Genomic DNA, 57,671 nt, shown 5'->3' on the forward strand with positions numbered 1-57,671 from the left:
AGGCCAAAGGTTTGGATGGCATTGAAAAACCTTTGGAAAGCATTGAAGAAATTGCAGCGCATTACATAAATGCCATTATGCAGCAAAACGCAACCGGCCCTTATGCTTTGGCAGGCTACTCATTTGGCGGCATCATAGCCTTTGAAATGGCCAAGCAGTTTGAAGCATTAGGCAAGGAAGTTAAAATGCTGGCCATGTTTGATACTTATGCCTACCGAACACCACATTACGATGCCCCGTTAACCAAAGCAATAAAAAGAGGGCTGTTTTTTAACCGCAAAATGAAATATGCTGTTACTTCTAAAAATGGGTTTAAAGATATTGTAACAGATAAACAAACATCTTTGAAACGCAGGCTTGTGCGTGCTTATTGGAAATTGAGATATGGCAAAGAGCAAAGCCAGGAAGGCTTTTTTGGTTATTCAAATAAAATAGATGAAATGAATAACTATGCTGAGAAACGTTACCAGCTAAAGCCTTATAATATTACAGTTGAAGTTTTCAGGGCTGAAAATCGCACATTTTATATGGATGATTTTGAATTTTTAGGATGGCAACAGTATGCCCTTAAAGGGGTTAATGTTCATCGCATTCCGGGTGAGCACAATACCATATTTAAAGCACCTAATGATAAAATATTTGCCCGGGTATTACAAAATTGTTTGGATGATGCTGTAAAAAAGTAAATTGCCCTCATTCAATTTAATTATGCGGTCAATTACAGTCGTCAATCAATATTTAACTGATATAACCTGGCATAAAGCTGCCACATGCACCTTTGGCATAAGTAATAATCTTGATATATGGAAAATTGGAGTTAGCTCAAATATGTCCTTGACAGACGACTTTTTAACAATGCTAGCGCCCGATGAAATAGCAAGGGCTAGCCGGTTCTACCAGCTAAAGGATCGTAACAGGTTTATTATAAGCCGTGGTGCTTTGCGACTCATTTTAGGGGAATATTTAAACCAGTCACCTTCAAATGTTGAGTTTGGGGTAGGAGAAAATAGTAAACCTTATATAAAAAGCGGGAATCCTTTAAATTTACAATATAACCTTTCACACTCGGGTGATGCTATATTATTGGCAGTTTCAAATTCAGCAATTGGCGCCGATATCGAATTTATAAATCGATCATTTGGTTTTAATGAGGTTTTAGATGACAACTTTAGTGTCGCTGAAATAAATTATATTAAGGAAGAAAATTCTATTGACCGATTTTTCAGGCTATGGACCCGTAAAGAGGCGCTGACCAAGGCAACAGCCCAGGGCCTTGATGGAGACCTTAGACTTATCCCGGTCCTTGACGGAACCCACCTGATCCAACCTGGCATTATTGCCTCAAATGCAAATTGGTTAATTAAAACTTTCGCCTTAAATAATCAGTATACAGCAAGCATTGCAAGCGCCCCATTCGTTAATGAAATTTCATTTTGGGACCTTGATGTAATTAGCAATTTGAATGGTTTCAGGTTTCAGTTTAAATAAAAGGCATCCAAAAAGATCAAAAACAAGAGCTATGTGGTTCATAATGTTAGCGTTAAAAATTCTTAAATAATTGTATAAAGTAATTTTCAATTAGGTATTTTTATAGGGTAAAAGTAAAAAAGCAATTATTGAGCCCAACGATACACATTGATTGGATTGCATTAAGATAAGTATTGCATTTAAAAATCGTTGTTTATTAAACCTTTTCATCACAAATTACGTAATCAAGCAAAATTTATAGTACCAGATTAACACATGAAAAAAAGAATACTGATTGTTGATGATGACTTAAGTATTTTAAAGCTCCTAAATTTTATTCTCTCAAAAGATTACGATGTAGTTGTTAGGAATAATGGAATTGATGCCTTTTCGTGGCTTGAGGATGGCAATATTCCTGAATTAATTATATCCGATTTACAGATGCCATATTTTGATGGACAATCATTTATTAAAAATGTTAAGATAAGCGGTCTTTTTCGCGATATTCCTATAATTATGCTTTCTGCAGCTCATGATTTGGATACCCAGGTTAGTAACATGCCTTTTCAAGTAGATGCTTATATGCCGAAACCATTTAATCCTGCTTCCTTAAAATCAGCTATTAATCAAGTATTAAGTATTTATGACGAATTCCATAGCAACTGAGTGGAATGAGAATGCAGGTTCGCATACCCGAATAGCATACGCAGGTTTAGAGATTCGGGATTTAGTAGCAACTGAGCTTAACCCTTATTTTCGAATCACCTATAATAACTATCTTTTACAACTTGAAGAATATTTAGGTAACCAGTCGATTTTAACGCTGCCCGAAATTATTTTGTTAGAGGTGGATGAACAAGGAGAATGTTTTGCATTGGTAGAACGGTTAAAGGCAAATTTCCTTTTTAACGGAATGATCATTGTATTAATTTCATTGTCAAACGATAAGTCGTTAAAATTAAGTGCCATGCAGTTAAAAGTGCATGATTTTTATATTTATCCTTTTTCAATGTCAGACCTGCGCGAGCGGCTGAACTTTTTGGTAAAGTTTAAATTAATTAAACCCAAGTTAATTGAAATTTCAAAAGAGGTTGATATAACCTACCGAACGCCGTTTGGTAAACGGTTTATGGATCTTTCTATCTCCGGGTGTATGATCCTGGCGCTATCCCCTATTATGCTGGCGGTTGTTATTGCCATTAAGTTAGGCTCAAAAGGACCCATTTTTTACAAAAGCAAGCGTGTTGGCACAGGCTATAAAGTATTTGATTTTTACAAATTCAGATCAATGCGCACCGATGCGGATAAGTTATTAGTTGAGTTATCAACACAAAATCAGTACGCAAATGAAGATGGAGGCACAAAGGCAGCATTTGTTAAAATTAAAGACGACCCACGGGTTACCAAACTCGGCAAATTTTTACGAAATTCGAGCCTCGACGAGCTGCCTCAATTATTCAATATTTTAAAGGGGGATATGTCGTTAGTTGGTAACAGGCCATTGCCGGTTTATGAAGCAGAAATGCTAACATCAAACGAATGGTCAATGCGTTTTTTGGGGCCTGCCGGATTAACCGGATTATGGCAAATAACCAAGCGGGGAAAAGCGGATATGTCTGAACGTGAAAGAAAGAAATTAGACAATTTTTACGCGCAAAATTACTCTTTTTGGCTTGATTGGAAGATCCTTATAAGAACGGTGCCGGCAGTTTTCCAGAAAGAAAAAGTGTAAAAAAAAATGAATAAGAAATTTAGGATCATTTGTCTCTCTCTGTTTATTTCAATTTCGGCCAGTAACTTATATGCCCAGGAAACCCTTTTCAAAGACCTATCATACGAATACCTCGAAAAACTTATAGCAACTGCTAAAAAAAATTACCCTGAAGCTAAAGTAAAGCAAAAGCAGGTTGAAATTGCACGAAGCACTTTTCACCAGGCTAGTTTTGGCTGGCTCGAAGCCTTCAGCGCATCGTATATTTATAGTCCGCAATCTTCTATTAATATAACTCAGCCAACCATTTTTAAAGGCTATCAACTGGTAGCTTCGGTTAGTTTAGGCTCGCTTTTTGAAAGACCTTATACAATTCACAATGCAAGAGAGGCAGTTAAGATTGCCGAATATCAGCAACAGGAGTATTACCTGACAATAGAAGCACAGATAAAACGCTTTTACTTTGCTTATTTAGCAGCACAGGCAGATTTAAGGAACAAGGTAACTGCTGTTACAAATGCACAAACTTCAACAAAAAATCTTAAATACACTTTTGAAAAAGGAGAAACACCGTTTCAGACTTACAATGAATCGTTAAACAACCTTTATAATCAAAATTCATTTAGGATACAGGCTGAGTTAAATGTTTTTACTGCCAAAACTAATCTTGAAGAGCTTATAGGGGACAAGTTGGAAAGCATTAAATAGATTAATGGAAATATCTTCATATTTTAAACTTTTAGGTAAATATAAATACGTAATTATTATCATTGTTTTAGCAACGGTAACTGCTTCGTATTTTCTTGTCAAAAATTTGCCCGATGAATATGTTTCCAATACGCAAATTGCCACCGGCATAGTTGATGCATCAAGTCATTTATTAGATAAAGACAATAATCCCAACGCCCAATCTGACCAAATAAACAGGCAATTTAGTAACTTGATGGAGATCATCAAGCTTAAAAAATTAGTAGACAAGGTTTCATATCAACTTATAATTCACGATCTAAGCAGCACTTCTCCATTCAGAAGGCTTAATCACGATTTTAAGAATTTAAGCCCGGCAGCGGTGCAGCATGCGTTGGTTGTTTACAAAGCAAAGCTGGTAAGCGGCGAGCCATTATCATTATATAATAAGGATGAAAACGGTTTAAATCAGTTGCTTATCTCAATGCATTATGATGAGCGCTCATTAAGAAAATATTTAGATATATCCCGGGTTGAAGAAAGTGATTTTATATCGGTTAGCTTCACATCCGAAAACCCGCAGCTATCAGCATTTGTTGTAAATACGCTTGCTAAAGAGTTTATTGATTACTATACCGTAAACATTAAAAAGAATGAATCCAATGCGGTAGATTTCCTTTCAAACTTATTGGAAGAAAAGAGAAATGCATTAAATCAAAAGAAAGATGAACTGCAGCAGTATAAGATTAAAAACGGCATTTTAAATCTTGAGGATCAATCCAAAACTATATTTGCACAAATATTGGCCTATACAGATAAAAAACTGGAGAACCAAAGAAACCTTGCCTCTAATGAAGGTGCATTACAAAATGTATATGCCAAATTCGATCCCAAAAGCAGAAAGTATATTGAACAGTCTGTTAATCAAAATAACGTAGATATTGCTGCATCAGAAGAGCAATTGAAAACATTAACGGATGAATATGTGCACAGCGGCTTTAACCCCAGGTATAAGCCCATGCTGGATTCAATGCAAACGGCGCTCGTGTCCCAGCTTCATACCACATCTGATAAATATTTGCTTGATCCGCGGATTGGGAAGGACGCCCTGGTGCTACAGGCTCAACAGCTTGAAGTGTCTCGTGACCTTGCCAAGTATAGCGAAAAATCAATAAACAGGGAGTTAAACGACCTGAATGCCAAATTCTCAAGACTAGTACCTTTTGACGCAACCGTAAAAACCTATGAGTTTGATATAGATATTGCCAGTAAGGAATATTTGGATGTATTAAACAGGTATAATACCACCAATGTACAGTCAAAATTTTCAATAAAGCTGGTGCAAGTTGAGCCGGCTACGCCTGATGTAGCTCAGCCATCAAAAAAAATGTTTTTAATTGCGTTTAGCGGATTGGCCAGCTTATTTGTGTGCCTGTTGACGTTATTTATTTTATTTTACCTGGATGATAGTATTAAGGAGCCCTCTAACCTGGTGGCCCGCACACAATTACCAATGCTGGGCACATTAAACATGATAAAAGGGCCAAAACCTGATCTGAAAAAGCTTTGGGATGTTGAGAACAGGAATAAAATGCAGCAATTTAAAGAATTGCTGCGCTCAGTCAGGTTTGAAATTGATCAGGAGCTTAAGGGTGAAAAAGTTTTGGCTATTACAAGTATTGACAATGGCGAAGGCAAAACACTTATCACAACCAGTTTAGCTTATGCCTACAGCGCAATCAATAAAAGGGTGCTGTTAATTGATGGTAATTTTGATAATCCAGGCATTACCCGCAATCTACAGCCAACTTTATTTGTGGAAGATTATTTTAGGAACACCTCATACATTGAAAGAGATAACAACAAAATAAGTGTTTTGGGTAACCGTGGAGGTGATATTACTTTGCTTGAGATTAATGATGAAAAGCAAATTCAATATGAATTTGATCAGCTACGATCAAGATATGATATAATTTTGATTGATTTGCCGTCGCTCGATTCATTAAATAAAGCTAAAGAGTGGGTACTATTTGCCAACAAAACTGTAGCTGTTTTTGAAGTCAATAAGAGTGTTTCCGGCTTGCACAAACAGTATATTGATTATTTAAAATCATTGAATAACAAATTTGGCGGATGGATCTTAAATAAATCCACCATAATTAGCGCATCAAAAAAGAGCGAAAATTAATTTACCATTCGGTCTTAATAGTTCATTTTCAATCATTTTTACATACATTTTAGACTATGCAACTTGAACCTTCTCAAATAGCAAATAATCCTTTAAAAGATTTAAGTCCCTTGCAGAGAAAGTGCTATTACCTGGCTGTTACAGTTGCGTTTGCAAGCATTTTTATTTGGGCTATAAAAATTCTGTTTTTTTAATATTCATTACTCATTATAAATGTCAAATGACCAAACCAGAAATAGCGCACCTAAAAAATCGGTTTGGGAAAGTATAATCATACATAAATTTTCGAAGCCGGTTGTACTAATATTCTTGTTGTTTACTTCGTTATTTATAAGTTTTTTAATAGCCAGGCAAGGCATGGTAATAGGGGTACTTATTTTGGTTGCAATTACTGCTCTGCCCCTTGTGTACGCCGCTATTGCTTATCCAAAATTTGGTATTATTCTGTTTATAATTGCTTCGTTTTTTATAAATTATGTTTCGCGTTTCCTTCCCGATGATACCCCAATTGGTTTGGTAATGGATGCGTTAACCTATATCCTTATCCTTGGTTTCTTTATCAAGCAAAAAAACGAAAAGAGATGGGATTATTTTAAAGACCCAATAAGCTATTTTATATTGGCCTGGCTGGTATATAACCTGCTGGAGGTAATTAACCCTTCTGCTTCATCGGTTTTAGCATGGATTTACACGGTACGTACAGTTGCAGTATTAATGTTATTGTACTATGTGTTTGTTTTTCAGATCCGCTCAAAAGACTTTATAAAACTATTGTTCAAGGCTTTGCTGATACTGGAACTATTGGGCGCTATATCAGCTTTTCAGCAAGAAAATATTGGATTTTTTCCATTTGAAAGTAAATGGCTTAATGCTGATCCATTGCGCGTTAGCCTGTTATTTATTTCGGGGCACATGCGTAAATTCGGAATTTTTTCGGATCCTGTGGTGTTTGCTTACAACATGGTTGCTGCTTCTTTATTATGTCTTTCGTTATTGTTTACCAATATCCATATCTATAAAAAAGCGATACTTATTTGTTTAATGTGCTTTTTTTTAATGGTAATGTTTTACTCTGGAACAAGAGCATCATATGTTTTAATTCCGGCAGCAATTGGTTTGCTGGCTATATTAAAATTCAATAAAAGGATTTTGGTATTTGTATTGGCGGGAGGGTTTGTGCTGGCTTTTTTAATTAAAGTTCCAACTTCAAATCCGAGCCTTGTACGATTTCAAACCGCTTTTAATCCGTCAAAAGATGCATCTTTTAATGTACGTGCAGAAAATCAGCGACGAATTAAACCTTACATTCTGTCACATCCTATCGGTGGTGGCCTGGGCTCCGTTGGTATTTGGGGGCAGCGGTTTGCACCTAATTCCTACCTTGCTAAGTTTCCGCCGGATAGCGGTTATGTAAGGGTTGCTGTTGAAATGGGCTGGGTAGGCCTGTTACTTTTTTGTGTATTTAATTTTATAATACTCCAAAGAGGTATTTACTATTACTACATTATTAAAGACCCGGAGCTAAAAACCTATTGCATGGCAATGGTATTAATAATTTTCGCACTTGATATTGGTAACTATCCTCAGCAAGCATTCGTACAATACCCAACTAACATTTTATTTTATTTAGCTATGGCTATAATAAACGTTACCATACGACTGGATAAACAAAAAAACCAGGTGCAGGCCCAATTAGGTTAATTTAATATGCTGAAATAATTAAAAGCAAATGTCCTTACTATCAACTATTAAATCAAACCCAAAGCTTAAAAAGATTGCTCATTGGCTTATAATTCCGCATGGCCAGGCCAGGCCCAGGTTATGGGTAAGGTGGTTTGTTAACCCGTTTATCCACAAAAAAGGGAAAAATACAATCATACGATTTAATACCAGGATGGACCTGTTTCCATTTAATAAATTTGAAATAGGGGCCAACTGTATTGTTGAAGATTTTGCGACAATAAATAATGGCGTTGGCGATGTTTTTATTGGAAACAACGCAGGAGTTGGATTGAGTAATGTAATTATAGGCCCCGTTAAATTGGGCAATTATGTTATGCTTGCTCAAAACATAGTTATCTCAGGCCTTAATCATGGATATGAGGATGTTACCAAGCCCCCACGGATCCAGAAAGTAATAACCAAACAAATAACAATTGAAGATAATGTGTGGATTGGAGCAAATTGTGTAATAACCGCCGGTGTAACCATCGGTAAACATGCAGTAATAGGCGCCGGCAGCGTAGTAACAAAAGATGTACCCCAATTTTCTGTTGCTGTAGGTAACCCCGCCCGCGTAATTAAAAAGTACAACTTCGAAACCAACAGTTGGGGAAAAATATAATGTCGGTAGTAAAAAAGTTAATAAATAAACATACACTTTCATTAGCCAGTAATGCAGTTATGCCTGTTGTTGGCATGGTAACTGTATCATTGCTCGCGCGGAGTATGAGTGTTGAAGATTTTGGCGACTGGTCATTCTTCTTAATAACTTTTACCCTGGCTAACTTAACAAGGAGCGGTTTTTTACAAACTTCATTAGTGAAATTTTATGCGGGTGCGGGTAAGGATGAGGCAGAAATTGTTGCCGGATCAACCTGGTTTTTAGGTTTTGCCGTCACCGCTGCATTAGGTTTTATCAGCTTAATTGCGTTTATATTTTATCATGGTCACCACACTACCGAAATTACTATAAAATGGTTTGCCATAATCTATTTTAGCACACTGCCTTCAAGCGTTGCTTTATGGATATTACAGGCCGAAGAGCGTTTTGACCGTATTTTTACCTTGCAGCTAATTTGGCAGGGCTGTTTTTTACTATTCATTATCACATTAATGATATTACATCAGGCAACTTTCCAGGTTATAATATACGCTTACTTTTTATCTGTTGTAATTACCAGCTTGGTATCGATTGTAACCGGATGGGCCAAATTCACATCGATCCGTAATAGAAGCTGGGATTGTATTAAACAACTTGCCAACTTTGGAAAATTCAGCATAGGCACATCTGTAAGCTCTTACTTACTCAGAAGCTCGGATAATTTTATAATAAAATTCATGTTTATCAATCCTGCTTTTGTAGGTATATATTATTTACCTCAGCGATTAATGGAGGTAATTGAAATTCCACTCCGTAGCTTTATTGCAACAGCTATGCCAGCCATGTCTTCAGCCGTGAACCGGGATGATAAAAGTCACATTACTTACATCCTTAAAAAATATGCAGGCATCTTAACAATTTTATTGGTACCGGTATCATTGGCTTCTATTATTTTTGCCGATTTGATAATCAACCTGTTAGGCGGGCATCAATACCTTAATACAAATGCCGCTAATATATTTCGCATTTTTATGTGTTTCGCCTTACTACTACCGGTCGACCGTTTTTTCGGAATAACGCTTGATATGCTTAATAAACCAAAAATCAATATGATAAAGGTTATAATTATGCTGGTCGTAAATGTTGTGGGCGACTTTGTGGGGATTTATTTTTTCCACAGCCTATATGCCGTTGCTATTGCATCCATATTTACGTTTTTGGCCGGTGTAATTTACGGATACTGGATCCTTAAAAAATACCTGGACTTTACAATTTTAGGAATATTAAAAATGGGCTTTACCGAAACAAAGGCATTGATGGGTACCTTCATTGTTAAGTATAAAGAAAGACATATTTAAGATAGCAATAGATATAATGCTTTTTGATAAATAAATTACCCAGCTTTTTTACATGAGCCTTAGGAACCAGAATATAATTATTTTCTCGCAAATGCAATTTGACGGTCGCCTGGAATCCACAAATTATACAATGGCTAAACTCCTGGCAAAAGATAACTTTGTTTATTATGTAGACAGGCCATATACTTGGTTTGACTATGTCAAATTTAAAAACACGCCCGAATTTAAAACAAGGAGATCGCATTTTTTCTCGTCATCAAACTGTATTATTGAAACGGAGATCCCAAATTTAAAAATCATTATCTCCCCTCCTGTCCCATCAATAAATATGCTGCCTGAAGGTAAATTTTATAGGCTGGCATTAAAAGCAAATGAGTGGATAGTTGGATCGCGAATAAAAAAAGTGATCCGAAATTTAAATATCACTAATTACATCTACATAAACTCCTACAATTTTACGCTGCCAACACTGCATAAGCTACTCAATCCAACATTAAGCGTTTATCATTGTGTTGATCCAATAATTGAACCTTATCAAACCAGGCACGGATTAATTTCTGAAGATCTATTGGTTCAGCAGGTTGATATGGTGATCTGCACAAGTAAAGAGTTACGTAATAAAAAAGCCTTATTAAACAAAAACGCTTACTTTATACCAAACGCAGCCAACATAAGTCACAGTTTAAAAACGCTTGATCCGGATTTAAAGGAATCAGAAATTTTAGCAGGCATAAAAAAACCAATAATCGGCTATTTTGGTGCAATTGAACGCCGGATAGATTATGATATGATGCAAACACTTTTTAAGGCTAATCGCGATAAAAGCTTTGTGATGATCGGCCCTATTGACAGGTATTATATTAAAGAAGAGGAATATAAAGCCCCTAACTTATACCTCACAGGTCCGGTTCCGTACGAAGAAATGCCGGCAGTATTAAAAGGGTTTGATGTGGCTATAATTCCATTTAAAAAAGACGAGGTAAGCAGCGACATCTTCCCCTTAAAGCTTTTTGAATACCTGGGATCAGGCAGACCTATAGTATCAACTGATTTTAATCCCGATCTTAAAGATTTCACATTTGATACTGTGCCTTATTGTACAAATGCTGCAGAGTTTTCTGATGCGATAGAAGATGCATTAAATGACACTGTTACTTTGCAGAAAAGAAGACTTGAAGTTGCTGCTGATAACACCTGGGAACACCGCATAAGCGAAATAAAAGGCCTCTTGAAAATAAATTTTGATAGAAAGAAAAGTGGCTTTCTGTTATAAGTCTAAAAAAAATCAATTAAAACTAATCGTTTAATAAAAACTTACGTATAACACTATAACGTATGGAGATTATCAGATTAATCGCAGCAATTATTACAAGCATACTCTTTATTTATCTGGGTGTGTATAGCTTATACTTATTTATTTTCTCGGTATCAGGAAAATTTATAAAGGTAAAAACACCTCCGCAGAGTTCAACCCTTGCAAAATTTGTTATTTATATATGCTCCTATAAAGAAGACGGGATCATATTAAATTCGGCGGCCAGTGCCATAACATTGGACTACCCAAAAGATCTGTTTCATATTTGCGTAATTGCCGACTCATTAAAACCCGAAACAGTAGCAAAATTAAAACAAATGCCGCTACAGGTTTTAGAAGTAGTTTTTGAGAGCAGTACAAAGTCAAAAGCGTTACATAAAGCCATTGAAAATACCAAAGATGGTTTTGATGCCGCCATAGTTTTTGATATAGACAACGTTGCCGCTCCTGATTTTTTATACCAAATAAACAATTACTTGCAGGCGGGCAACAGGGTGATCCAAGGGCACCGGGTTGCAAAAAATACAAATACCTCTGTAGCTGTTTTAGATGCAATAAGCGAAGAGGTTAACAACCACATTTTCCGGAAATCGCAGCGGGTTTTTAACCTTTCGGCAGCTATTATTGGGTCGGGTATGGCTTTGGAGTATAAATTATTTACGCAGGTTATGATGCGGATTGATGCTGTTGGCGGGTTTGATAAAGAGATGGGTTTGTTACTTACAGGCGATAAAATTAGTGTTGCCTATGCCGGGAACGCTTTGATATATGATGAAAAAGTAAGCAACAAGGAAGTATTTAAAAAGCAAAGGCGCAGATGGCTTTCGGCTCAGTTTAATTTGCTTAAAAAATATGGAGGCAGCGGGATCTCTGCATTATTTAAAGGCAAGTTTGATTATTTAAATGAAGTGTACCAACTATCAATTTTGCCAAGGGTGTTAATGCTTGGCTTAATGCCATTTATGCTGCTTGTTTCACTGGCATTACCGGGTATAGGTCCTGATTGGCATTTATGGCTGGCCGCAACTATTTGTTGCTATACAGGTATATTAATAGCCATACCTGTTAGCTTTTACAACAAAGATTTTTTTGGAGCGTTGATCAGGATCCCTGCAATATTTTTCGCAATGCTGTTGTTGTTGTTTAAATTAAAGGGGGCAAATAAAAAATTCATACATACGCCTCATACGCACAGTGTTAAATAAGCATTTCTTATTGTAATAAAGCCGTTACTTTAAAAAGCAATATTATATATTTAGGCAGTTATGATATTAAAAGACTTACCGGGTAAGCCGGAAAAAACTATAAAATGATTAGCCCCACCCATTTTAATAAAACAGATAATTTGAACGACACGTTTGTTGAGTATTCGAAGGAGAAGGCGCTTCCGCATTTTATCAATGAATGCGCTAAAAAATATGCCGGTAAAGTAGCTGTTAAATTTCATGGCAGGAGCCTCACTTACAGGGAGCTATATGAAAGCTCGAATAAACTTGCTAAAATTCTGATAGATAACAATATTAAGACCGGTGATATTGTCGGGCTTGCTCTTGATCGTTCGCCCGAAATGATCATATCGTTATTGGCTATTTTAAAATCAGGTGCAGCTTATATTCCTCTCGATCCTGAATACCCTAAAGACAGGGTTGAATTTATGCTGGAAGACTCATCAGCCAAAATATTATTAACCTCAAATAAATACCATAATCATTTTATTTCAAATGCATCCGAGATCTTGATTGAAGATGCCTTTGCAAAGTTTGATAGCCACACACCTGAAGCGCCAAACGTTGAAGTTAGCGGAGACGACCTTGCATATGTGCTGTATACATCAGGCTCAACAGGCAAGCCAAAAGGCGTACAGATCCGCCATTTTAATCTTGTAAACTTTTTGCTGAGTATGCAAAAAGAACCGGGCATGAATGCCAATGATAAAATATTAACCGTTACAACTATATCATTTGATATTGCCGGACTTGAGCTTTATCTGCCGCTTATATGCGGCGCGGAAATCACCTTAACAAATTCTGACACTGCTAAAGATGGCCGTTTACTATTTGATATGGTAAAAAATGATGGTATCACCTTTATGCAGGCTACGCCTTATACCTGGCGTATGATGCTTGAAGCTGGCTGGGAAAAGCTGCTTCCGCTAAAAATTCTGTGCGGTGGCGAAGCATTACCAAAGGATCTGGTTAGTAAACTTACCGTGCGTACGAGCGAGTTGTGGAATATGTATGGGCCCACTGAAACTACTATATGGTCAACCATAAAGCTTATTGAAAGTGATGATGACATTACTATTGGTAAACCCATTGCCAATACACAGGTATACCTAGTTGACGAAAATTTAAATAACCTTACAGATGGTTCAATAGGTGAAATTATTATTGGCGGCGATGGTGTAGCAACAGGCTACTTAAACCGTCGTGAACTTACAGCCGAACGTTTTATAGATAATCCCTTCTCAGGAAAATCCGGTGATAAAATGTACCGAACCGGCGATTTGGGGAAATATAAAGAAAACGGGGATATTATTTGTCTTGGCCGTATGGATCACCAGGTTAAAGTAAGAGGGTACCGTATTGAGCTGGAGGAAATTGAACACGCTTTAGTTAAAGAAGCTGATATAAAACAAGCAGTAGTTATTGCACGCGAGGACACTCCGGGCGACCCGCGCCTGGTTGGATATGTAGTTTTGGAGGAAGAGAACACAGAAACTGATCTTAAAACAAAAATCCACAACTGGCAACAAGAACTATTGGCAATACTGCCAGAGTATATGGTACCTGACGATTTTGTTTTAATGCCGGCCATACCGATAACTCCCAATGGTAAAATTGACAGAAAAGCGCTTCCCAAGCCTGATTACAATACAATAAGCCGGCTTGGAGAATATATTGCTCCGCGCACCGAAATTGAAAGCCAGGTTGCCGAAATTTGGCAGGAGGTTATGGGACTGGAGAAGATCAGCATTTACGATAACTTTTTTGAATTGGGCGGACGTTCACTGGTGGCGGTTCAGATAATGTCGCGTATTGAAAAATTAACAGGGAAGCGTTTACCGCTTGCTACTCTTTTTGAGCATTCAACAATTGAGCAATTAGCGGTACGGATAAACGCAGATTCAAAATCCATTACCTGGGAATCACTTGTACCCATAAAGCCTAAAGGCACAAAAATGCCTATTTATATTGTGCACGGTGCCGGATTAAATGTACTGTTGTTTAACGCTTTAGCGATAAACATGGACACAGAGCAACCTGTTTACGGACTGCAGGCACGCGGGCTTAACGGCATTGACGAGCCCCTGGATGTAATGGAAGAAATTGCAGCTAATTATATTGCCGAAATTATAGCTCAAAACCCAACCGGCCCCTATGCTTTGGCGGGATACTCCCTTGGTGGGACAATTGCTTACGAAATGGTACACCAGTTAATTGCCATGGGCAAAGAGGTGAAAATGCTGGCTGTATTTGATACCTATGCAAAGCAAACTGACATATTTGATCCGCCTGTAAAAAGAATGTTTAACAGGGTAAGGCTTTTCTTTATGAAATTGTTCAACAGCTTTGCTTTGCTGGCAGAGGACCCTAAAGGAACTTTTGAATATAAAAACCGGGTAGTTAAGCGCAGGATAATAAGGGCATACTGGAAATTAAGAGGTAAGAATGAAAAACAGGAGGGCTTTTTTGCCTATGATAACGAAATTGACGAGGCAAGTGCGAAAGCCAAACGCAATTACTTTCAAAAGCCACTTAATATAGCTGTTGATTTATTCAGGGCTAAAAAAAGAACGTTTTATATGGACGATTATGAGTTTATGGGGTGGAAGAAATTTGCACTTAAAGGTGTAAATGTTCATGAGATTCCCGGTGAGCATAATACCATATTTGCACCACCTAATGACAAAGAATTTGCCATTGTATTACAGAAATGCCTCGACAGGGTATCGAAACAATAATTCTGCTAAACGGAATAATGAAAAAAGTATCCATCATTACTGTAAATTTTAACCAACCAAAAGTTACTGAAGAATTGTTGCAGTCAATTCCTGACACCTATGAAAACCTCGAAATAATTGTGGTTGATAATGGCAGCAGAATTGAACCCGATAATAATTGGCAGACAAAATTTCCGGGAGTAAAGTTTATCCGTTCCGAACAAAACCTTGGGTTTGCAGGTGGTAATAACCTCGGTATAAATGCAGCAAGCGGCGATTACCTTTTCCTGGTTAATAACGACACGGAGTTTACCGGGGGATTGGTCGAAAAATTGGTCAAGGTGATAGATGAAAACCCAGCCATAGGCATGGTCTCGCCTATGATAAAATATTTTAACGACAAGGGGTTGATCCAGTATGCCGGTTATACCCCGATGAATTATTATACCTGTCGCAACAGTTGCATAGGACTGCGTGAAAAGGATAACGGGCAGTATAATAACATTACCGCTCCTACTGCTTATTGCCACGGTGCGGCTATGATGATCAGAAAAGACGCCATTGAAAAAGCAGGGTTAATGAGCGAAAATTTCTTCCTGTATTACGAAGAAGTTGACTGGTGCGAACATATAAAACGCGCAGGTTATGAAGCATGGGTTTGTACCCAGGCGCTCATCTATCATAAAGAATCCGTTTCGGTGGGAAAAAAAAGCAAGCTGAAAGAATACTTTATGAACCGCAACCGTATTCTTTTTATAAGGCGAAATGCTCCATTTTTCAAAAGGACAATCTTTTACCCTTATTTTATCCTGCTTGTAGTACCGAGGAACTTACTGGCCTACATAAAAGACAAGAATCATAGTTTTATATCGGTGCTTTTAAAAGCGGTATGGTGGAATTTTACCCATAGTAAAAACAGTAAAAATTTAGGATATCCTATTAAATCCATTTCATGATAATTATATTTTGGTTAAGCTTTTTTATTGTTTTTTACACATTTGCAGGGTATGGTATTTTCCTATACTTTTTAATTAAAATTAAACGCGCTTTAAAAGGCAGACCCGCAATACCCTTTGTAAATGATGAGTTGCTGCCCGAATGTACTTTAGTAGTGGCAGCATATAATGAAGAGTTTTTCATTGAAGATAAAATTGCCAACAGTTTAAAATTACACTACCCCACAGGTAAATTAAAGCTGCTGTTTATTACAGATGGTTCATCTGATAGAACGCCTGAAATAATAGGTTTGCATCCACAGATCCAGCTTTTACACCAGCCCCAGCGTGCCGGTAAAATAGCAGCAGTGCACAGGGCAATGGAATATGTAGATACCGAAATAGCGGTATTTACTGATGCCAATACCTTTTTAAATACGGATGCCATTATAAATATCTGCAGGCATTATACTGATAAAACAGTTGGTTGCGTGGCAGGTGAAAAACGTGTTCAAATTGATGAAAACGCAGATGCAAGCGCCGCCGGTGAAGGCTTTTACTGGAAGTATGAATCGGCATTAAAGAAATGGGACTCGGAACTTTACTCTGTCGTTGGTGCTGCCGGAGAACTGTTTAGCGTCAGGCGTTCGCTTTACCAGGATGTACCTGCCGATACTGTTCTGGACGATTTTATGATCTCGATGCTTATCGCTCTAAAAGGCTTTCGCATTGTTTATGAACCCGAGGCCTATGCAATAGAAACCGCATCTGAAAATGTATCGGAAGAGTTGAAAAGAAAGATCAGGATTGCAGCAGGTGGGATCCAATCCATATTAAGATTAAACCAATTATTCAATCCTTTTAAATACCCGGTTCTTTCATTTCAATATATCAGTCACCGTGTACTGCGGTGGACGGCTACACCTTTCCTGCTTATATTGATATTTGTGCTAAATGCTTTTTTACCAAATAACACTTTGTACAATACCATCTTTGCAGCACAAATTTTGTTTTACCTGCTTGCTTTCCTTGGGTATATTATGGAAAAGCGGCAGATCAGGATTAAAGCGTTATTTGTCCCTTATTATTTCTGCGTAATGAATTATGCTGTTTTGATGGGGATCATCAGGTATTTTACCACAAAGCAAAGCGCTGTTTGGGAAAAGGCGCAGCGAAAGCAATAATTAAAGCCTATTTAGTTCTTCGATTATTTCTTCCGCAGTTTGAGACTTGAGTTTACCGGACCTGTAATCTTTCAAACTCCTCCTGGCATTGTTAGCGATCTTATCACGCTTGACTTCAGATTGCCGCTTTTTAAAAATTTCTAAAAGTATTTCCCTGGATTCAAAATCTAAACGCATTATATCGTCCAATACAGAATCAATTGTTGTCATAAATTAATTTTCATTAGTTAAAAATACATACGTTAACTTCAATCATGAAATTTCAACCCATCAATAGCTTTATTTACTTTTTTATTCCGGCAATAAATAAGTTAAGCTAACCAGGTGTTGCTTATCATCGGTATAAGGAGTTGTTTCGTCCAAATTGTCCTGTCCTATTCAGACCTATAAACTCAATTCCATTTGGATATTACTTCTTTCATAAGGTGAAGGCGGGCCGGTTATTTTCTTAAAACCCAGCTTATGATACAAACTAATAGCCGGCTTCAGGATCGTATTACTTTCAAGATATAGCTTCTTAGCGCCTGCTTCTTTTGCCTTTTCAATACAGGCACTGCCTAAAAGAAAGCCTATCCCCTTTCCTTTTGCATCCGGCGCGACGCCCATTTTGGCCAGCTCAAACTGCTCGTCACTCATTTTTACAATGGCGCAGGTGCCAACCGGCTTGTCTTTATATATCGCCATAAAAATATAACCGCCCTTTTTCAAAATATTTTCTTCAGGATGATCAAGGTACTTATAATCAGATTCCTCCATTTTAAAATACTGGGTTATCCAATCTTCATTAAGTTTTTTAAATGCTGATTTATATTTTGGCTGATAAGGCACAATTTCAACCTCTTTACTTTCACGAAGCTTTTTCTCAGCCTCTACCCTTTTAAGCAAACTCTTCTGCTCAAGTAAAAACTCCCATTCCTCAATTGCTTTCCATATGTTGTACTGTGTTTCGGCAAAAGCGCCTTCGATGGCTGCATTTACATCGGTGTATTGGGCCTGGATGTGTTCATTAATACTAATTCCTTTCGGACTAAGCTTTACATAATTTTTCCTGCCATCACCTTTTGCTGAACTTGCTACTACAATATCCTGCTTCATCATCTCCTTTACAATGGTGCTCACTGACGGGTGCGAATGCCCTATCTCCAATGCTATTTGTGTGATTGATTTTTCATCCCCCTCAGATAGTGCATAATAAACAGGAAACCATTTTGGCTGCATCTCAATACCATATATTGGATATACCTGTGCAGACTGTTCAGCAAACAATTCACCTAACCTGCGGAGCCTGCTGCCTAGTGCCATTTTGCCGGTCTTATCATAAAAACTCATAAGTAATAAATTACGTAATCAATTACGCAAATTTAAAAACTTATATTTTATTTTAAAATAAACATATGTCAAAATAGTGTTAAGAGTTTTTTCTCCGTGTTTCTTTGCGATCTCTGCCGTAAAATTTAAACTGCAAAGTTCGCAGAGGAGGCACAGAGAACTCTGAGAATAAGTTTGTAACTATACAGGCTGCCCAAATTGGATTAAGTATCCATTGTTGTCATAAATGGCAAACTCCCGCATTCCATAATCAAAGGTTTCCAGTTCGTAACAATTTATGGTTACTTCCTTTAGTTGGTTCCATAACTCATCTACGTTATCAATAGTAATATAAAGCGAGCCAGTAAATTGCGGCTTATCAAAAGGCAGATGTGCATTTGGATAGGATATCATTATTTCGACCTCATCACGGGATAACGATGCCCAACTCCAATCCTCCGTATAACCGTTACAGGTAAACCCCAGCATTTCTATATAATATTCAACTGTATATTTAACCTGTTTTGAGTAAATAACAGGTCTTAATTTGGCAAACTTCATAATTAGCATTTAGGTTAATTCCGCATAAAAATAACATAAATGTACAATTAAGTGCGTCCTGCGCTGTTCTACTAATTTATTGCATCAATTATAGCGGTAGCTTTTGCTACGTTCAGCGCTGCCAGACAATTGTAGGCCTGTGTAAGCTGCGCCTCTATATTACTATTACCTGCATATTTTTTCCGTAGCGTATACCATTTATAAATCAACTTCAATTCGGTATCAGTATAGGCAACTCCCGTATATTGCTGTATTGTTTGTAAAAAAATGAAGTTAAAATCAAGTGTAGGTTCAATCATGGTGCCCTCGCCATAATCATTCCAGGTTATTAATTGCAAATAGTTAGTACCGCTGGTTTTGGCCAGGTCAAGAGTTGCCTGCAAAGTAGCTGCACCATCATGATCGATTACAAACAAAGTATTTCCCCATCCACCCGCCTTATAAAAATCTTTAAACCCGGGATATGCCCCTGCAAAAAAAGTTGACAATAATGGTGCCCGGTTTTGATAAAACCCCTGCAGATTTACCTGACCGGCCGACCCTACCCAGGCAAATTCTCCGCTGGCCGAACTGCCCGCAACGTTTCCCTGGTATTCCAGCGGCAATAGCCTTGGCTTGGTACTAAGGCCAGAAAATGCCTGTTGCCAATCGTTAGGGGTTTTCATTCCCTGGGGACCAAAACAAAGCAATAAAGGCTGATCATTTACCTTTATATAACTGCTGCTGCTAAAATAAGCTGTTTGCAGGTAAGCAAAGTCCTCTTTAGCCGCAGTTACCGTGTCAATGCCGGCTTTGGCTTTTACCTGAGCCAACTGAGCATCCTCATAACAGATCCCAAATTGTAACCCCGCATATGGAATGCGGTTAAATAACGAATCGGTATTGCGCTTATTGAGCGGATAATCGTTTACATTGTGTATACCATACCAATCTACAATTACCCCATCAATTCCGGCATATTTCATTAAAAGCAGGTGATAGTCAATAACATCCCTGTCTGAGCTGGCATAGGGGCCTATCATCGGATAAAAATAGGAGGCTATCTGCCTGCGCCCATTGCCCACGGTCAAATCCGGGTTTTCATTGGCCATAGTCCAGTGCTGACCCCATTTACCATTACCGGATGTTGCCGGGGTTTCAAACCATGGCATATAATGCACATAAACTTTTTGCTTATTTGTTTTGACTACTGCTTTAGCACCTGTTCCTATTGTTGTATCCGGCGCTTTAACGGGCTGATCCGGAGTTTTTACCGGATCAGGAGTTGAATTACTTTTACTACACCCAATAACCGAAATAAAAAGTAAAGCAATTAAAAAGCCTCTATACATTTTTATATATTTTCTATTATTTATAGGCTTTAATGCCTTTATCATTCTCGGTCAATGGCTTTATACTAACTGCTGCCCCGCCACCGTTTGCCAGTTTAAGGCTCAGCTTTGTACCTGTATTTACTGTATAGCTGCTGATCTGATATGCTTCAGGGTTATTTTTCCAGTCTCCATCTGCAGCATCCGCATAAATGGTGGCTACGTATTTCTTCCCCTTATCTAAAAAATCTAAAGGGATGATGGAATTACGGCTGTTTTCATTGGTAATTGCTCCAAGGTACCAGCTACCGGTTCCTTTTTCTTTGCGGGCAATGGTGATGTACTCACCGGGTTCAGCTTCAATAATTTTTGAATCCTCAAAATCCACCGGCACATCCTTTATAAACTGGAAGGCGTCCATGCGTTTTTCATAATTCTCGGGTAGGTCTGCCGCCATAGCAAGCGGGCTATACATAGTTATATATAATGCCAGTTGTTTAGCCAGCGTAGTATGTACCTGCCTCCCCGGAACGTCGCTGTATCCTTTAATTTTAAAAATGCCCGGTGTATAATCCATTGGGCCACCCATTAAGCGGGTAAATGGCATAATTGTTTCATGATTTGGGTTGTTGCCATTGCTGAATGCATTATACTCGTTACCTCTACCTGCTTCACTGGCAAGCCAGTTTGGATAAGTGCGCTGCAAACCTGTGGGCCTGACCGGCTCGTGCGAATCAAGCATTACATGATATTGCGCGGCCTTTTCGGCCACACGTAGATAATGGTCAATCATCCATTGCCCGTCATGATGTTCGCCACGCGGGATGATCTTGCCTACGTAGCCTGTTTTTACCGAGGTATAACCATATTTGTTCATAAAGCGAAAGGCAGTATCCATTTGCCGCTCGTAGCTTGTTGCCGAGCCGGAGGTTTCATTATGCATGATCATTTTCACATCTTTTGACGCAGCATAATCGTTTATTGCTTTTACATCAAAATCAGGATAAGGCTTTGCAAAGTCGAACACGTTTTCCTTCCAGTTACCAAACCAGTCTTCCCAGCCAATATTCCATCCTTCAACCAAAACACCCTGAATGCCATTTTTTGCAGCAAAGTCGATGTAGCGTTTTACGTTGGCAGTATTAGCACCATGCCTGCCGTTAGGGATGGGGTTCCCATCCGCTCCCAAAGTATCCGGCCTGTCGCTATAGCTCCATGTACTTTTACCGGTTTGCATCTCCCACCAAATTCCAACAAACTTCATTGGTCTTATCCATGATGTATTCTCAATTTTTGACGGATCATTTAAGTTAAGGATCATTTTTGAAGCCAGGATCTCAGTTGCTTTATCGCTGATGATGATGGTTCGCCATGGCGTTTTGCAAGGAGCATGCATGTAAGCTTTGTTGCCCATAGCATCGGCCACTAAATTTGTGGTAAGCTTAAAAGTTTTTATATCCACATGTAATTGCATGGAGGTATAATCTTTAAGGGCAGCTTCATGAATATTAATATAAAGCCCCTCAGCCGTTTTCATCATCAGCGGCGTTTGAATGCCGTATTGATCGGGCACAAACCTCACAGCTATATCCGTTGCAGATTTTGCCAGTACCGATGCATCAACCTTGCTTATGGGTGATATAGTATAAGGGTATTCATTGCTGTCATAGTCTCCCGGGATCCAAAATGTTTTATGATCGCCGGTGAGGCTAAACTCTGTTAGTTCATCAGCCACTACAAAATATTTAAGATTGGGTTGCTGCGGAAATTCATACCTGAAGCCTACTCCATCCTCAAATACCCTGAATACCAGATCCAGCAATCTTTTTTGGCCGCTTTGCTGTTTTAAATGAACGATTACCTGCTCATAATGGTTCCTAATCCTGCTAACTTCACCCCAAACCGGGTTCCAGGTTTCATCAACACTTTTCCTTTCAGTCCCGCTTAGCTCAAAATGGTCGTCAAAATTACTATCGTTCTGTAATTTAATTCCAAGATGCGACGGTTTTATTACCGGAGATTGCCCATAATTTATCGAGTAAACAGGCCTTCCGTCCGCATCAAGCATAAACTGAAGCTTAACTTTGTTCATGTTTACTTCAATAGTCTTATTTTCCTGCGCTATAGCACCGTGGATAATAATCAGGCTAAACATGCATATAAATATTTTTTTCATCAGCATAATGTTATACAATAGCGACAGAACTATCCTAAGCCGTCTTCAATACAAAGCGGCATTAAAATCATCCTCGTTATTTGTTTTTTAATAAAGACAGATCGCGCAAATCCGGCACAGTGGAATTGCAGACACCAATCCTTTTATTGTTATCCAATAACAAAAAAGTGCAAAGCCCTCTCAAAGGCTTTACACTTATTAATCAACTATATCAGTACCCTGGGTTCTGCTTAATTTTCGAATTGGTATTTATTTCGTTTGTAGGAATAGGCCAAACGTATGACTTGCCTTCATCAAAGTTGAAAGGCCCGGTAACATTTATCGCCGTTCCGAAATATGCAGCTTCTGATTTTCCTATCTTCCAGCGGCAAACATCAAACCACCAATGGCCTTCGTTCAATAACTCAGCCCAACGCTCATAATAAAGAGGGTTATTGCCAAGTACGGGATCGCTAATAGCCTTTGTCGGGCTGGTTAAGCTTGCATAATCAACAGGGGATGCACCATTAACCGGATAATTATAAGCCCGGCGTTTAACTTTATTAAGATATTCGAGGCCTGCAGCTTTATCGCCTGCGCCGATAGAAGCTTCAGCATATAATAAATAAACATCTGCCAGGCGAAGGAAATAATAGTTCCAGGCATCAGCTACCGAACCGCCATTACCTGCTCCGTTATTTTCATTATACATAGTTGGTGCATATTTATGCAAGCTCCAGCCGTATACCCCGGTATTACCTGCAAAAAAATTAGGCTTTGCTACCGGCGCTTTGTTAACGCCATCAAACTTAACAGTATCTAACCATGGCTGCAACGCATTTATAAACAAACGTGGGTCAGCTGTTTTGTTGGCTCTAACCAGCTGAGCTTTAGCTCTGTAAACTGGATCCATAACCTGCGCAGGATTTGAATAGCTGGCTGGTTTTGATGAATCAAAATTAGGGTTTGCAACCAGGTTATAGCTGCTGCCTATATCATACCCAAAACGCAGCACGTTTTTATCATGGAAAAATTCGTTTCCATAACCCAATGGGAAGGAACCGCCTTCTGTGCCATCTCCACCTAATACCCATGGGCACCAGATCAACCCGTTAATTGAGGTTGCGTTTGCAGCACCACTATAAACGCCGTAGCCGCCTTTTGAATCCGGATCAATATTCAACTCAAATAACGACTCTTCGTTAAATTCATTGGCGCTGTTTCCATAAAATGCATCTTTATATTTGGCATAAGGCATTAATGATTTACCGCTGTTTTGAATAACATCCAACAAAGTGGTTTTAGCGTTTGCCCAATCCTGGGTATACACGTATGATTTACCTAACATTCCTTTAGCAGCCCACTCAGTTATACGGCCGGCTTCACTGGCTTGCCATACTTTGCCTTTTAATAACGTTGCCGCTTGTTTAAAGTCTCCTTCTATAAAGTCCCATACTTGTTTAACTGTTGAACGTGGTTGTTGGGTTGATGAAAGATCCCGAGGCACATCGGCATAAATTGGTACGCCCATTTTATCGCCGCCACCACCTGATGCTGTCATATAGCTTGCTCCAAACAAACATTCCAACTGGAAATAATAATATCCGCGTAAAAAATAGGCTTGACCAAGTATGTAATTAACCGATTGTCCGTCAGACGATTTTGAATACTTTTCATTGTAAAGCTTTGCTCCAGCAATTAAAACATTACAGTTTTTAATCCCTGTATACAATACGGTCCAGGCTTCTGTTGCATACAGATTGCCGGCGCTAACGTTAGTGTTTGCCATATCGTTCCAGGCAGGGTCGCCGTTGTACACAGAATTAACTACGTGTGTTGAATTTGAAATCGCTTTAGGTAAATAATGAAATCCTAAATATCCCGGATCCCGCATGTTTGAATAACATGCAGCCAAAACACTTTGAAGATCATTAACACTTGCCGGGTAATTACTGGTGCTATAGGCATTTGTTGGCCCAACCAGCTTACCGGGGTCTTTTTTACAACCCGCCACTAATGCAAGGGCGAGAAATGCTGTTGTATATATTTTTTTTAACATTTTGATAAATTTTGAAGATGAACATTAAAAAGTTAGATCAATACCTGCTGAATAAATTTTAGTTTGCGGATACTGCGATACAGCATCAACACCCCTGGTTGTAACGCCGCTATAACCTGATGTGGTGAATGAACCTGCCAATTCAGGATCAAGGCCGGTATATTTGGTTATGGTAAATACGTTATTAGCCATTACAAATATCCTTGCAGATTTGATCTTTGCTTTTTGCAGCATGCTGTTTGATAGCGTGTAGCCTATCTGCAGATTTTTAAGCTTTAAATAATTGCCGCTTTCAACAAAATAACTATTTGGGGCTGTGTAGTTTTTATTCGGATCGAGCGTAAAGGTTCCGTTTGCATTTACCACACCCAACCTTGGTTGTGAGGTAAGCCCGTTTGAACCAAGGAACGAATCGTTAAATACATTCTTATTGGTATTACCATCAGCAAATGGATATTGCTTGTAAGCTTTAACACCGTTAAACAGCTGCACGCCAGCAACACCATGAAATAACATGGCTACATCAAAACCTTTGAAGTTAAGGTGAATGTTTGCACCATATGATAGTTTAGGGTTAGGATTGCCTATTACCTGCTGATCATTAGCATCTATTTTGTTGTCTTTTGTTTTATCGTCATAAATTAAGTCGCCTGCATGTGCTTTTGGTTGAGCGCTGGCTGCCGCTTCGGCATCAGTTTTAAATATGCCAAGCACTTTGTAGCCATAAAATGAGCCAAATGGAAGACCGGCTTTAGTAATGGTTAAATTCTGACCGGCCATTATATTAAAGCCAGGGTCGCCATTGCTGTAATAGTTATATCCATCATACAACGCGTCAGCTGCAACACCATCCAGACTGGTCACTTTGTTTTTATTAAAGCTTGCTGTTACGCTGATATCGTAACCAAAATCGCCTGCTTTATTACGGAAACCTAACAACACATCAAGTCCCCTATTATTTACCTTACCAATGTTAGCAATATATGATTGGGTAAAGCCTGCGCTTGGAGGCAATGGTAGGGCATAAAGCATTCCTATGGTGTTTTTGTTATACCATTCAACCGTGAAATACATTTTTCCATGAAAGGTTTCACCATCTAGCCCCACGTTAGTTTCATGCACAGTTTCCCAATGCACATTCGGGTTAGGAATTGAGCTTGAAGAATTGGCGATGATCAACGGGCCGCCTGGTGAAAAATTTTGTCCCCCGGAGGCAAGACCGCCATTAGTGGTAAATTGATTGTAAGACGATGTATAGCTATAAGCCCTTAAATTGCTATTTCCTAATACACCATAGCTGCCACGTAATTTAAATAAACCAAACACATCTTTTAATGATGCGAAAAAAGGCTCCTCGCTTACGTTCCAGCCTGCCGATGCTGACGGAAATACACCCTTTTGCTTATTAGGACCAAATACTGTAAAATTAGCATCCTGCCTTATGGATCCTGATAAGTAATAGCGACCTGCATAATTATAGTTTACTCTTCCAAACTCTGATTTGATGAGGTTGTTGGCATCATACTGTCCGCTTAGTGATAAGCCTGAATTACTAGTCTGTACAAATGAATATCCCGGTAAGCCGATAGAGGTTTCACCGGCATTGATGTTGTTGTATGAACCAGAGATCTGCTCATAACCAACTACAGCATTTATGTTGTGTTTGCCAAAACTTTGATCATACGTTAACACATAATTGCTTAAAAGCTGTGTGCTTGTAACAGCTTGTTTTGTTAATGAATTATTTGTTTGGGCAACCGGTCCAAAATTGTAAGCATTTTGGAAAGAGTCCGTATTTTCATTGAAATAGGAATATCCGAAAGTGCTTTTGAAATCCAAATGTAATGGCAGCTTTATGTCTAAGTAAGCATTAGCCTGGATGTTATTTTGGGTATCCTGTGCATTTGCTGAATTAACAGCCCCCAAAGGGTTTGGGCCCTGGAACGACAAACCATTATATCCGGTAGGCTCAATACCATAGTTACCACGTTTATCATAGGTTGGGATGATAGGCTGGGTTCTAAATGGTGCATTGTGGATCTGTGCTTCATTACCTACAAGCGGCGATGTAATGCGCTGCGAAAGTGCCAATTGTTCGCCTATAGTGATCCATTTTGCTAATTTGTAATCTGTGTTTATCCGGGCACCGCCTATATTTGAGTAGTTACGGATAAAAATTCCTGTTTGCTGATTATAAAAGCCCGATAACAGGTAATTAACTACAGGCGACGCTCCGTTTACAGAAAAGTTATAGTTTTGCTCGGTACCGTTACGGTACAGTGTGTGTACCCAATCGGTATTGGCCAATGTATCTATCCCCTGTTGTGTTGCATTTCTAAAGAATGCGGGGTTAACAATATTTTCTAATTTGATAAAATCGTTTTTATCCAGCAAGGTAACCAGCTTTGGTTTGGTTATGCCATACCTGGCGCTAAAATTAATAACAGGCGTGGAGCTGTTGCTTTTTTTGGTGGTGATAACAATAACACCTCCAGCTGCCGCCGAACCGTAAATAGAGGCTGCACTTGCGTCTTTCAAAACATCAATAGATGCAACATCCTGTGGATTGATATTGCTTGCATCGCTTACCCTGATCCCGTCAACAACGTATAAAGGGTTAGGTTGATTTAAAGATGATAGGCCCCTGATGATGATTGAAGGCTGCGCGCCGGGCTGGCCCGTGCTTTCAACAATTTCGACACCGGCCGTACGGCCCTGTAAGCCGGCTATCGGGTTAGTTATAGGCTGGTCTTTAAAAGTTTCGCCCCTTACCGAAGAAACAGAACCCGTAAGATCCTTACGTCTTTGTGTTCCGTAACCTATAACTACTACTTCATTCAGTAACCGGTTATCCTCATTTAAGCTCACATTAATTTCGGTTCGGTTATTTACAGTAATTTCCTGTTTCACGTAGCCGACCATTGAAAATACAAGTACACCGGTTTTGCTAACACTGATAGCATACTTACCGTTAATATCGGAGTTCGTCCCGTTTTGGGTTTGCTTTACACTGATGGTAACACCGGGAAGAGGCAGCCCCTTTTCGTCGGTAACTTTACCGCTTACTGTTACATTTTGAGCCGAGGCCCAGCCTGATAACAGTAAAAACAAGGAGCAAAAAAATAATTTTAGTAATTGTTTTTTATACATAATGTTTAAATATTTGAGTTTAATAATTGATTGGTTTTAAATTGGGACACAGCATTAAAAGCTATAGTAACAGGTTTAGCCGGATGGCAAATAAGTACTGACTCGTTTTTTATCCGCGACGTTTTTATACAGCACAAATGCTTGTACAGAAACATATTTAAACAACACACCGGATGCTTGATACATTCTCATGACACAATAAGATTTGGAAGTTGGTTGGTTTATAATTTGTCAATTGCCCAGCTTACTATTAAGCCTCGGGTAATTGACAAATCAAAGAGAGGATATAAAACACGCAGGTGCTAATTTCAAAATCAAAATATAAAGAAAAATAAAGCCACGTCAATTATAAATAATTGATTTACAGGTAATTAAATTATAAATAAATTGATTGAAATATAAACACTGTATAACCTTTTATAAACAGGTATAAAGCGTTTATATAGCTTTTATTGCCATAATTGTAGCTTCAAATTCGTCATTTGTGATAAGCGACTTAGCTTTTATGCGGGCTTTGTAATTGTAGATGGTATTAACAGAGTACTCCAGTATGTGCGCAATTTTTTCAGTGTCGCTGATCCCAAGCCTTATTAAGGCGAAGATCCGTAAGTCGGTATTCAGCAACTGATTGGGTAATAGCTTAACATGGTTCTCTTCGCTAAAAAGAGCATTGTATCCGGTAACAAAATTGGGGAAGATCTTTAAAAAAGCTTTATCAAAATTTATAAACAACTCTTCGCGCTCCTTGGTTAAGTTTATGTTGTTTACAATTATACCAATATCATCATATCGTTTGGTGGTTAGCTTGTTGTCGACAGACCGTTTAAAGCGTTCCAGCTTATTTATATATTCTGATATCAGGTTAAAGTAATAACCTATATATTCTTCCTTTATCTTATTCGCTTCGTTTAACTGGTTAATACTTTCTTGCAGGTTATGATTTGTCTCTAATATTACTTTATCAGCCAATCTTAGCTTTCGCAGTTGTTTGTAAATAATTACAGCAAACACTACTACAATAATAGCCAAAACTGTAAGTGAGGATGCATAAAAGAACAATACACGCCGCTGTTCCTCTACATGATTTATCCTTTCGCTTGCAATAACAGGTAAAATTGCACTAACCTGGATTTTACGCTGCCTGGCGCCATAAGCAATAGCATCTTCCAGTGCCTGTTTAATATACACATAAGCATTTTCAACATCACCATTTTTGTGCAGCAATTGGGCCAGGGTGGTCATTGCGGCAGCTTCTTTGGTTGATGACCTTATATCAGCTATTGCAGCAGAAATCAGCAGATCAATTGCACTATCCGGTTCTTTATTCCTGATATAAATATCGCCAAGGGTTGAAGCCGTTACAGCAAACTGATGATCTGTTAGTTTATAATTTTTTATAAGTTTTTTTAAATTGATGATGGCCTGCGGCGTATTGCCCGTTTTAATATATTTTAAACCTATATAATAAATATATTCAAAGGAATTTGGTTTACATAACGCTGTAGCCGAATCGATATATTTCCCTGCTTTTACATTATAAATAAGGGTATAGTAATTGTCTTTATCAAAATCGGCGAGATCATAATAGGTGCGGGCTGTTAAAAAATAATATTCCTTACGGGATTCATCATCCAAAAATTTAACATTTACAGTTTTTAACGTGTCAAAGGTTTCTTTAAACATCCCGGATGAAAGTAAAATAAACCCAAATTTTATGCGGCTGTAAGCAATTTTTACCGGGTCTTTTAGCGCGTCGCCTGTTTGCTGAAGTTTTTGTGCGTAATGAAAGGCCTTATCATAATTAAATGATTTATACTCTTCATATAGCTCCAAATAAATATTGTATTTAAAATTCAGATCGGGATTAACGGCATTATTTAAGTCCTGTTGTAATTTTTCAATCCGGGCTAATTTTCCGGCATCATAATCCTTCTTTTTCTCGAGTGTGTTATTAAGCTTAATTAAAAGACTATCATGACCCTGGCTGGAGAACGCTGAATGAAACAAAAATAAAAACGGAACTAAAACTAAGATTCGTTTCATGTACGGGTATTATAATTGGGTAAGGTTCTTATAGCAAAGCAATTTAGTTAATAAGGTAGTATTAGCTATGTATTTTTAGCCATTATAGTTTATTTAGTCATTATAGATTACCTTATAAAATTATAAAAAATATTCAATCATAAATCACTGACCATCAATTTATCTTTATTTCAACTGCAGGTATAATATTGCTGCAATAGCGCCACCTGCAATGGGGCCCAAAACTGGGATCCAGGCATATCGCCAGTCACTGGTACCTTTATTTTTAATAGGGAAAATAAAATGCACTATCCTGGGACCAAGGTCGCGGGCCGGATTAATGGCATAACCTGTAGTGCCCCCCAGCGATAAGCCAATTACCCACACCAGGAAAGCTACGGGCAGCGCACCAACAGACCCTAAGCCTATTGGTGTTTTACTTGGGGTAATCTGTGCTCCTGATATATAGAAAACAGTAAATATCAATACAAATGCCCCAATTATCTCACTGGCAATATTTGAAACATAATTACGAATTGCCGGGCCGGTACAAAAGATGGCTAAAATAGCATCGGGTTTGTTGGTTTTTTTAAAGTGATCGTAATACATTATCCAAACCAAAAATGCGCCCAAAAATGCACCCAGCATTTGGGCTAAAATATAACTCAATACATTTCCCCATGCAAATTTACCTGCAATAGCAAGCCCTATGGTAACTGCCGGATTTAAATGCGCACCGCTATATGGCCCCGCAACAACTACGCCTACAAAAACAGCAAGCCCCCAGGCGGTGGTGATAACCATCCAGCCGCCATTATTACCTTTGGTATCATTTAGTAAAACATTAGCAACTACGCCATCGCCTAATAATATCAATAACATGGTGCCGATCAGTTCGGCCATAAATGGTGACATTTTGATTTTTGGTTTAAGATGATTCTCGTGAAGACGCAATACTTTGCGTCTTTGTTAGTATTATAATTTACACATTGGTATTTCCAGAGACGCAAAGACACGCAAAGTATTGCGTCTCTACGAGTTTGACGACCAGCTTTGTGTTGCAGCAACGGCTCTTTTCCATCCGTCCATTGCTTCCTGTACAACAGCTGCATCTTTAACAGGAATAAAATCCCGCTCCGACTGCCATTGTTGTTGGATTTCTTCAACATTGTTCCAGTAGCCCACAGCCAAGCCTGCTAAATAAGCAGCGCCAAGCGCAGTTGTTTCAACAATCTGTGGTCTTATTACTTTACAATTAAGCAGATCCGCCTGGAATTGCATCAGTAAGTTATTGGCCGTTGCGCCGCCATCAACTCTTAATTCTTTTATTTTTAAACCGGCATCTGCCTCCATTGCTTTTAAAACATCAACCGTTTGGTAAGCAATTGCTTCAATTGCAGCACGCGCAATGTGGCCCGCTGTTGTGCCCCGGGTAATCCCAACTATAGTGCCCCTGGCATCAGGTTCCCAATAAGGAGCACCCAAACCTGCAAAAGCAGGGACAAAATATACGCCGCCGGTGTCGCTTACACTTAAAGCAAGTTTTTCAACGTCTGCTGAGGTTTTGATCACTCCCAGCCCATCGCGCAGCCATTGTACTACTGCACCGCCTATAAATATGCTGCCCTCAAATGCGTACTGAATTTTTCCGTTTATTTTCCAGGCAATAGTTGTCAGCAAATTATTTTTTGATTCGATAAACGTCCCGCCAATGTTCATCAGCATAAAACACCCTGTGCCATAAGTGTTTTTAACCATAGCCTTATCGATACACATTTGTCCGAATAAAGCGGCTTGCTGATCCCCGGCGATACCGGCTATAGGTACTTTTGATGCAAAAATGGTAGTATCAGTTTCACCATAAACTTCACTTGATTGCTTTACTTCGGGCAGCATGCTTGCGGGGATACCGAATATTTTCAACAATTCATCATCCCACTGCTGTGTGCGGATATTATAAAGCATCGTACGGCTGGCATTGGTAACATCAGTAACGTGTACTTTGCCGCGGGTAAACTTCCAGATCAGCCAGCTATCAACAGTGCCGAAAGCAAGTTTTCCATTATTTGCTAATTCTTTGGCCCCATCAACATTATTTAAGATCCAGTTTATTTTAGAGGCAGAAAAATAGGAGTCGATTATTAAACCTGTCTTTGAGCGGATCAAATCGGTATGACCTTCATTTTTCAGTTGGCTGCAATACTCTGATGTCCGTCTGTCCTGCCAAACTATGGCATTATAAACCGGCATACCTGTTTCCCGGTTCCACACTATTGTGGTTTCACGCTGATTTGTAATGCCGACTGCCCTGATGCTTTTGCCGTTAATACCCATTTTGGTGGTAGCTTCAGCAGCAACACCCGCCTGGGTCGACCAAATTTCATTCGGGTCATGCTCCACCCATCCGGGCTGAGGAAAGATCTGTGTAAATTCCTTTTGGGCAACAGACCGAATCTGCCCGTTGTGATCAAAAATAATAGCCCGAGAACTGGTTGTGCCCTGATCTAAAGCTAAAATGTATCTTTCTTCCATTGTGTTGTTCATAGTTCATGGATCATAGTTGATAGATAAAAGTATGGGATACAGTTAACGGTAACTAAGTACATGAAGATTGGTTATAATTGGTTGGGTTAAAATACAAATTAACTGTGAACAATTAATAAATATCCCTTAGCTATATTATTAAAATCAGCAATCTCTGCTTTTTCCCATTCGTTATCCCTGTTCAACTCTTTCGCCATCAATTTTGCGACCAAAGGCGCAGTATCAATAGCCGCTTTCGCATCCAAAAAAAGCATCCTTACCCTGCGGGCCAATACATCTTCAACTGTGCGTGCCATTTCGTGCCTTACGGCCCAAATCACTTCTGCCAGGATATACTCCATCCGTGGATGCAACTTCTCTCCCCACTCCTCCTTTTCTTTGATCAGGGCGAGCAAATCTTCCTTGTCGCTTCCATAAACATACAGATGATCATTGCGGTCAACATCCTTTTTATTGCCGTGTATTGACAGTCCCTTTGTTGTATTGGCACTGGGTTGCAGTCCAGCAGTTTCAATGACTTTATCAACCGTATCCTGGGCCATCCGGCGATAAGTTGTCCATTTACCCCCCGTTATAGTGATAAGCCCTGATGCAGAAACTATAAGCTTATGGCTACGAGATATTTCTTTTGTTTTAGCCGACCCTTCCTGTGGTGCAGCAAGCGGACGCAAGCCTGCAAATATGCTAAGGATATCCTTTCGTTCAGGTGCGCGGGTTAAATACTTACCAACCGTCCTCATCACAAAATCTATCTCTTCTTCTAGCGCTATGGGTTCAAGCCTGTGTTCATTTAATGGTGTATCCGTGGTGCCGATCAAAAGCTTTCCATGCCATGGCACAACAAAAAGCACCCTGCCATCATCTGTTTTGGGGATCATAATGGCATCATCACCTGGCATAAATGAGCTATCGACTACAATATGTATGCCCTGGCTCGATCTTACAAGTGGCTTTTTATGAGGTTCATCTTTTTGAAGAAGGTCATCAACGAACACCCCTGTGGCATTAATTACAGCTTTACTTTTAAGCTGATAAACTAATCCCGACTCCAGGTCTTTAGCTGTAACCCCGGCAATTTTTTTATCCTCTTTAAGCAAGCCTGTTACCCGGAAATAGTTTAACACTGTGGCACCTTGCTCCAAGCATGTTTGGGCAAGATTTATGGCAAGCCGGGAATCATCAAACTGGCCATCATGATAAACTACACCGCCATATAGTTTTTTTTGCAGGATGCCGGGAAGCCTGCTAGTAGTTTCTTTTTTTGAAATATGTTTTGACCGCCCGAAACTTAGTTTACCTGCAAGCAGATCATAAATGGTTAACCCAATGGTATAAAATGCACCGCTCCACCATTCATAGTTGGGGATGATAAAGGATTCATTTTTTACAAGGTGCGCTGCATTTTTTAAAAGCAACCCGCGTTCGTATAATGCCTCTCTTACCAGGCCGATATTTCCCTGGGCCAGATAACGGACTCCACCATGAACAAGTTTTGTACTGCGGCTGGATGTCCCCTTCGCAAAATCGACCTGTTCAAGTAATAATGTTTTATACCCACGCGAAGCAGCGTCAAGCGCCGTGCCTAAACCTGTAGCGCCACCACCAACAACTATTACGTCCCATATTTTGTCCGGATCAGTAATAGCTTCAACTAATTTTTCACGTTCAGTATTAACCACAATTTTTATATCAGGTTGGATTGGTTAAGTTCAAATCTAAAAATAAGAATTGCATTATTAAATATAGATGATAATAGTAACAGTTAATTAACTAAAATTCAATGTATATACTAGTGTCGTGTCAATCATGAATTGACGCTTAGTCTTGAGTCGAAAGTCTTGAGTTCTAAGTCAGAAAAAGACAAAATTTGATTTAAGACTGTTGACTTAACACTAGGGATAAAGCTATAATAAATAAAAACATTAGCTTAAGCGTTAAATGCACGAGAGGAGAGAATAAAAAAGACTCATGGAAAAGCTACCTAATATACACCCTTGGGAAATATTACAGGAAGAATTCTTAATTCCTCTAAATATAACTCCTTATAGATTGGCTAAAGAAACCAAGATTCCTCAAACCCGCGTTTCCGAAATAATTAAAGGAAATCGCGGGATCACTGCTGATACTGTGCTGAGGCTGAGAAGGGCTTAAACCCATTCTAAATTCCGAAATCGAAATTCCGACTTCCGAAATCAAATCACTCCACTCCTTTCACGTTCATCTTCAAAGTATAAATAGCTTTCGATGCTGTTATAAATAAAACATCTTTATTTACGCCGCCAAAGCATAAATTGGCTGTCCAGGGTTCGGGGATGGGGATATGACCGATCTTTTTACCTTGCGGATTATAAATAGAAACCCCATTACCACTTATATATAAATTGCCCCTTTCATCAAGAGTAATTCCGTCACCGCCCTGTTCTGTAAATAATTCGCGGTTACTTAGTTTACCATCTTTTTCGACGGTGAACTTATACATTTTATTATCGCCTATATCGGCAACGTACAGGTATTTACCATCGCGTGTGCCAACAATGCCATTGGGTTGTTTAAAGCTGGCATCAACAATTATGGGTTGCTTTTTGCCTTTTGGCAGATAGTAAACTTTTTGCCCGTCAAGATCAGGCTTTTTCCTTGTCCAGTAATCCCGCTGATAGTAAGGGTCTGTCATGTATATACCTCCTTTAGCATCAATCCAAATATCATTCGGTCCGTTCATTAAATGGCCGCCTAAATCGGTCAGTAAAACTTTAATTTTTTTATCCGGGCTGATAGACCAGAGCTGGTTGTGCTCATCGGCACAAGTAATCAGGTTTCCTTTTTTATCAAAATAAGTACCGTTTGATCTTCCGGCGCTATCTAAAAATAGTGACAATTTTCCATCCGTACTATATTCCCAGATCTTGTTATTTGGCTGATCAGTAAAAAACACATTGCCTTTTTTATCAACCGATGCACCTTCGGTAAAGCTGAACTGTTTGGATATTAGCTGTGGTTTTGATAAGGTATCGTATAAAGCTGTTTCCTGTCCAAATACATTGATTGAGCTAATCAGTAATAAAACTGAAGCTGATATTTTAAAAATGCTTTTCATAGTCTTAAATTTTATTGGCTTCTTTATACAATCCAAAATCGCTCAACGCAATACAAACGGCAGCTTTGGTTATTCTTAATCTAACCTTATTTGCTGTAATATCTCCTGGTAAGCGGATAAGCCTGTTTCCTCCAATACTTGTAGCAGATGCAATTTGCTGCCATTTTCCATCTTGCCATGCATCAATTGCAACCGCATCAATACGCTGTCCAAGTTTAATATTTTCCCGTAGCCTAATAACGTTGAATGTTTTATTTTGATGCAGATCCAAAGTTAGCTCCGTTGTTTTTATTTTGTCATCGGTAGCCCAATAACTGTAGCGGTCGTTATCCAGCAGGTTTGCAGCACCAAATTTCACTTTATTTCCTCCCCTTGTATTACTGGCCTTTAGTGTTGCACCTTTAGCGAGGTTAACAGCAAACGTTTGTTTTAAAATTTGGCCGAATTGCTTTAATGAGTTAACGTCATTTTCAAATAGCAACCCGCGCCTGTCAGGAGATAACCCCAAATCAAGGCAGGCTCCTCTTCCAACGCTTTGATAATAAAGGCTCATCAATGTATCCGGTGATTTCACCTTTTCATCCTGATCCTTATGATAAAACCATCCCGGGCGCAAAGACACATCACATTCGGCGGGTATCCAGTATTTGCCATCCCTGTGGCCTTCGGTTCCTTCATAATCTTTTGTATAGCCATTTCCCGGCTCTTTACCTTCATCAGGCGCATGCGGTGTGTAGGTGGCCCAGCAGGTTTCACCGGCATGTCCCTTTTCATTGCCAACCCATCGCACATCGGGGCCAACATCACCAAATAAAACAGCATTTGGCTGCATTCTGCGCGGAATTGCCCAGGTATCTTTCCATCCGTAATAAGTTGAGCGGTCAATTTTCCGTACTTCCTTAGCTCCACCATAATAACCATCTCCTCCGTTTGCGCCATCAAACCACGATATAAATACAGGCCCATAATGGGAATATAGTTCTTCGAGTTGTTTGCGGTAAACTTCTGTTACATATTCGGGTTTGCCATAAAGAGCACTGTTCCTGTCCCATGGCGAGCAGTAGACTCCCATTTTCATACCCAGTTTGTTACAGGCATCCCGGTACTCCTGTAAAATATCGCCTTTCCCATTTTTGTATGAACTTTTAGATATATTATGCTCAGTTGTTTTAGTAGGCCACAGGCAAAAGCCATCATGATGTTTAGCTACTACCACAATACCTTTAAAGCCGCCTGCTTTTGCTGCTCCAACAATCTGCATAGCATCAAATTGAACCGGGTTAAAAATTCCGGGTTCTTCATCACCAAATCCCCACTCCTTATCGGTATAAGTATCCGGCCCGAAATGGATTATACAATACATCTCCGTTTCCTGCCAGTTTAGCTGGCCTTTTGTAGGTAACGGGCCGTATGGTCTTGGTGCAGGCTGACTAAAAGCAAGGCTGCAGATCAATAAAAAAGCGGGTAAAAATAGTTTCTTCATCGATAGATTCATTTTCCGAATAGGTTATAATGGTTTTGCTAATGTAATTGTTTCGCCGATATCTGGAGTAAAAATTTAAATTTACCATCAATTATGAATACTAAATTAAAATGCTGCCTGTTTTTATTTGGATCGATAGTTTTTATCCCTGCCCTGCTGCAGGCGCAGGCTAAAGTTTATAAAGATGCTTCTCAACCCATCGAAGCCCGCGTAAAAGATTTGATCTCCCGTTTAACGCTGGAAGAAAAAGTCTCTTTGTTAGGATACAACAGCAAAGCCGTTCCACGCCTGGACATCCCGGCATATAATTGGTGGAATGAAGCCCTGCATGGTGTTGCACGTGCCGGCGAGGCAACCATTTTTCCACAGGCTATAGGTATGGCGGCAACATTTAATGATGATCTGTTAAAACAGGTATCAACCGCTATATCAACTGAGGCCAGGGCCAAATATAACTTAGCCATAGCCAAAGACAGGCATTTACAATATATGGGCCTCACCTTCTGGACGCCCAACATCAACATTTTCCGCGACCCGCGCTGGGGACGCGGACAAGAAACCTATGGCGAAGACCCATATTTAACAGCCACCATGGGAACCGCCTTTGTTAAAGGTTTGCAAGGCAATGATCCAAATCATTTAAAAGCGTCGGCCACCGCTAAACATTTTGCTGTACACAGTGGTCCCGAAGCTACCCGCGATTATTTTGATGCCGTGGTGGATGAAAAAGACCTGCGCGAAACTTACCTATACGCCTTTCATGCATTGGTTAACGGTGGCGTTGAATCGGTAATGAGCGCTTATAATAAAGTTAATGGCACACCAAATTCAATCAATAAACTTTTGTTAACTGATATTTTAAGAAAAGAATGGGGCTTTAAAGGGCATGTGGTTACTGATTGCGGGGCGTTGAATGATGTATATTCAACTCACAAATCATTACCGGGGCCAATTGAAACTGCGGCAGCAGCCATTAAAGCAGGGGTAGATCTGGATTGCTCCACAGTTTTGCAAAATGATGCTATAAAAGCGGTACAAAAAGGCCTGCTTACCGAAAATGAAATTAACGGCGCGTTGGCAACTTTACTGCGTACTGAATTTAAGCTTGGCTTTTATGATGACGCGACTTTGTCACCCTATCATAATTATGGTGCCGACAGTGTTCATAACAACGCACATATTGCCATTGCCCGCAAAGCAGCGCAACAAAGTATGGTACTGCTCAAAAACAGCAACAATGTTTTGCCGCTTAACAAAAGTAATTATTCCAGCTTTATGGTGCTTGGGCCAAATGCGGCCTCGCTTGATGCTATGATAGCCAACTACCACGGCACCAGCAGTATGGTTGTAAATTTTGTTGAGGGCATAACCGCCGCAGTTGGCCCGGGAGCAAGAGTAGAGTATGACCAGGGATCAGATTACAAGGATACAACCCATTTTGGCGGGACATGGGCAGCAGGCAATGCAGATGCCACCATAACGGTGGTAGGCCTCTCTCCTGTTTTAGAGGGCGAAGCCGGCGACGCCTTTTTATCCGAAACAGGTGGCGACCGAAAAAATTTAAGCTTACCTGCAAGCGAAATAGCTTTTATGAAAGAGTTAAGAAAATCGGTAAAAAACAAGCCTATAATAGCCGTTATAACAGCTGGAAGCGATGTTGACATTGATGCTATTGCACCCTATGCCGATGCTATTATACTGGCCTGGTATCCCGGTGAACAGGGCGGCAATGCGCTGGCAGATATTGTTTTTGGCGATGTCTCCCCATCGGGACATTTGCCTTTAACATTTTATAAAGCATTAAGTAACGTGCCTGATTATAAAGATTACAGCATGAAAGGACGTACTTATCGCTATTATAACGGACCAGTTCAATATCCGTTCGGGTTTGGATTGAGCTATACCGAATTTGCGTATTCATTAAAAAATGAGATAAAGAGCAAATACAAAACTACCGATACTATCAGCGTTAAGATCCTGGTTAAAAATACAGGGAAGATGAATGGTGATGAGGTAGTACAGGCTTATATTGAATATCCGCAAATTGACCGGATGCCTGTAAAAGAATTGAAAAGTTTTAAAAGGGTATCTGTAAATACAGGTGGCGAGCAATCCATCATCATAAATATCCCTGTGAAAGAGCTGCAAAAGTGGGACATGGCATCACATGGCTGGAAAACATATCCTGGCAATTATAAATTAATATTAGGCAGCAGTTCGCAGGATGAAAAACTTACTTTACCGTTTACTGTTGGCAAATAAAAAGAATCGCTTTGTATAGTAAAGAAGAAGCATCCCAGCTTACGCAGCAATTCTGGACGGCTTTTGGGCAGTATATTGCTCCTCAATTATCCGCCGAAGGTTTAAAAGTAAATTGGGTAAATTATAAAACAGGATTAAAGCATGTATACTTTAAAATGCAGGCTGGCAAGCGGTCTGCATCTATCGCTATTGAGCTTACCCACCCCGATCCGGGCATCCAAGAACTATTTTTTGAACAGTTCAGGGAGTTTAAAAACATACTGCATGCTACGCTTGATGAAACATGGGAATGGGAACTGCATGGAAAAGATGAATATGGTAAAACCATAAGTCGTATTTTTAAGCAGATTGAGGGCGTTAGCATATTTAATAAAAACGACTGGCCGGCACTGATTTCCTTTTTTAAACCGCGAATAATTACGCTTGATGAGTTTTGGAATGATGTAAAATATGGATTTGATGCTTTGAAGTAGATTTGCTAACTTTGTTAGCATGAAGCGTTCAGGAAGTGCTGATCTGCCTTTACATTATGGCTATGTGCCTGTTTGGCTGGCCGAACGGATGGCAAAGCTGGGTTTGGCGGTGGTTGAGAATATTGTGCTTGATTATGGCAAAGATGAAGTATTACGCCGGTTAAGTGATCCCTTTTGGTTTCAAAGCCTGGGTGCAGTAATGGGCATGGATTGGCATTCGTCGGGTATTACAACGTCAGTTATGGGGGCGCTGAAACGGTCGGTAAACCCGCATAGCAAAGAGCTGGGTATTTATATTTGCGGCGGCAAAGGCAAACACTCCCGGCAAACGCCCGATGAACTGATGAGGATAAGCGAGACAACCGGGCTCAATGGAAATTACCTTGTAAAATGCAGTAAGTTAAGCGCAAAGGTTGATAACACAGCCATACAGGACGGCTTCCAGCTATACACACACAATTTTATTTTAAGCAACAGTGGCAAATGGGCTGTTGTACAGCAGGGAATGAGCGCTGAAAGTAAAACAGCCAGGCGCTACCACTGGCATTCTGAACAGCTCACCTCGTTTGTTGATGATCCGCATACTTTTATTTACGGGCAAAATATCGGCAGTATCTTAAATATGGCTGATAAACACGCCGACCCATCGCGAAAAGGCATTATGCAAATTGCAGGCGAAAATCCGGAGAAAATGCTTAAAGAGATCAGTAAATTAACCATGCCCTCCCATCATGATGTTCGGGCTAAAGATGTTGACCTGAAAAGGCTTGGGGCAGTTTTATGGCTGGCTCATGAAAAACAGCCTGAGGATTTTGAAGGCCTGTTACAATTACAAGGTTTGGGGCCTCGTACCCTCCAGTCATTAGTATTGGTTAGCGAGGTGATCCACGGAACGCCGTCCAGGTTTAAGGACCCGGCCAGATTTTCATTTGCGCATGGTGGAAAGGACGGACATCCCTTCCCAGTGCCTATAAAAGTTTATGATGAAACTATTAGCGTGTTGCAAACAGCTATTCATAAAGCTAAATTAGGTTTCTCTGAAAAAAATGAAGCTATTAAACGATTGACACAGGTAGTGCAAAGGGCTGAAAAAGATTTTACTCCAAATGCAAATTTTGATAAAGTTATAGAGGAAGAAAGAGATAACTCATGGAAATATGGCGGCCGCACAGTTTTTGGTAAAGCTAAACCACCGATGCAGCAACAGCTTAAATTATTTTAAGCATTAAAACAATAACTGTATTTAATTAAACAAATAACAAAAAAACGCATTGTTGTTTAAAATGACATTAAAAATATTTTGAATTCTCGTAATTATTTATAATTTTGAGCAAGAGAATACGTTTGATAGATTATTACCCTAATATAATAACTAATAATGTTAAATACCATGAATAGGAATTCACTAATCAACTTTTTAATACAGAACGGCATTTTATCCTCAACAACCGGAAACAAAATAAATAAGCTAATAGCCAAATTATTTAACTTAAGGCCTGCTTATACACCTGTACCGGTTAAGGTTAAAGCTCAGCAGCACCCTGCGTTTAAAAACCGCTAATTAATAACTTTTTAATTTAATTTACCGTTTCTTCCAGAAACTGTCCAAATATTTTATCCCAGATCCCGATTGCTATAGCTTCGGGATTTTTATTTCCATCAGCGATAAAAACCTTCTCCTCGTTTTTCAGCAATTCAATAATCTCAAAATATTTATCCCGTACGTTTCGTAAATTATCAAGGGTTTCATAAAGCTCGATAGAGGTTCGTCCTTTGTTCAAACGCTCAATACTTATTTCTGGCGGGATATCAATATAAATGTTCAGATCCGGCCGCAGCAGCCCAGCGCTTAATGAGTTAGCTTTAATAACCCATTCAAGATCCATGTATGGGCTTTGATAGGCATAAGATGATAAGTAATACCTGTCGGTTATTACGGTATAGCCTTCATCCAGCATCTTTAAAATTCCGTTGTTTTTGTTAAGCAGGTGGTCTAACCTGTCTGCAACAAATAATGCAGCTATAGTTCTATGATCAGCTTCTATCCTGTGATTGAATATATCCCTTATCATCTTCCCGATCGGGCTGTCAGTAGGTTCGCAAGTTGTGTAAACTTTTAATCCCGCCAACTCCAATTTTTCTTTTAATAGTTTTACCTGGGTGCTTTTTCCACTACCATCGATGCCTTCAAAGGCAATAAAAAAGTTTTTCTTCATTAATGAACTGTCGGGATATTTTAATCAGCCAAATATACAGTCTTACAAAATAAATTTCCGGGTAATAAATAGTAGTGACACAATATTTCGTTGTTCAACAATGAAAAGTCTATTTTAAACTTATACAAATAGCATTTGCCGAATCTAAATGCATTTTAATAGCAGGTAAGTTTTGTGAAGCGACCTTTTTTATCTTGTTGTCAGAATTATGGCTGGCGATGGTAAACAGCTTTACCGCCTGTTCGTGATTGGTTACCATCATTTGCAGGTACATCTTATCAAACGCCGCACCTGATTTTTTTGAAAGCTCCCTGATCATTTGCTGATGTGCGCTGCTGATGGTATCTGTTTCAGTAATTTTCTTATCTGTTTCTAACTGTTTAAGTTCTTCGCCGGTTTTGGTATGGTCGTCGATCATTGTTTTTGCAAGGCCAATAACTTTATGATTATTTGAGTTAGTGATTGCAAGACCCGATGCTTTTATTTCGGTAAGGCCGCCTTCAATGCCGCTTTTTATAAATTCAATACCATCCTGATCATCCCGTGCCTGATTATAATTTCTTCCTTTTTTATCCTGGCATGCCTGTGTAAAAAGCAGAATTATGATCCCTGTTATCAGGTAAACTAAGTTCTTCATCTATGTGGTTAAGTATATACAGGCTATAACAAGTAAACAGGTATCTGGTTTGAATATAGTCAGTAAAGTCCAAAAGACGAAAAATCCGAAAGAAAAATAAGTGTAAAGTAAAACCACACACTTAAAATCATCTTTCGGATTTCAGGACTTTAACTAGCTTTCGGACCCTCTATGCCAAATTCCTTCCCGCATTCACAATACCATAAACCGTACGGATCACCAGCTTATTATAAATTTTAATTAGCTCATCATCGTTACATTCATTTAAACACTGCAATGCGTAGTGCTGCATAATAACCAGGGGCAATACAATTTTCTCGCGGATGGCAATTGAGCGGCGCTCCACAGGATATTCCTGCATCAAAACGGTGGTATCTGTTAGCTCCAGCAGCATAGCTTTGGTAAGCTCAAATTCATCTTTCAGCATTTTCCAGAACGGGCCGAATTTTTCGTCATTCTCTAAATATGCCGTAACCCTGAAATCTGATTTCGTCATTGACATGGTACAATTATCGACCATCGTTTTAAAAAAACCTGATCTTTTGTATAGTTCTTTTATCTCGTCCCAGTGACCGTTTTCTTTCATCTTGCTTAAGGCAGTACCTACGCCGTAAAAACCCGGTATGCTTTGTTTTAGCTGGCTCCACGAGGTTACAAAACTTATAGCACGCAGATCTTCCAGTTTTAGTGAAGCATCGGTATTGCGCTTGGTTGGCCTGCTGCTGATGTTAATATGTGATAACAATTTTAAAGGGCTGAATCTCTCCAAATATTCAACAAATAAAGGGTGCTGGCGTAAGGCAATAAATAGTTTATAGCTTTCGTCGGCCATCAACGAGATCAGTTCTTTATGCCGGTTATCCAGCAAATCATTCCGGTTTGGATGCAGGGCTGATATAATACCTGCATTTATCAACTGTTCCATATTAAAACGGGCAGTTTCAACCGAACCATATTGTGAGCTAACAGTTTGTCCCTGTATTGTTAACTGAATATGTTCGTTAGCTATCTCCTCGCCCATTGATGCGTAAAAACGGTGCGTTTTACCCCCACCCCGTGCAGGCGGACCTCCCCTGCCGTCAAAAAATGCAAGAGCTATATTGTATTTTCGGGCCATTGCAGTAAGTTCAACCTTGGCTTTATAAATAGACCAATTAGCCATTAAATAACCACCATCTTTTGTGCTGTCAGAAAAACCCAGCATTATTGATTGCAGGTTACCCCGCTTGTTCAAATGTTCTTTATAAAACGGATGCGTATATAAACGTTCCATTACCTCAGCGGCGTGTGTAAGATCATTCACGGTTTCAAACAAAGGCATGAAATCAACACTCAGGCTATCTTTATCCCAACCGCTCCATAAAAACAGGTCAATTAGCTGCAATATATCAGATGCCTGCTGGCAGTTGCTGATTATAAAACGCTGGCAAGCTTTTTCGCCGTTGGTATGCTGAATTTGCTTCATCAGCCTGATAGTGTTCAGCGTATCGCCAATTAATTTATCAGCTTCATCAGGGCAATGAAAATCAGTTTTGTTAAAGGTTATTTTTTTCAGTTTATCCGGCTCATCCAGTTCTTCATATTCTTCCACAATTCCGGTTTCATCCGGGATTTGTTGTGTAGCATAGGTAAATACTTTCCTCAATATCCGGCTGTCCTGCCTTATATCCAACGTAGCAAAATAACAGCCGAATAAACGTACCTTTTTAATCAGGTCATCAACCACTTTTACAAAAAGACTATCGTGATCTGCAATAAGTGTTTGCCTTATAGAATGCAGTACAGCTAATATTTCCGGCTGAACATTCTTAGGCTCATGTTTGCTGTATGCATTTTCATAGATCAACTTTTCAAGGGTTACCATAGATTTCTCCACTCCCCTGAAGGTTATCCTTCGCTTTAACACCCTAAAATCACGGTAATAAGCCCTAAAAACTCTTTGCCTTAAAAAACCCGATACAGCTTTTGTGATTTCTGTGGTTACGTTCGGGTTGCCATCCCTGTCGCCGCCTGGCCAAAAGCCAAGTTCCAAAAGTTGATTGCTTCTTTGAGTATCCATTTCAAACTCATCCTCCAGCTTTGACTGAATACCCGAAACTGCATGATAAAATATATTTTCGAGAAACCAGGCCAGGCTCACCGCTTCATCAAAAGGCGTTGGCGATGTTTTATTAAAAAATGGAGTTTTACCAAGCTGTTGTAATAAAACATCAATGGTATTAATATCATTAGTTTTTAATGCCTCAATTAAATCAGTCATAATACCCAGCACCGATCCTGGGTAAAATTGCGTGGGATGCGCTGTAAGCACTAATCTTAAAGAGAAATCATCAAGTTTTTTAGCAATATTAGTACGCTGCTGCTCACTTAACGAAGCTTGCTGCAGCAAGCTTTGCATTGTTCCGGTGTCATCTTCCCTGCCTATTTTGCTGAATGACGAATCTTCTATAGCATCAAACAAAACAACCTGTCGCTCAATATATTGTATAAAGCGGAACATCCTGTTAATTTGCTCACGGTGATCAATATCCGGAACGTATTTTTTGAAAAATGATTCAATAATTGCCGATGGTGATAATTGTTTATTTACTTCCTTTTCGCAATGCGAGCTAAAAAAAGGCAATAAAATACCGGTATCTTTTACCTGGTAAAAAGGCAGTGTTTGAAACAAACTGTTATATAACTCAAAACGGGTTACAACTTCGTTATTAAAAGCTGTTTCTCTTTGACTGAGTTTTAACGTTGATGGCATATAAATATGGTGTAAAAAATAAGTTCAATTATAATTGGTTGCATAACAATCGGCACAGATAATGGATTCAAAGCCCGGCTTTTATTTTCGATCGTGAATTTAGATATCTGACGCATAAAATTAGTAAAAAATGAGTAATTAATAATGGTTAACTATTATTAATGCAATATTTATTAAAATAAGCCTTTATAATTTAATTTCTGTAAATTTGAGGGCTGATTTTAGCCACAAAAAAGCATTTATGAAAACAGACTTCAGAGAGATAAAAAGCTTTTTTTACAGCCAGTATTTTTCTGATGGTTTAAGAATGTCGTTCGGTATTCTGTTTCCTTCTCTTTTATTAATGCAGCTAAAACATTTTGATATGGGAGTCACCATGTCGTTAGGTGCATTATGTATCTGTACAATTGATAGTCCTGGGCCGTTGTACCATAAGCGCAATGCAATGGCTGTTGGCAACTTTTTCCTTTTTATAATTGCTGTTATTACAGGATTTGCACGATTAAATGTATTTACCTTAGGCATTGAGATCACCTTACTTTCTTTTTTATTCTCCATGTTTACCGTGTATGGTAACCGGGCGGCGTCAATTGGTACCTGTGCGCTGCTGGTTATGATTTTTATGATGGATAAGGAAGCAAAACCAAACGAGGTTTTAACACTTAGCTTAATCATTTTAGCGGGTGGAATCTGGTATTTATTATTTAGCCTGATATTTTTCGGGATAAGGCCCTATCGTGCGGCCCAGCAAACATTGGGTGAGAGCATTGCAGACATTGCCAAATTTGTGCGGATAAAAGCTGATTTCTATTTATCAGATACTGACATTGATGAGAATTACCGTAAGCTGGTATCGCAGCAAATAAAGGTGAGCCATCACCAGGATGATGTACGCGAACTGCTTTTTAAAAGCAGGATAATGGTAAAAGAATCAACCAACCCAAGCCGGGTAATGGTTTTGACCTTTGTTGATCTTGTTGATATGTTTGAGCAAATAATGGCAACCCATTATGACTATGGCCACATCCGCGAGAAATTTAAAGCAACCGGGGTTTTAAAACAGGTAGCCAACCTGATACAGGAAATGGCTGATGAGCTTGATAATATCGCCTATATGGTATTATCAAACACCCGCAATAAACATAAGCCTGATTTTAATACAGGACTCGAGAAATTAAAAATAAGGATTGATGAAATAGGCGCCAATGACCAGGGCATAAGTAACATAGCACTAAAAAAAATACTGATAAATCTGCGCGATTTAAATGAGCGTATAAAAAGCATTTATGGTTATTACAACTCTAAGTCATCAGAATTATTAATTGAAAAAAATGACAGTGACGAATATTCAAAGTTTGTTACCCACCAGGATTATGCCCCGCATATATTTTTCGATAACTTTTCATTCAATTCTACAGCATTTAAACATTCGTTAAGGGTATCATTAGTTTGTTTAATAGGGTTTGTAACTGCCAAGTATATAGCATTGGGGCACCACAGCTACTGGGTGCTGCTAACCATTATAGTTATTTTAAAACCTGGTTTCAGCTTATCAAAACAACGGAACTACCAACGCCTTATCGGCACCATAGCTGGAGGTATTGCCGGGATAGCCATTTTACTTTTTATTCCTGATAAGGACGCTCAATTTATTTTGTTGATTATTTTAATGATAGGTACTTATAGCTTCCTGAGGTTAAATTATGTAGTAAGCGTTATTTTTATGACACCCTATGTGCTTATCCTTTTTAAGTTTTTAGGTGTCGGCCTTGTTGTTAAAGAGCGTATTATTGATACTATAATAGGTTCAACCATAGCATTTGTAGCCAGCTATGTTATTTTCCCAAGCTGGGAGTTCGAGCAGATCCAGCAAAATCTGCGCGAAGTGATCAATGCCAATGTTAGCTACCTGGCAAAAATTGCAGAAAGTATTTTGGGTAAAGAGGTTAGCTCAATTGAATATAAGCTGGCCCGTAAAGATGTGTATGTAAAATCAGCAAACCTATCAGCAGCGTTTGAGCGGATGACCTCCGAGCCCAAAAGCAAACAGCGGAAGATAAAAGAAATTCACAAATTTGTGGTGCTGAATCATATCCTATCCTCATATATCGCAACTATTGCATCATCCGTAACTTCAAAAGCTTTACACAAAGCTCCGGCAGAAAATCTTAAATTGCTTAAACGAAGCATTGCCGTACTTAATGATTCTAATAAAAAGTTGGATGGAGATGTGGTTGAGATAGGTTCATTAAAAAATACATTCGCTACAACTGAAACTGAACCAAAAGCAGCTTCTGCAGATGATTTGCTGTTAAAAGAACAATTGGGTTTTATTAATAAGATAAGTACCGATATTGCCAGGGTGACGGATAGTATTGTGAGTTAGTTGATGATTCATTGTTATATTAAAAAAACAAATCGGATTCCTACTGTGAGTGCAGAGCGTTGTAATTCTTAGCATAATTATTTCTAATGAAATAATTTAACTTAGCGTTTGTTTCCTTAAATTTGATATTATGAATACAATAAGAGTTGATATATTAAATCCTAAAGCTGCGAGACTATTAAAGGATTTGGCTGACCTAAATCTTATTGCAATTCAGGATATCCCTAAAAACGGATTTGAAACTATTCTAAGAAAATTACGCGCTAAAACCAAATCGGCTCCTACGCTGGAAGAGATCACTAAAGAAGTAGAGTTAGTTAGGGCTAAGCGCTATGCAAAATAATATTAGAATTATCCTTGATACCAACCTGTGGATAAGTTTCTTATTAACTAAAGATTTTTCTAAGCTAGATCAGATAATATTTGGAAAACAATGTACCCTTATTTTTAGTAAAGAATTAGTTGAAGAATTTTTGGAGGTTGCAAAAAGACCAAAATTCAGACGTTTTTTCTCTCAAACCGATATTGAAGACATACTGGAAACCATTTATGAGCATGCTGATTTTACAATTGTTAAAACCAATTTAAAAGTTTGCAGAGATCCGAAAGATGACTTTTTACTTTCGTTATCAGTGGATGGAAAAGTCGATTTTTTATTAACAGGTGATAAGGATCTGCTAGACTTAAAAACAATCTCCGAAACAAAAATTATAACAATTTCTGAATTTTTAAAAGATAAATAGTCTTTCGCGGTTGTGGATTTAGCATTATAACAATTCATTTGCCAAATTAGCCAGCTCACTTCTTTCGCCTTTTTGCAATGTTATATGCGCATACAAAGGATGCCCCTTAGCTTTATCAATTAAATAACTCAACCCATTACTTTCAGCGTCAAGATAAGGTGTATCTATCTGGTAAATGTCGCCTGTAAAAACAAACTTACTATTTTCGCCTGCACGTGATATAATGGTCTTCACTTCGTGCGGGGTAAGGTTTTGCGCCTCGTCAACAATAAAAAAGATCTTGCTTAAAGTACGGCCACGGATAAAGGCAAGCGGGGCGATAGAGATCTTGTCGTTAGTTACCAGCTCATCAATCTTGGCCTGCATTTTTTCATCATCAGCAAACTGATCTTTAATAAACTTGAGGTTGTCCCATATAGGCGCCATGTAGGGGTCTATCTTCGATTTAATATCACCCGGCAAAAAGCCGATATCCTTATTGCTAAGCGGGACAATCGGCCGGGTAACGTAGATCTGGCGGAAGTATTTCCGTTGTTCCAATGCACTTGCAAGTGCCAGCAACGTTTTGCCCGTGCCTGCATTACCCTGTATAGTAACCAATTTAATATCAGGATGAAGCAGCGCATGGATAGCAAATGCCTGTTCAATATTTTTGGGGAAGATATTAAATACAGGCTGTTCTGTTATTTTTTCTAATTGTGCAGTTTGCGAATTATAAAAACCAGGTACCGATCCTTTTTTTCCATTTAATATGTAAAAATGATTTGTAGTATGCCCGAAATCAGTACCTGAAATACTTTCTGATTTATTTAATAGGTTGATAAGCTTTTCGGACACCCTGTTTAAAGTAGTTTCGCCGGTATATAGCTCATCCAGATTTTTTATCTTTCCAGTTTCATAATCCTCTGCGTTAAGGTTCAACGATTTTGCTTTTAACCTGAGGCATATATCCTTTGAAACCAAAATCACTTTTTTATCAGGATTTTCTTCCTGCAAACCCAAGGCAGCGTTCAAAATACGGTGATCTGTTTTATCTGATCCAAAAATAGCCTCGGCATCTATAGCTGTTTTGGTATCCATTATTACCTTAAAGCTTCCTTTATTTTCTCCGTTTAACGGACGCCATTGATTGATAAGATGATTTTGGGAAATATCATCTATTAGCCTGATAAAACTGCGGGCTTCAAAATTACGGGTATCATTCCCGCTCTTCATGTTATCAAGCTCTTCCAATACCTGTATGGGTATTGCTACATCGTGTTCCTGGAAATTCTCAAATGCGTTATGATCATATAAGATCACGGAGGTATCTAAAACAAATATTTTTGCCCTTCCGTTACCTTTACTTTTACCTTCCTTACTCATGTCCCGCTAAATTAGCCATTTTAAGGATGCCAGTAAATACCGGCAAACAAAAAATGCTATAAAAGCGAAAACGGAAGCGTCCTCTTGCGATTCTTCTTCCGTTTCCAAACTTTATGCTCAACCGTAGTTGCTCATAAAGCACCAAGTTTTGTGTAAATTAACCGATCTGCTATTCTGTTGTTCTTGCGAACATTGATCCTTTCAGTTCATTGATGGTTTCTGCTCTTCTCCGTAAAAAATTGCAGTCCTTTCAATACCTCTTTTAATTATCCTTCATTTTCCATGACTTGCGTCATTTCTTTTTCCGGGTAACTCAGGCACTTCCGTGATCTTTAGCTCCCCCGAAGGTTTGCCCGATTCAATTCTGTAATCCTGTAAGGTTGTCAAAGTACGTCGTTCTTGATGATTCTAAGATAGCAGCCTGCATAACATTTGTCAAACTTTTTTTTTGATTTTTATTAACAAGTTATTAACATTTTCATACCATAGACACCCCATTGATACATAGGTGTTTCGAATTATTTTTTTACTATACTTTACAGGTTGTTAACATTCTGATTCTTCACAAAAACCCTCAAAATTGCGCTTTTGAGTAGTTGCAAAAATTCCTAAAAAAGAAAAGCTCCTGATTTTTTTTGTCAAAACAAGCTAAAAAAACACTACAAATCAGACAGATCTCGCCTTGTTGCAGAACAAATCCGTTACAAACTTTTTAAATTGTTTTAATAACTTGTAAATACTAAAGATTTACATTAAATATGCAAGTCAATCAACCCTAACCAGCCATTAAATCAAATTCATGAAACGCAATTATTACATCGTAACACTAATACTGCTTACGTTTTTTGTTATTTCCTTTTTAACAAACATCATTGGGCCTTTAAGTCCTGAATTTATAAAGGATTTTAAACTAAGTGATCTTTTAGCCGGGGTATTGCCTTTTGCTTTTTTTATAGCGTACGGTGTTATGTCTATCCCTTCAAGTATGCTGGTACAAAAGTATAACGAAAAAACAATTATGGTTGCGGCATTTGTGGTTGCATTTTTCGGCTCGCTGCTGCTTGCTGTTTCTCCTGGTTATTTATCCGCATTGCTTTCACTTTTCCTGATAGGTTGCGGGATGGCCATGCTACAAGTGGTTATCAATCCCTTATTGCGAACTGCGGGTGGCGAAGAAAATTATGCGTTTACCTCTGTACTCGCCCAGTTGATATTTGGCGCAGCCTCATTCCTCAGCCCTTTAGTTATGACAGTGATGATATCCGAACTGGATAAAAAAAATCATTCCGGGATATTCGGCATTTTGGGGCGACTGGTTCCTGAGGGAATGTCATGGATCTCCCTTTACTGGATCTTCACAGTGATCTGCCTGTTAATGTTTATCATTCTGCTGCTTTCAAAGTTCCCAAAAGTTGAACTGACCAGCGAAGAAAAATCAGGGCCGTGGAAAACGCACGTTCAACTATTTAAACGGCCCGTGGTGATAGCGTTTTTTATTGGCCTGTTTTGCTATGTAGGTACCGAGCAAGGCGTTTCTTACTGGATGTCAGAATTCCTGAGGCGCTACCATCATTATGATCCGCAGGTACAAGGTGCACATGCTGTTGCCTGGTTTTGGGGGCTGATGACAGCCGGAGGCATTTTAGGCTTGTTCCTGCTGAAGATAATGGATAGCCGCCGGCTACTTATCATTTTTAGCATACTTGCAATTATCTCCCTGTCAGCGGCACTGTTCGGCAGCGCAGAAATTTCGCTGTATGCTTTTTCAACTGTTGGTTTTTTCATGTCGGTAATGTATCCCATTATATTTTCGCTTGCGCTTAGCTCAGTTAATGAGCACCATGGTTCATTTGCCGGCATTTTAGTTACAGGGATTATAGGGGGTGCAATTGTTCAGATTCTTATTGGGGGATTAGGAAATCTATTTGGATTAAGGGCGGGCATGCTGTTTCTGTACATCACCTTCGGTTATATGCTTGCTATTGGCTTTTGGGCAAAGCCACTGATTACCAACAAAACTATTTTTGACAAAGACAAAGCCTGAAAATGACAAATACAAAAATTATCGGTATCGATCTGGGTGCCACAAATATTCGCGGAGCTATTGTGGATAATGATGCGATTTTTGAAATTATATCAAAACGGATAAACACCAGGGGCACAGAAGAACAGGTGCTGGAGGATGTTTATTTTATTATAGATAAGCTGATTGACAAAGATGTTAAAGCTATAGGCATAGGCGTACCAAGTGTGGTAGATGTAGAGAAGGGCATTGTTTATGATGTTGTGCACATCCCATCATGGAAGGAGGTGCATTTAAAGCAGATCCTGGAGGATAAATATAAAGTCCCGGTATTTGTAAACAACGATGCCAATTGTTTTGCACTCGGCGAGCATTATTTTGGAAAAGGCAAAGGTGCAAAAAACATGATCGGGCTAACACTTGGCACTGGTCTTGGAGCAGGCATTATTATAAATAACCAGCTATATGCCGGTACTAACTGTGGCGCAGGCGAATTTGGCTGTGTTGATTATCTCGATAACAACTATGAATTCTATTGCAGCGGATCTTTCTTCAATAATGTTTATGGTCTGAATGGTGAGGATGTTTTTAAAGATGCTCAAAAAGGTGATCCCCAGGCGTTAAAGCTATATGGCGAGATGGGAACTCATCTGGGCAATGCTATTAAAGTGGTAATGTATACCTATGATCCCTCATTAATTATTTTAGGAGGATCAGTTAAGTTAGCTTACGAATATTTTGAAAAAACCATGTGGCAACGCATCAATACATTAGTATATCCCAAAAGCGTTGAACGTTTAAAAATAGAAAGATCAGCCCTTGAAAATAGCGGAATATTAGGTGCAGCGGGGCTATACTTCGATTCCTTATAAACCAAAAAACTTACGGAGTTTTCGAAACTTCGTAAGTTTGATATCTTTCAACTAATCTCTAATCTCTACCTCGTATAATTCGGAGCTTCTTTAGTTATCGTAACATCATGCGGGTGGCTTTCGCGCATACCGGCTGCGGTGATGCGTACAAATTTAGCTTTTTGCAAGTCTTCAATTACAGCTGCCCCGCAATAATGCATCCCGGCGCGTAAACCGCCTATGTACTGGTAAATAACTTCGGCAAGATTGCCTTTGTACGGTACACGACCAACTATTCCCTCCGGAACCAGTTTGGTAACCACATCAGTTTCATCCTGGAAATAACGGTCTTTTGAGCCTTTATCCATGGCTTCCACCGAACCCATCCCTCGGTATGATTTAAACTTGCGGCCTTCATATATTATAGTTTCGCCGGGAGATTCTTCAACACCTGCAAATAATGATCCTGCCATTATGGAACTTGCACCGGCTGCAATAGCTTTAACTATATCGCCGGTCTGCTTTATACCACCATCAGCAATAACAGGAACTCCTCTGCCTTCAAGGGCTTTTGCGCACTCATAAACAGCAAACAATTGTGGAACACCAACACCTGCCACAATTCGTGTAGTGCAAATTGAACCCGGACCAATGCCCACTTTAACAGCATCAGCACCTGCATCAGCAAGAGCTATTGCAGCTTCGCCAGTGGCAATGTTACCGGCTATAACCTGCAGATCAGGGAACAGCGATTTAACGCTTTTAACCATATCTATAACCCCTTTCGAGTGGCCATGTGCAGTGTCAACGGTAATAACGTCAACACCGGCAGTTACAAGAGCCTTTACACGGTCAATATTATCGGCGGCCACTCCAACAGCTGCACCTACGCGTAACCTGCCAAATTCGTCTTTACAGGCGCTCGGGAAGTTTTTAAATTTCTGGATATCTTTAAAGGTAATAAGTCCCCGTAAAATGCCATCCTTATCAACAACAGGAAGTTTTTCAATTTTATAATTTTGAAGGATCGCTTCAGCCTGGATCAAATTGGTCCCTTGCGGGGCGGTGATCAGGTTTTCTTTTGTCATTACATCACTTACCGGGCGGTCCATTTCCTTTTGAAAACGAAGGTCGCGGTTGGTGATTATTCCTTTAAGCTTGTGTTCGCCATCAATAATCGGGATCCCTCCTATGCGGTATTCGCGCATAATTTTAACGGCATCAGCAACAGTCGATGCTTCATGTAGTGTTACCGGATCCTGGATCATACCGCTTTCTGAGCGTTTTACTTTCCGCACTTCATCGGCCTGCGCCTGCACGCTCATATTTTTATGGAGGATTCCTATCCCGCCAGCCTGCGCTATAGCAATAGCCAGTGACGATTCAGTAACTGTATCCATTGCAGCAGAAAGAATGGGAATATTCAGCCTTATCTTTTTTGTAAGCCAGGTACTGGTATCAACATCGCGCGGTAAAACTTCGGAGTAAGCTGGGAGGAGTAAAACGTCGTCGTAAGTTAATCCTTCGGCGACAAATTTTTGGGGGTCTAATTTCATAGCAAATAATGTGTTTGGAGTTATTATTTGCCGGGCAAAGCTAACAAATTATTTCGGATTTCGGATGTAGGATTCGGAATTGTGGTAAGGATTTGAAAATATGTCAATTTGATGATTTGAAAATTAGAGCTTAACCCATCTTCAAATCATCAAATTGACACATCATCAAATTAATATTTCCCCACTATAACTTTATAAAACTTATCCAAGTTTAAATACTCATTTGCCAGTTCCTTTAACCGTACAGCGGTTACAGTTTTTACAGCATCAACATACCTGTCGTAATAATCGTAGTCAAGCCCCGCGAAATACAGGTTTTTGAATTTATCAGCATGCGAAAAGACGTTCTCCAGGCTGCCTAATAACGAGCCAAGCATATAGTTACGAACAAGAGATAATTCCTCTTCCGTGATCAGATCGCTTTTTAAAAGGTTTATTTCTTTTTCAATTTCTATTATTGCTGCCTTGCAAACATCTGCACCAACCTCTGTGGCAACAAACATAGCTCCGGCATGTTTAAATGAGCTTATTCCTGATCCGATACCATAGGTATAACCTTTTTCCTCCCGGATATTAGCCATTAATCTTGAACCAAAATATCCGCCTAAAACAGTATTCAGTACCTGTAAAGCCGGAAAATCAGGGTGATTACGATTGATAACGGGCAAGCCCATCCTAATGGCTGATTGTAAGGCATCAGGTTTTTCGGTTAAGTAAAAATGCTCTGTAGCTGATTTTATTTGAGGTTGACTAATATCTGATTTTACATCAGGGTTTGTCCAGTCCTTATCAAATGTATTGGTTATCATTTCAAGTATTCCGGGTTCAATTTTTCCCGAAATAATTATGGTACAGTTTGAAGGCTGATACATCTGTTTAAAATGAGCCAGCAGATCCTCCCTGTGCAGTGTTTTATAGGTATCGGCATCAGCACCCAAACCATACAAGGTATCGCCATATAATGCTTTATTAAAATTGCGGCGGGCCACATAATCATTTTTCTGCATGCTTACCTGCAACTTTTGCTGCTGATTGCGAATATAGGTTTCCAGCTCTTTTTCCGGAAAAATGGAATCTGTAAGGATATCCTTTAGCACAGGCAAAGTATGTTGCAAATGTTTGTTTAGGCTATACAACGTAACTACAGAATTATCATAACCATAATCAACTTGCAGAAATGCACCGTAAAAATCCACTTTGTCAGCAATTTGCGCTGTGGTAAGCTTGCTGGTGCCTTCAGTAAGCATACTATTTACCGCTATATTAAGCAGTGGCTTTTCCGGGTTAAAGCGCTGATTGCCAAAAACCCACTCAATCCTAACCAGGTCCTGGTCGCCAGAGTTAAAGCAGAATATATTACAGCCGTTGTTCAACGCCTGATGAGCAGGCCTTAACAAGTTTATATTATCTATTGCCCTGAATTCAGGAGCTTGTTTTCTTTGTAATGTCATGTGGTCATTGGTCATTAATCATTGGTCATTGCCAATCTGTGATTTCACCTATATCGATTAGGATTATTCTGAAAATTCTTCAATTCTGAAAATTGTGATTCAGACAGCTTCCTCCGCCAAATAAATAAGTGTCGAAGAATTATCTTTTCTGAATAATTTATTAGCCAGGTCTTTTATTTGCTCAACTGTTACTTCCAGGTATTTAGCTGTTTCCTGGTTTAGCAGTTCAGCATCGCCAAGCAATTCGAATGACGCAAGGTTCATCGCTTTATCTAATAATGACATTTCTGAAAATATCATAGTCGATTCGGTTTTGTTTTGAACCTTGGTTAGCTCATCAGCTGGGATAGCAATTGTTTTTATTTTTTCCAGCTCATCCCAAATAGCAGCTTCGGCAGTTTCAATACTGATATTTCCCAATGGTTTACCTTCAAATACAAACATGCCTTTATCAAGGCTGCCTGTCATGTATGCATGCACTTCGCTAAAGATCTGCTTTTCTTTCACCAAACTGCGATATAAACGTGATGAATTACCGCGAGAAAGTATATCGGAAAGCAACTCAGCTACATAATAAGTTTTGTCCAGCCTGTCGCCCATCTGAAAAGCTATATACACATCGTTTAACGGTACTTTTGCAATAACAGTTTCCCGGCGTTCATCGAACTGTTCGGGTTCTTGCGGCAAATTGCGGAGATATTTTTCACCTGCAGGAATTTGTCCAAACCATTTTTCAGATAATTGTTTAACCTGTTCCAGGCTAACATCTCCCCCAACAGCCATAATGGCATTTTGCGGATTATAATGTTTTTTGAAAAAGGCTTTAACATCCTCAATTTTTGCATCTTCAATATGCTTTAACTCTTTGCCTATAGTTGCCCATTGGTAGGGGTGTTTTTTATAAACCATAGGCCGTAATTTCAGCCAAACATCACCGTATGGCTGGTTGAGATACCGTTGTTTAAACTCCTCAATCACCACATTCCTTTGCACTTCAAGGCTTTTTTTACTAAAGGCAAGGTTTAGCATGCGGTCGCTCTCCAGCCAAAAAGCGGTTTCAATATTTGCTGAAGGCAGGGTGATATAGTAATTTGTAATATCGTTGCTGGTGAACGCATTATTTTCGCCGCCTACACGCTGCAGGGGCTCGTCATAACTTGGGATATTTACCGAGCCACCAAACATCAGATGCTCAAATAAGTGGGCAAAGCCGGTTTGTTCAGGATTTTCGTCGCGGGCGCCAACATCATAAAGAATGTTTAGCACTGCCATTGGTGTGGTATGGTCTTCATGTACAATAACACGTAAACCATTATCTAATGTAAATCGGTTGAATTTAACCATTTGTAAATTTTCAATTAACGGATAGCAAATGTAGAGTTTTTGTTGAATGACAGTATAATTTGAAAATTTGTTTTAATTTGATGATTTGAAAATTACAAATCTGTGGATTTTCATTATTTTCAAATTTACTAATCTTCAAATTTTCAAATTGATTCGAAAATTTGTTTTAATTTGATGATTTAAAAATTACTGTGAATTTCATTATTTTCAAAGCTACTAATCTCCAAATTTTCAAATCAATAAATGGTCTCAAAAGACGAGCTTATAAAACAAATTTCCAATTCGTTAGGAAAAGCCAGGGTGCTGAAGCTTGGGCAAATGCTGAGCGAGCAGCAATTTGCACTGGGTGACCTTGTTGATGTTACATTTTATCATGATAAGGTAATAGCTTTCAGGGCAACCTGGATATTGGAAAATGTTTTACTAGCTGATCCTTTAAAATATGAGCAAGACCTTGAATATTTACTATCGCGATTTAAGGATGTTAAACATCCCGGCCCGCAGCGACATTACGCCAAATTACTGATGCATTTAACCGATCCCGGTATGCTGCCCGCAATAGAAACCAAACTTCAAACATTAGATCTTGAACCCGCAGTTGAACAATGTTTCGATTGGATGATTGATCCAAAAGTTAAAATTGCCGTTAAAGTTTTTGCATCAGAAGCATTATTTAACCTGCGCTACCGCTACCCCTGGGTGGCCGAAGAGCTGGAAAACCAAATAAAATTCCTGATGCGGAACGGTTCGCCGGCTATTCAGTCGCGGGGGAAGAAGTTATTAGCACAACTGTAATTGTTAGCTGGCTATAGTTC

The 57,671-nt window shown here is 39.1% G+C and carries 46 protein-coding genes (1 of these 46 running past the window's edge); 25 read left to right on the plus strand and 21 right to left on the minus strand.

Annotated elements, in window-relative coordinates:
- From JWQ54_RS27185 to JWQ54_RS27250, 14 genes are all read left to right on the plus strand, one after another.
- A partial coding sequence (locus JWQ54_RS27185) for a thioesterase domain-containing protein (protein WP_299591033.1) occupies window positions 1-686 on the plus strand: 686 nt, incomplete at its 5' end.
- Window positions 687-855: 169 nt separating this feature from the next.
- The gene (locus tag JWQ54_RS27190) at window positions 856-1,488 is read left to right on the plus strand and encodes a 4'-phosphopantetheinyl transferase superfamily protein (protein WP_299591034.1); all 633 of its coding nucleotides are present in this window, start codon (window positions 856-858) and stop codon (window positions 1,486-1,488) included.
- A 255-nt stretch (window positions 1,489-1,743) separates the two neighbouring features.
- Window positions 1,744-2,133: a response regulator gene (locus tag JWQ54_RS27195; RefSeq protein ID WP_299591035.1), complete on the plus strand. Its 390-nt coding sequence runs from the start codon at window positions 1,744-1,746 to the stop codon at window positions 2,131-2,133.
- On the plus strand, window positions 2,111-3,199 hold the full coding sequence (locus JWQ54_RS27200) for a sugar transferase (RefSeq protein ID WP_299591036.1): 1,089 nt from the start codon (window positions 2,111-2,113) through the stop codon (window positions 3,197-3,199). The genes JWQ54_RS27195 and JWQ54_RS27200 overlap by 23 nt, the downstream gene beginning before the upstream one ends.
- Window positions 3,200-3,205: 6 nt before the next feature.
- Window positions 3,206-3,886, plus strand: coding sequence for a TolC family protein (locus JWQ54_RS27205; protein ID WP_299591037.1), 681 nt, complete (start codon window positions 3,206-3,208; stop codon window positions 3,884-3,886).
- 4 nt (window positions 3,887-3,890) lie between these two features.
- A complete protein-coding gene (locus JWQ54_RS27210) occupies window positions 3,891-6,053 on the plus strand; it encodes a lipopolysaccharide biosynthesis protein (protein ID WP_299591038.1) in 2,163 nt (720 codons plus the stop codon).
- A 213-nt stretch (window positions 6,054-6,266) separates the two neighbouring features.
- On the plus strand, window positions 6,267-7,754 hold the full coding sequence (locus tag JWQ54_RS27215; protein WP_299591039.1) for an O-antigen ligase: 1,488 nt from the start codon (window positions 6,267-6,269) through the stop codon (window positions 7,752-7,754).
- Between the two features lie 28 nt (window positions 7,755-7,782).
- On the plus strand, window positions 7,783-8,397 hold the full coding sequence (locus tag JWQ54_RS27220) for a DapH/DapD/GlmU-related protein (protein WP_299591040.1): 615 nt from the start codon (window positions 7,783-7,785) through the stop codon (window positions 8,395-8,397).
- Window positions 8,397-9,734 (plus strand): oligosaccharide flippase family protein, encoded by a 1,338-nt coding sequence (locus tag JWQ54_RS27225; RefSeq protein ID WP_299591041.1) that lies wholly within the window; start codon window positions 8,397-8,399, stop codon window positions 9,732-9,734. The genes JWQ54_RS27220 and JWQ54_RS27225 overlap by 1 nt, the downstream gene beginning before the upstream one ends.
- A gap of 130 nt (window positions 9,735-9,864) precedes the next feature.
- Complete coding sequence (locus JWQ54_RS27230) at window positions 9,865-11,007, plus strand: glycosyltransferase (protein WP_299591042.1); 1,143 nt, start codon at window positions 9,865-9,867, stop codon at window positions 11,005-11,007.
- Window positions 11,008-11,069: 62 nt separating this feature from the next.
- Window positions 11,070-12,254 (plus strand): glycosyltransferase family 2 protein, encoded by a 1,185-nt coding sequence (locus tag JWQ54_RS27235; RefSeq protein ID WP_299591043.1) that lies wholly within the window; start codon window positions 11,070-11,072, stop codon window positions 12,252-12,254.
- 104 nt (window positions 12,255-12,358) lie between these two features.
- Window positions 12,359-15,013, plus strand: a complete 2,655-nt coding sequence (locus tag JWQ54_RS27240) for a non-ribosomal peptide synthetase (RefSeq protein ID WP_299591044.1) — start codon at window positions 12,359-12,361, stop codon at window positions 15,011-15,013.
- A 17-nt stretch (window positions 15,014-15,030) separates the two neighbouring features.
- Complete coding sequence (locus JWQ54_RS27245) at window positions 15,031-15,948, plus strand: glycosyltransferase family 2 protein (protein WP_299591045.1); 918 nt, start codon at window positions 15,031-15,033, stop codon at window positions 15,946-15,948.
- Complete coding sequence (locus JWQ54_RS27250; protein WP_299591046.1) at window positions 15,945-17,111, plus strand: glycosyltransferase family 2 protein; 1,167 nt, start codon at window positions 15,945-15,947, stop codon at window positions 17,109-17,111. The genes JWQ54_RS27245 and JWQ54_RS27250 overlap by 4 nt, the downstream gene beginning before the upstream one ends.
- On the opposite strand, the gene JWQ54_RS27255 is transcribed toward JWQ54_RS27250, so the two are convergent.
- The 11 genes from JWQ54_RS27255 to JWQ54_RS27305 form a co-directional block, all read right to left on the minus strand.
- Complete coding sequence (locus tag JWQ54_RS27255; RefSeq protein WP_299591047.1) at window positions 17,112-17,321, minus strand: hypothetical protein; 210 nt, start codon at window positions 17,319-17,321, stop codon at window positions 17,112-17,114.
- Between the two features lie 174 nt (window positions 17,322-17,495).
- Entirely contained in the window at window positions 17,496-18,440 is a 945-nt protein-coding gene (locus JWQ54_RS27260; RefSeq protein ID WP_299591048.1) for a bifunctional helix-turn-helix transcriptional regulator/GNAT family N-acetyltransferase, read from the minus strand.
- A 180-nt stretch (window positions 18,441-18,620) separates the two neighbouring features.
- Window positions 18,621-18,980 carry a VOC family protein gene (locus JWQ54_RS27265; RefSeq protein ID WP_299591049.1) on the minus strand — a complete coding sequence of 120 codons (360 nt, stop codon included), beginning with the start codon at window positions 18,978-18,980 and terminating at the stop codon, window positions 18,621-18,623.
- Window positions 18,981-19,051: 71 nt separating this feature from the next.
- Window positions 19,052-20,311: a glycoside hydrolase family 71/99-like protein gene (locus JWQ54_RS27270; protein WP_299591050.1), complete on the minus strand. Its 1,260-nt coding sequence runs from the start codon at window positions 20,309-20,311 to the stop codon at window positions 19,052-19,054.
- 16 nt (window positions 20,312-20,327) lie between these two features.
- On the minus strand, window positions 20,328-22,466 hold the full coding sequence (locus JWQ54_RS27275) for a glycoside hydrolase family 97 protein (protein WP_299591051.1): 2,139 nt from the start codon (window positions 22,464-22,466) through the stop codon (window positions 20,328-20,330).
- Between the two features lie 211 nt (window positions 22,467-22,677).
- Window positions 22,678-24,504 (minus strand): RagB/SusD family nutrient uptake outer membrane protein, encoded by a 1,827-nt coding sequence (locus JWQ54_RS27280; protein WP_299591052.1) that lies wholly within the window; start codon window positions 24,502-24,504, stop codon window positions 22,678-22,680.
- A gap of 24 nt (window positions 24,505-24,528) precedes the next feature.
- Window positions 24,529-27,654 (minus strand): TonB-dependent receptor, encoded by a 3,126-nt coding sequence (locus JWQ54_RS27285; RefSeq protein ID WP_299591053.1) that lies wholly within the window; start codon window positions 27,652-27,654, stop codon window positions 24,529-24,531.
- A gap of 438 nt (window positions 27,655-28,092) precedes the next feature.
- Window positions 28,093-29,697: a DUF6377 domain-containing protein gene (locus JWQ54_RS27290; RefSeq protein WP_299591054.1), complete on the minus strand. Its 1,605-nt coding sequence runs from the start codon at window positions 29,695-29,697 to the stop codon at window positions 28,093-28,095.
- Window positions 29,698-29,862: 165 nt separating this feature from the next.
- On the minus strand, window positions 29,863-30,591 hold the full coding sequence (locus JWQ54_RS27295; protein ID WP_299591055.1) for an MIP/aquaporin family protein: 729 nt from the start codon (window positions 30,589-30,591) through the stop codon (window positions 29,863-29,865).
- 117 nt (window positions 30,592-30,708) lie between these two features.
- The gene (gene glpK, locus JWQ54_RS27300; RefSeq protein ID WP_299591056.1) at window positions 30,709-32,208 is read right to left on the minus strand and encodes a glycerol kinase GlpK; all 1,500 of its coding nucleotides are present in this window, start codon (window positions 32,206-32,208) and stop codon (window positions 30,709-30,711) included.
- 110 nt (window positions 32,209-32,318) lie between these two features.
- Window positions 32,319-33,899, minus strand: a complete 1,581-nt coding sequence (locus tag JWQ54_RS27305) for a glycerol-3-phosphate dehydrogenase/oxidase (protein ID WP_299591057.1) — start codon at window positions 33,897-33,899, stop codon at window positions 32,319-32,321.
- 289 nt (window positions 33,900-34,188) lie between these two features.
- Here JWQ54_RS27305 and JWQ54_RS27310 point away from each other — a divergent pair, with 289 nt between their 5' ends.
- Window positions 34,189-34,371 carry a HigA family addiction module antitoxin gene (locus JWQ54_RS27310; RefSeq protein WP_299591058.1) on the plus strand — a complete coding sequence of 61 codons (183 nt, stop codon included), beginning with the start codon at window positions 34,189-34,191 and terminating at the stop codon, window positions 34,369-34,371.
- A 46-nt stretch (window positions 34,372-34,417) separates the two neighbouring features.
- Here the strand turns inward: JWQ54_RS27310 and JWQ54_RS27315 are convergent, their stop codons facing one another.
- Both JWQ54_RS27315 and JWQ54_RS27320 read right to left on the minus strand, forming a co-directional pair.
- Window positions 34,418-35,314 carry an SMP-30/gluconolactonase/LRE family protein gene (locus JWQ54_RS27315; protein WP_299591059.1) on the minus strand — a complete coding sequence of 299 codons (897 nt, stop codon included), beginning with the start codon at window positions 35,312-35,314 and terminating at the stop codon, window positions 34,418-34,420.
- A gap of 4 nt (window positions 35,315-35,318) precedes the next feature.
- The gene (locus tag JWQ54_RS27320) at window positions 35,319-36,797 is read right to left on the minus strand and encodes an alpha-L-fucosidase (RefSeq protein WP_299591060.1); all 1,479 of its coding nucleotides are present in this window, start codon (window positions 36,795-36,797) and stop codon (window positions 35,319-35,321) included.
- Window positions 36,798-36,890: 93 nt separating this feature from the next.
- Here JWQ54_RS27320 and JWQ54_RS27325 point away from each other — a divergent pair, with 93 nt between their 5' ends.
- The 4 genes from JWQ54_RS27325 to JWQ54_RS27340 all read left to right on the plus strand — a co-directional run bounded on the left by JWQ54_RS27325 (window position 36,891) and on the right by JWQ54_RS27340 (window position 41,093).
- Window positions 36,891-39,059, plus strand: a complete 2,169-nt coding sequence (locus JWQ54_RS27325) for a glycoside hydrolase family 3 N-terminal domain-containing protein (protein ID WP_299591061.1) — start codon at window positions 36,891-36,893, stop codon at window positions 39,057-39,059.
- A gap of 11 nt (window positions 39,060-39,070) precedes the next feature.
- Entirely contained in the window at window positions 39,071-39,532 is a 462-nt protein-coding gene (locus tag JWQ54_RS27330; RefSeq protein ID WP_299591062.1) for a DUF4268 domain-containing protein, read from the plus strand.
- A 19-nt stretch (window positions 39,533-39,551) separates the two neighbouring features.
- On the plus strand, window positions 39,552-40,754 hold the full coding sequence (locus tag JWQ54_RS27335) for a DUF763 domain-containing protein (protein ID WP_299591063.1): 1,203 nt from the start codon (window positions 39,552-39,554) through the stop codon (window positions 40,752-40,754).
- A gap of 168 nt (window positions 40,755-40,922) precedes the next feature.
- Window positions 40,923-41,093: a hypothetical protein gene (locus JWQ54_RS27340; protein WP_299591064.1), complete on the plus strand. Its 171-nt coding sequence runs from the start codon at window positions 40,923-40,925 to the stop codon at window positions 41,091-41,093.
- 16 nt (window positions 41,094-41,109) lie between these two features.
- Here the strand turns inward: JWQ54_RS27340 and tmk are convergent, their stop codons facing one another.
- From tmk to JWQ54_RS27355, 3 genes are all read right to left on the minus strand, one after another.
- Window positions 41,110-41,748: a dTMP kinase gene (tmk, locus tag JWQ54_RS27345; protein WP_299591065.1), complete on the minus strand. Its 639-nt coding sequence runs from the start codon at window positions 41,746-41,748 to the stop codon at window positions 41,110-41,112.
- A gap of 109 nt (window positions 41,749-41,857) precedes the next feature.
- Entirely contained in the window at window positions 41,858-42,385 is a 528-nt protein-coding gene (locus tag JWQ54_RS27350; RefSeq protein ID WP_299591066.1) for a DUF4142 domain-containing protein, read from the minus strand.
- Window positions 42,386-42,554: 169 nt separating this feature from the next.
- Window positions 42,555-45,137: a phosphoenolpyruvate carboxylase gene (locus tag JWQ54_RS27355; protein ID WP_299591067.1), complete on the minus strand. Its 2,583-nt coding sequence runs from the start codon at window positions 45,135-45,137 to the stop codon at window positions 42,555-42,557.
- 241 nt (window positions 45,138-45,378) lie between these two features.
- Between JWQ54_RS27355 and JWQ54_RS27360 the strand changes: the two genes are divergently transcribed.
- The 3 genes from JWQ54_RS27360 (at window position 45,379) to JWQ54_RS27370 (ending at window position 48,266) form a co-directional block, all read left to right on the plus strand.
- Window positions 45,379-47,523 (plus strand): FUSC family membrane protein, encoded by a 2,145-nt coding sequence (locus tag JWQ54_RS27360; RefSeq protein WP_299591068.1) that lies wholly within the window; start codon window positions 45,379-45,381, stop codon window positions 47,521-47,523.
- A gap of 130 nt (window positions 47,524-47,653) precedes the next feature.
- A complete protein-coding gene (locus JWQ54_RS27365) occupies window positions 47,654-47,866 on the plus strand; it encodes a hypothetical protein (protein WP_299591069.1) in 213 nt (70 codons plus the stop codon).
- Window positions 47,856-48,266 carry a putative toxin-antitoxin system toxin component, PIN family gene (locus tag JWQ54_RS27370; RefSeq protein WP_299591070.1) on the plus strand — a complete coding sequence of 137 codons (411 nt, stop codon included), beginning with the start codon at window positions 47,856-47,858 and terminating at the stop codon, window positions 48,264-48,266. Before JWQ54_RS27365 ends, JWQ54_RS27370 begins: the two co-directional genes overlap by 11 nt.
- A gap of 24 nt (window positions 48,267-48,290) precedes the next feature.
- On the opposite strand, the gene JWQ54_RS27375 is transcribed toward JWQ54_RS27370, so the two are convergent.
- Window positions 48,291-49,631 (minus strand): PhoH family protein, encoded by a 1,341-nt coding sequence (locus tag JWQ54_RS27375; RefSeq protein ID WP_299591071.1) that lies wholly within the window; start codon window positions 49,629-49,631, stop codon window positions 48,291-48,293.
- Between the two features lie 799 nt (window positions 49,632-50,430).
- On the opposite strand from JWQ54_RS27375, the gene JWQ54_RS27380 reads away from it, so the two are divergent.
- Both JWQ54_RS27380 and JWQ54_RS27385 read left to right on the plus strand, forming a co-directional pair.
- The gene (locus JWQ54_RS27380; RefSeq protein WP_299591072.1) at window positions 50,431-51,675 is read left to right on the plus strand and encodes an MFS transporter; all 1,245 of its coding nucleotides are present in this window, start codon (window positions 50,431-50,433) and stop codon (window positions 51,673-51,675) included.
- Between the two features lie 2 nt (window positions 51,676-51,677).
- The gene (locus JWQ54_RS27385) at window positions 51,678-52,526 is read left to right on the plus strand and encodes an ROK family protein (protein ID WP_299591073.1); all 849 of its coding nucleotides are present in this window, start codon (window positions 51,678-51,680) and stop codon (window positions 52,524-52,526) included.
- Between the two features lie 65 nt (window positions 52,527-52,591).
- Here JWQ54_RS27385 and guaB read toward each other — a convergent pair whose 3' ends face one another.
- The 3 genes from guaB to JWQ54_RS27400 all read right to left on the minus strand — a co-directional run bounded on the left by guaB (window position 52,592) and on the right by JWQ54_RS27400 (window position 56,856).
- Window positions 52,592-54,061, minus strand: coding sequence for an IMP dehydrogenase (guaB, locus tag JWQ54_RS27390; RefSeq protein WP_299591074.1), 1,470 nt, complete (start codon window positions 54,059-54,061; stop codon window positions 52,592-52,594).
- A 170-nt stretch (window positions 54,062-54,231) separates the two neighbouring features.
- Window positions 54,232-55,512, minus strand: a complete 1,281-nt coding sequence (locus JWQ54_RS27395; RefSeq protein ID WP_299591075.1) for a pitrilysin family protein — start codon at window positions 55,510-55,512, stop codon at window positions 54,232-54,234.
- 99 nt (window positions 55,513-55,611) lie between these two features.
- The gene (locus JWQ54_RS27400) at window positions 55,612-56,856 is read right to left on the minus strand and encodes a pitrilysin family protein (RefSeq protein WP_299591076.1); all 1,245 of its coding nucleotides are present in this window, start codon (window positions 56,854-56,856) and stop codon (window positions 55,612-55,614) included.
- A gap of 243 nt (window positions 56,857-57,099) precedes the next feature.
- On the opposite strand from JWQ54_RS27400, the gene JWQ54_RS27405 reads away from it, so the two are divergent.
- The gene (locus JWQ54_RS27405; protein ID WP_299591077.1) at window positions 57,100-57,651 is read left to right on the plus strand and encodes a hypothetical protein; all 552 of its coding nucleotides are present in this window, start codon (window positions 57,100-57,102) and stop codon (window positions 57,649-57,651) included.
- A gap of 3 nt (window positions 57,652-57,654) precedes the next feature.
- Here the strand turns inward: JWQ54_RS27405 and JWQ54_RS27410 are convergent, their stop codons facing one another.
- Window positions 57,655-57,671: the final stretch of a phosphoribosylpyrophosphate synthetase gene (locus tag JWQ54_RS27410; protein WP_299591078.1), read on the minus strand. The gene runs 355 nt beyond the window's last position; only the last 17 of its 372 coding nucleotides appear in the window; the start codon falls outside the window, past its right edge — the gene reads right to left on this strand; it ends in the stop codon at window positions 57,655-57,657.

The sequence above is a fragment of the Mucilaginibacter sp. genome (assembly GCF_028288225.1).
Taxonomy (GTDB): Bacteria; Bacteroidota; Bacteroidia; order Sphingobacteriales; family Sphingobacteriaceae; genus Mucilaginibacter.

Excerpts from the sequence above, each read along its gene's own strand:
- glpK (WP_299591056.1), bottom strand. The coding sequence starts at position 32,208 with ATGGAAGAAAGATACATTTTAGCTTTAGATCAGGGCACAACCAGTTCT.
- JWQ54_RS27200 (WP_299591036.1), top strand. The coding sequence starts at position 2,111 with ATGACGAATTCCATAGCAACTGAGTGGAATGAGAATGCAGGTTCGCAT.
- JWQ54_RS27205 (WP_299591037.1), top strand. The coding sequence starts at position 3,206 with ATGAATAAGAAATTTAGGATCATTTGTCTCTCTCTGTTTATTTCAATT.
- JWQ54_RS27225 (WP_299591041.1), top strand. The coding sequence starts at position 8,397 with ATGTCGGTAGTAAAAAAGTTAATAAATAAACATACACTTTCATTAGCC.
- JWQ54_RS27365 (WP_299591069.1), top strand. The coding sequence starts at position 47,654 with ATGAATACAATAAGAGTTGATATATTAAATCCTAAAGCTGCGAGACTA.
- JWQ54_RS27335 (WP_299591063.1), top strand. The coding sequence starts at position 39,552 with ATGAAGCGTTCAGGAAGTGCTGATCTGCCTTTACATTATGGCTATGTG.
- JWQ54_RS27290 (WP_299591054.1), bottom strand. The coding sequence starts at position 29,697 with ATGAAACGAATCTTAGTTTTAGTTCCGTTTTTATTTTTGTTTCATTCA.
- JWQ54_RS27280 (WP_299591052.1), bottom strand. The coding sequence starts at position 24,504 with ATGTTAAAAAAAATATATACAACAGCATTTCTCGCCCTTGCATTAGTG.
- JWQ54_RS27315 (WP_299591059.1), bottom strand. The coding sequence starts at position 35,314 with ATGAAAAGCATTTTTAAAATATCAGCTTCAGTTTTATTACTGATTAGC.
- JWQ54_RS27385 (WP_299591073.1), top strand. The coding sequence starts at position 51,678 with ATGACAAATACAAAAATTATCGGTATCGATCTGGGTGCCACAAATATT.
- JWQ54_RS27350 (WP_299591066.1), bottom strand. The coding sequence starts at position 42,385 with ATGAAGAACTTAGTTTACCTGATAACAGGGATCATAATTCTGCTTTTT.
- JWQ54_RS27375 (WP_299591071.1), bottom strand. The coding sequence starts at position 49,631 with ATGAGTAAGGAAGGTAAAAGTAAAGGTAACGGAAGGGCAAAAATATTT.
- JWQ54_RS27215 (WP_299591039.1), top strand. The coding sequence starts at position 6,267 with ATGTCAAATGACCAAACCAGAAATAGCGCACCTAAAAAATCGGTTTGG.
- JWQ54_RS27310 (WP_299591058.1), top strand. The coding sequence starts at position 34,189 with ATGGAAAAGCTACCTAATATACACCCTTGGGAAATATTACAGGAAGAA.
- JWQ54_RS27230 (WP_299591042.1), top strand. The coding sequence starts at position 9,865 with ATGGCTAAACTCCTGGCAAAAGATAACTTTGTTTATTATGTAGACAGG.
- JWQ54_RS27400 (WP_299591076.1), bottom strand. The coding sequence starts at position 56,856 with ATGGTTAAATTCAACCGATTTACATTAGATAATGGTTTACGTGTTATT.
- JWQ54_RS27260 (WP_299591048.1), bottom strand. The coding sequence starts at position 18,440 with ATGAGTTTTTATGATAAGACCGGCAAAATGGCACTAGGCAGCAGGCTC.
- JWQ54_RS27405 (WP_299591077.1), top strand. The coding sequence starts at position 57,100 with ATGGTCTCAAAAGACGAGCTTATAAAACAAATTTCCAATTCGTTAGGA.
- JWQ54_RS27320 (WP_299591060.1), bottom strand. The coding sequence starts at position 36,797 with ATGAAGAAACTATTTTTACCCGCTTTTTTATTGATCTGCAGCCTTGCT.
- JWQ54_RS27245 (WP_299591045.1), top strand. The coding sequence starts at position 15,031 with ATGAAAAAAGTATCCATCATTACTGTAAATTTTAACCAACCAAAAGTT.
- JWQ54_RS27270 (WP_299591050.1), bottom strand. The coding sequence starts at position 20,311 with ATGTATAGAGGCTTTTTAATTGCTTTACTTTTTATTTCGGTTATTGGG.
- JWQ54_RS27210 (WP_299591038.1), top strand. The coding sequence starts at position 3,891 with ATGGAAATATCTTCATATTTTAAACTTTTAGGTAAATATAAATACGTA.
- JWQ54_RS27220 (WP_299591040.1), top strand. The coding sequence starts at position 7,783 with ATGTCCTTACTATCAACTATTAAATCAAACCCAAAGCTTAAAAAGATT.
- JWQ54_RS27255 (WP_299591047.1), bottom strand. The coding sequence starts at position 17,321 with ATGACAACAATTGATTCTGTATTGGACGATATAATGCGTTTAGATTTT.
- JWQ54_RS27195 (WP_299591035.1), top strand. The coding sequence starts at position 1,744 with ATGAAAAAAAGAATACTGATTGTTGATGATGACTTAAGTATTTTAAAG.
- JWQ54_RS27265 (WP_299591049.1), bottom strand. The coding sequence starts at position 18,980 with ATGAAGTTTGCCAAATTAAGACCTGTTATTTACTCAAAACAGGTTAAA.
- JWQ54_RS27190 (WP_299591034.1), top strand. The coding sequence starts at position 856 with ATGCTAGCGCCCGATGAAATAGCAAGGGCTAGCCGGTTCTACCAGCTA.
- JWQ54_RS27275 (WP_299591051.1), bottom strand. The coding sequence starts at position 22,466 with ATGAAAAAAATATTTATATGCATGTTTAGCCTGATTATTATCCACGGT.
- tmk (WP_299591065.1), bottom strand. The coding sequence starts at position 41,748 with ATGAAGAAAAACTTTTTTATTGCCTTTGAAGGCATCGATGGTAGTGGA.
- JWQ54_RS27295 (WP_299591055.1), bottom strand. The coding sequence starts at position 30,591 with ATGTCACCATTTATGGCCGAACTGATCGGCACCATGTTATTGATATTA.
- JWQ54_RS27370 (WP_299591070.1), top strand. The coding sequence starts at position 47,856 with ATGCAAAATAATATTAGAATTATCCTTGATACCAACCTGTGGATAAGT.
- JWQ54_RS27355 (WP_299591067.1), bottom strand. The coding sequence starts at position 45,137 with ATGCCATCAACGTTAAAACTCAGTCAAAGAGAAACAGCTTTTAATAAC.
- guaB (WP_299591074.1), bottom strand. The coding sequence starts at position 54,061 with ATGAAATTAGACCCCCAAAAATTTGTCGCCGAAGGATTAACTTACGAC.
- JWQ54_RS27285 (WP_299591053.1), bottom strand. The coding sequence starts at position 27,654 with ATGTATAAAAAACAATTACTAAAATTATTTTTTTGCTCCTTGTTTTTA.
- JWQ54_RS27250 (WP_299591046.1), top strand. The coding sequence starts at position 15,945 with ATGATAATTATATTTTGGTTAAGCTTTTTTATTGTTTTTTACACATTT.
- JWQ54_RS27325 (WP_299591061.1), top strand. The coding sequence starts at position 36,891 with ATGAATACTAAATTAAAATGCTGCCTGTTTTTATTTGGATCGATAGTT.
- JWQ54_RS27340 (WP_299591064.1), top strand. The coding sequence starts at position 40,923 with ATGAATAGGAATTCACTAATCAACTTTTTAATACAGAACGGCATTTTA.
- JWQ54_RS27360 (WP_299591068.1), top strand. The coding sequence starts at position 45,379 with ATGAAAACAGACTTCAGAGAGATAAAAAGCTTTTTTTACAGCCAGTAT.
- JWQ54_RS27395 (WP_299591075.1), bottom strand. The coding sequence starts at position 55,512 with ATGACATTACAAAGAAAACAAGCTCCTGAATTCAGGGCAATAGATAAT.
- JWQ54_RS27235 (WP_299591043.1), top strand. The coding sequence starts at position 11,070 with ATGGAGATTATCAGATTAATCGCAGCAATTATTACAAGCATACTCTTT.
- JWQ54_RS27380 (WP_299591072.1), top strand. The coding sequence starts at position 50,431 with ATGAAACGCAATTATTACATCGTAACACTAATACTGCTTACGTTTTTT.
- JWQ54_RS27240 (WP_299591044.1), top strand. The coding sequence starts at position 12,359 with ATGATTAGCCCCACCCATTTTAATAAAACAGATAATTTGAACGACACG.